The 57,671-nt window shown below is 33.0% G+C and carries 52 protein-coding genes, 1 tRNA gene, 1 other RNA gene, 1 pseudogene and 1 riboswitch; of the genes and pseudogenes, 36 read left to right on the top strand and 19 right to left on the bottom strand.

All coding sequences use genetic code 11. From position 1 onward, the window contains the following. Positions 1-73: 73 nt before the first annotated feature. The 5 genes from ACVBFA_RS09040 to ACVBFA_RS09020 all read right to left on the bottom strand — a co-directional run bounded on the left by ACVBFA_RS09040 (position 74) and on the right by ACVBFA_RS09020 (position 4,872). On the bottom strand, positions 74-451 hold the full coding sequence (locus ACVBFA_RS09040) for a hypothetical protein (protein WP_126122227.1): 378 nt from the start codon (positions 449-451) through the stop codon (positions 74-76). A gap of 215 nt (positions 452-666) precedes the next feature. After that, positions 667-1,290 (bottom strand): NDxxF motif lipoprotein, encoded by a 624-nt coding sequence (locus ACVBFA_RS09035; protein WP_126122226.1) that lies wholly within the window; start codon positions 1,288-1,290, stop codon positions 667-669. Between the two features lie 250 nt (positions 1,291-1,540). Further along, a complete protein-coding gene (ahpF, locus tag ACVBFA_RS09030) occupies positions 1,541-3,064 on the bottom strand; it encodes an alkyl hydroperoxide reductase subunit F (RefSeq protein ID WP_002475278.1) in 1,524 nt (507 codons plus the stop codon). A gap of 14 nt (positions 3,065-3,078) precedes the next feature. Continuing rightward, positions 3,079-3,648 carry an alkyl hydroperoxide reductase subunit C gene (gene ahpC, locus ACVBFA_RS09025; RefSeq protein ID WP_002447697.1) on the bottom strand — a complete coding sequence of 190 codons (570 nt, stop codon included), beginning with the start codon at positions 3,646-3,648 and terminating at the stop codon, positions 3,079-3,081. Between the two features lie 444 nt (positions 3,649-4,092). Beyond that, on the bottom strand, positions 4,093-4,872 hold the full coding sequence (locus tag ACVBFA_RS09020) for a 2-keto-4-pentenoate hydratase (RefSeq protein WP_002458605.1): 780 nt from the start codon (positions 4,870-4,872) through the stop codon (positions 4,093-4,095). Between the two features lie 137 nt (positions 4,873-5,009). Here ACVBFA_RS09020 and ACVBFA_RS09015 point away from each other — a divergent pair, with 137 nt between their 5' ends. Next, positions 5,010-5,765 (top strand): NADPH-dependent oxidoreductase, encoded by a 756-nt coding sequence (locus ACVBFA_RS09015; RefSeq protein WP_002458604.1) that lies wholly within the window; start codon positions 5,010-5,012, stop codon positions 5,763-5,765. Between the two features lie 120 nt (positions 5,766-5,885). Here ACVBFA_RS09015 and ACVBFA_RS09010 read toward each other — a convergent pair whose 3' ends face one another. The 4 genes from ACVBFA_RS09010 to ACVBFA_RS08995 all read right to left on the bottom strand — a co-directional run bounded on the left by ACVBFA_RS09010 (position 5,886) and on the right by ACVBFA_RS08995 (position 9,812). Further along, positions 5,886-7,274 carry an L-cystine transporter gene (locus ACVBFA_RS09010; protein WP_002475270.1) on the bottom strand — a complete coding sequence of 463 codons (1,389 nt, stop codon included), beginning with the start codon at positions 7,272-7,274 and terminating at the stop codon, positions 5,886-5,888. Between the two features lie 309 nt (positions 7,275-7,583). Further along, positions 7,584-8,486: a hypothetical protein gene (locus ACVBFA_RS09005; RefSeq protein ID WP_126122225.1), complete on the bottom strand. Its 903-nt coding sequence runs from the start codon at positions 8,484-8,486 to the stop codon at positions 7,584-7,586. 125 nt (positions 8,487-8,611) lie between these two features. After that, positions 8,612-9,277, bottom strand: a complete 666-nt coding sequence (locus ACVBFA_RS09000) for a hypothetical protein (RefSeq protein WP_126122224.1) — start codon at positions 9,275-9,277, stop codon at positions 8,612-8,614. A 127-nt stretch (positions 9,278-9,404) separates the two neighbouring features. Next, positions 9,405-9,812, bottom strand: coding sequence for a general stress protein (locus tag ACVBFA_RS08995; RefSeq protein ID WP_002447703.1), 408 nt, complete (start codon positions 9,810-9,812; stop codon positions 9,405-9,407). A gap of 211 nt (positions 9,813-10,023) precedes the next feature. After that, a riboswitch (purine riboswitch) is annotated at positions 10,024-10,126 on the top strand. A 282-nt stretch (positions 10,127-10,408) separates the two neighbouring features. Here ACVBFA_RS08995 and xpt point away from each other — a divergent pair. The 12 genes from xpt (at position 10,409) to ACVBFA_RS08935 (ending at position 23,257) form a co-directional block, all read left to right on the top strand. Beyond that, the gene (gene xpt / locus ACVBFA_RS08990; RefSeq protein ID WP_002447704.1) at positions 10,409-10,987 is read left to right on the top strand and encodes a xanthine phosphoribosyltransferase; all 579 of its coding nucleotides are present in this window, start codon (positions 10,409-10,411) and stop codon (positions 10,985-10,987) included. Beyond that, on the top strand, positions 10,987-12,255 hold the full coding sequence (gene pbuX, locus ACVBFA_RS08985; RefSeq protein ID WP_002475266.1) for a xanthine permease PbuX: 1,269 nt from the start codon (positions 10,987-10,989) through the stop codon (positions 12,253-12,255). The genes xpt and pbuX overlap by 1 nt, the downstream gene beginning before the upstream one ends. Positions 12,256-12,292: 37 nt before the next feature. Next, on the top strand, positions 12,293-13,759 hold the full coding sequence (gene guaB / locus ACVBFA_RS08980) for an IMP dehydrogenase (RefSeq protein ID WP_002475261.1): 1,467 nt from the start codon (positions 12,293-12,295) through the stop codon (positions 13,757-13,759). Positions 13,760-13,926: 167 nt separating this feature from the next. Further along, positions 13,927-15,468, top strand: a complete 1,542-nt coding sequence (guaA, locus tag ACVBFA_RS08975; RefSeq protein ID WP_002473319.1) for a glutamine-hydrolyzing GMP synthase — start codon at positions 13,927-13,929, stop codon at positions 15,466-15,468. 144 nt (positions 15,469-15,612) lie between these two features. Then, a complete protein-coding gene (locus ACVBFA_RS08970; protein WP_145452300.1) occupies positions 15,613-15,948 on the top strand; it encodes a terminase small subunit in 336 nt (111 codons plus the stop codon). 132 nt (positions 15,949-16,080) lie between these two features. Continuing rightward, positions 16,081-16,269, top strand: a complete 189-nt coding sequence (locus tag ACVBFA_RS08965) for a hypothetical protein (protein WP_002475276.1) — start codon at positions 16,081-16,083, stop codon at positions 16,267-16,269. 140 nt (positions 16,270-16,409) lie between these two features. Further along, positions 16,410-17,027 (top strand): CadD family cadmium resistance transporter, encoded by a 618-nt coding sequence (locus tag ACVBFA_RS08960; protein ID WP_002455892.1) that lies wholly within the window; start codon positions 16,410-16,412, stop codon positions 17,025-17,027. Between the two features lie 18 nt (positions 17,028-17,045). Beyond that, on the top strand, positions 17,046-17,393 hold the full coding sequence (locus tag ACVBFA_RS08955; RefSeq protein ID WP_046044681.1) for an ArsR/SmtB family transcription factor: 348 nt from the start codon (positions 17,046-17,048) through the stop codon (positions 17,391-17,393). Positions 17,394-18,831: 1,438 nt separating this feature from the next. Beyond that, complete coding sequence (locus tag ACVBFA_RS08950) at positions 18,832-19,002, top strand: VraH family peptide resistance protein (protein WP_002458592.1); 171 nt, start codon at positions 18,832-18,834, stop codon at positions 19,000-19,002. Positions 19,003-19,958: 956 nt separating this feature from the next. After that, complete coding sequence (locus ACVBFA_RS08945; RefSeq protein ID WP_126122222.1) at positions 19,959-20,987, top strand: PTS sugar transporter subunit IIC; 1,029 nt, start codon at positions 19,959-19,961, stop codon at positions 20,985-20,987. A 513-nt stretch (positions 20,988-21,500) separates the two neighbouring features. After that, on the top strand, positions 21,501-21,884 hold the full coding sequence (locus ACVBFA_RS08940; RefSeq protein ID WP_126122221.1) for a VOC family protein: 384 nt from the start codon (positions 21,501-21,503) through the stop codon (positions 21,882-21,884). Between the two features lie 170 nt (positions 21,885-22,054). Then, positions 22,055-23,257, top strand: coding sequence for a GTP-binding protein (locus tag ACVBFA_RS08935; RefSeq protein WP_126122220.1), 1,203 nt, complete (start codon positions 22,055-22,057; stop codon positions 23,255-23,257). 238 nt (positions 23,258-23,495) lie between these two features. Here ACVBFA_RS08935 and ACVBFA_RS08930 read toward each other — a convergent pair whose 3' ends face one another. From ACVBFA_RS08930 to ACVBFA_RS08920, 3 genes are all read right to left on the bottom strand, one after another. Then, positions 23,496-23,759: a hypothetical protein gene (locus tag ACVBFA_RS08930; RefSeq protein ID WP_126122219.1), complete on the bottom strand. Its 264-nt coding sequence runs from the start codon at positions 23,757-23,759 to the stop codon at positions 23,496-23,498. 243 nt (positions 23,760-24,002) lie between these two features. Continuing rightward, a complete protein-coding gene (locus ACVBFA_RS08925) occupies positions 24,003-24,074 on the bottom strand; it encodes a phenol-soluble modulin PSM-delta (protein ID WP_087587975.1) in 72 nt (23 codons plus the stop codon). Positions 24,075-24,164: 90 nt separating this feature from the next. Then, positions 24,165-24,233: an alpha-1/alpha-2 family phenol-soluble modulin gene (locus tag ACVBFA_RS08920; protein ID WP_096824640.1), complete on the bottom strand. Its 69-nt coding sequence runs from the start codon at positions 24,231-24,233 to the stop codon at positions 24,165-24,167. A gap of 594 nt (positions 24,234-24,827) precedes the next feature. Between ACVBFA_RS08920 and ACVBFA_RS08915 the strand changes: the two genes are divergently transcribed. From ACVBFA_RS08915 to ACVBFA_RS08905, 3 genes are all read left to right on the top strand, one after another. Further along, positions 24,828-26,324, top strand: coding sequence for an NADH dehydrogenase subunit 5 (locus ACVBFA_RS08915; RefSeq protein WP_237638889.1), 1,497 nt, complete (start codon positions 24,828-24,830; stop codon positions 26,322-26,324). An 18-nt stretch (positions 26,325-26,342) separates the two neighbouring features. Further along, entirely contained in the window at positions 26,343-28,910 is a 2,568-nt protein-coding gene (locus ACVBFA_RS08910; RefSeq protein ID WP_126122217.1) for a DUF2309 domain-containing protein, read from the top strand. Between the two features lie 112 nt (positions 28,911-29,022). After that, the gene (locus ACVBFA_RS08905) at positions 29,023-29,391 is read left to right on the top strand and encodes a DUF2294 domain-containing protein (protein WP_001829349.1); all 369 of its coding nucleotides are present in this window, start codon (positions 29,023-29,025) and stop codon (positions 29,389-29,391) included. 41 nt (positions 29,392-29,432) lie between these two features. Here ACVBFA_RS08905 and ACVBFA_RS08900 read toward each other — a convergent pair whose 3' ends face one another. After that, positions 29,433-29,681, bottom strand: coding sequence for a hypothetical protein (locus tag ACVBFA_RS08900; protein ID WP_002447720.1), 249 nt, complete (start codon positions 29,679-29,681; stop codon positions 29,433-29,435). A 251-nt stretch (positions 29,682-29,932) separates the two neighbouring features. Between ACVBFA_RS08900 and ACVBFA_RS08895 the strand changes: the two genes are divergently transcribed. The 4 genes from ACVBFA_RS08895 (at position 29,933) to ACVBFA_RS08880 (ending at position 33,169) form a co-directional block, all read left to right on the top strand. Beyond that, on the top strand, positions 29,933-30,604 hold the full coding sequence (locus ACVBFA_RS08895) for a phosphatase PAP2 family protein (RefSeq protein WP_002491679.1): 672 nt from the start codon (positions 29,933-29,935) through the stop codon (positions 30,602-30,604). Positions 30,605-30,710: 106 nt separating this feature from the next. Next, entirely contained in the window at positions 30,711-31,439 is a 729-nt protein-coding gene (locus ACVBFA_RS08890) for an alpha/beta hydrolase (RefSeq protein WP_447158812.1), read from the top strand. A gap of 14 nt (positions 31,440-31,453) precedes the next feature. Beyond that, positions 31,454-31,696 carry a hypothetical protein gene (locus tag ACVBFA_RS08885; RefSeq protein WP_002491710.1) on the top strand — a complete coding sequence of 81 codons (243 nt, stop codon included), beginning with the start codon at positions 31,454-31,456 and terminating at the stop codon, positions 31,694-31,696. Between the two features lie 144 nt (positions 31,697-31,840). Further along, positions 31,841-33,169, top strand: coding sequence for a sodium-dependent transporter (locus tag ACVBFA_RS08880; protein WP_002447723.1), 1,329 nt, complete (start codon positions 31,841-31,843; stop codon positions 33,167-33,169). A gap of 178 nt (positions 33,170-33,347) precedes the next feature. On the opposite strand, the gene ACVBFA_RS08875 is transcribed toward ACVBFA_RS08880, so the two are convergent. Beyond that, positions 33,348-33,887 (bottom strand): pentapeptide repeat-containing protein, encoded by a 540-nt coding sequence (locus ACVBFA_RS08875; protein WP_002447724.1) that lies wholly within the window; start codon positions 33,885-33,887, stop codon positions 33,348-33,350. Between the two features lie 302 nt (positions 33,888-34,189). Here ACVBFA_RS08875 and ACVBFA_RS08870 point away from each other — a divergent pair, with 302 nt between their 5' ends. The 6 genes from ACVBFA_RS08870 to aae all read left to right on the top strand — a co-directional run bounded on the left by ACVBFA_RS08870 (position 34,190) and on the right by aae (position 40,557). Continuing rightward, positions 34,190-35,098 (top strand): PLP-dependent cysteine synthase family protein, encoded by a 909-nt coding sequence (locus ACVBFA_RS08870; RefSeq protein WP_002486467.1) that lies wholly within the window; start codon positions 34,190-34,192, stop codon positions 35,096-35,098. Continuing rightward, entirely contained in the window at positions 35,091-36,236 is a 1,146-nt protein-coding gene (locus tag ACVBFA_RS08865; protein WP_002447726.1) for a bifunctional cystathionine gamma-lyase/homocysteine desulfhydrase, read from the top strand. The genes ACVBFA_RS08870 and ACVBFA_RS08865 overlap by 8 nt, the downstream gene beginning before the upstream one ends. 246 nt (positions 36,237-36,482) lie before the next feature. Then, a complete protein-coding gene (locus ACVBFA_RS08860; protein ID WP_002486470.1) occupies positions 36,483-37,508 on the top strand; it encodes a methionine ABC transporter ATP-binding protein in 1,026 nt (341 codons plus the stop codon). A 2-nt stretch (positions 37,509-37,510) separates the two neighbouring features. Next, positions 37,511-38,170: a methionine ABC transporter permease gene (locus ACVBFA_RS08855; RefSeq protein WP_001829353.1), complete on the top strand. Its 660-nt coding sequence runs from the start codon at positions 37,511-37,513 to the stop codon at positions 38,168-38,170. 43 nt (positions 38,171-38,213) lie between these two features. After that, positions 38,214-39,059, top strand: coding sequence for a dipeptide ABC transporter glycylmethionine-binding lipoprotein (gene gmpC / locus ACVBFA_RS08850; protein WP_126122216.1), 846 nt, complete (start codon positions 38,214-38,216; stop codon positions 39,057-39,059). Between the two features lie 523 nt (positions 39,060-39,582). Beyond that, positions 39,583-40,557 (top strand): autolysin/adhesin Aae, encoded by a 975-nt coding sequence (aae, locus tag ACVBFA_RS08845; protein ID WP_002447730.1) that lies wholly within the window; start codon positions 39,583-39,585, stop codon positions 40,555-40,557. 126 nt (positions 40,558-40,683) lie between these two features. Here the strand turns inward: aae and ACVBFA_RS08840 are convergent, their stop codons facing one another. Beyond that, positions 40,684-42,189, bottom strand: a complete 1,506-nt coding sequence (locus tag ACVBFA_RS08840; protein WP_126122215.1) for a glycosyltransferase — start codon at positions 42,187-42,189, stop codon at positions 40,684-40,686. 373 nt (positions 42,190-42,562) lie between these two features. Beyond that, positions 42,563-42,826: a hypothetical protein gene (locus tag ACVBFA_RS08835; RefSeq protein ID WP_126122739.1), complete on the bottom strand. Its 264-nt coding sequence runs from the start codon at positions 42,824-42,826 to the stop codon at positions 42,563-42,565. 187 nt (positions 42,827-43,013) lie between these two features. Here ACVBFA_RS08835 and ACVBFA_RS08830 point away from each other — a divergent pair, with 187 nt between their 5' ends. Beyond that, complete coding sequence (locus ACVBFA_RS08830) at positions 43,014-43,400, top strand: NUDIX domain-containing protein (protein WP_002458581.1); 387 nt, start codon at positions 43,014-43,016, stop codon at positions 43,398-43,400. Between the two features lie 511 nt (positions 43,401-43,911). Here the strand turns inward: ACVBFA_RS08830 and ACVBFA_RS08825 are convergent. The 3 genes from ACVBFA_RS08825 to gltC form a co-directional block, all read right to left on the bottom strand. Then, positions 43,912-44,697: a YibE/F family protein gene (locus ACVBFA_RS08825; protein WP_126122426.1), complete on the bottom strand. Its 786-nt coding sequence runs from the start codon at positions 44,695-44,697 to the stop codon at positions 43,912-43,914. Beyond that, positions 44,694-45,806, bottom strand: a complete 1,113-nt coding sequence (locus ACVBFA_RS08820) for a YibE/F family protein (protein WP_002447735.1) — start codon at positions 45,804-45,806, stop codon at positions 44,694-44,696. Before ACVBFA_RS08820 ends, ACVBFA_RS08825 begins: the two co-directional genes overlap by 4 nt. Before the next feature lie 136 nt (positions 45,807-45,942). Further along, positions 45,943-46,824, bottom strand: a complete 882-nt coding sequence (gene gltC, locus ACVBFA_RS08815; protein WP_002486462.1) for a glutamate biosynthesis transcriptional regulator GltC — start codon at positions 46,822-46,824, stop codon at positions 45,943-45,945. 191 nt (positions 46,825-47,015) lie between these two features. Between gltC and gltB the strand changes: the two genes are divergently transcribed. From gltB to recR, 9 genes and pseudogenes are all read left to right on the top strand, one after another. Next, positions 47,016-51,512, top strand: a complete 4,497-nt coding sequence (gene gltB, locus ACVBFA_RS08810) for a glutamate synthase large subunit (RefSeq protein ID WP_002476178.1) — start codon at positions 47,016-47,018, stop codon at positions 51,510-51,512. A gap of 17 nt (positions 51,513-51,529) precedes the next feature. Then, complete coding sequence (locus ACVBFA_RS08805; protein ID WP_002476176.1) at positions 51,530-52,993, top strand: glutamate synthase subunit beta; 1,464 nt, start codon at positions 51,530-51,532, stop codon at positions 52,991-52,993. A gap of 62 nt (positions 52,994-53,055) precedes the next feature. After that, a tRNA-Ser gene (locus ACVBFA_RS08800) sits at positions 53,056-53,148 on the top strand. 196 nt (positions 53,149-53,344) lie between these two features. Further along, positions 53,345-53,549: pseudogene (locus ACVBFA_RS08795) on the top strand (trehalose operon repressor); the annotation flags it as partial. 106 nt (positions 53,550-53,655) lie between these two features. Then, positions 53,656-53,925: signal recognition particle sRNA large type (gene ffs, locus ACVBFA_RS08790), an RNA gene on the top strand. 371 nt (positions 53,926-54,296) lie between these two features. Then, a complete protein-coding gene (locus tag ACVBFA_RS08785) occupies positions 54,297-54,827 on the top strand; it encodes a GNAT family N-acetyltransferase (protein ID WP_002486833.1) in 531 nt (176 codons plus the stop codon). A 67-nt stretch (positions 54,828-54,894) separates the two neighbouring features. Then, positions 54,895-56,601: a DNA polymerase III subunit gamma/tau gene (gene dnaX, locus ACVBFA_RS08780; RefSeq protein ID WP_002447740.1), complete on the top strand. Its 1,707-nt coding sequence runs from the start codon at positions 54,895-54,897 to the stop codon at positions 56,599-56,601. Positions 56,602-56,689: 88 nt separating this feature from the next. Continuing rightward, complete coding sequence (locus ACVBFA_RS08775; RefSeq protein ID WP_002447741.1) at positions 56,690-57,007, top strand: YbaB/EbfC family nucleoid-associated protein; 318 nt, start codon at positions 56,690-56,692, stop codon at positions 57,005-57,007. Between the two features lie 6 nt (positions 57,008-57,013). After that, complete coding sequence (gene recR, locus ACVBFA_RS08770) at positions 57,014-57,610, top strand: recombination mediator RecR (protein WP_001829377.1); 597 nt, start codon at positions 57,014-57,016, stop codon at positions 57,608-57,610. Positions 57,611-57,671: the final 61 nt, after the last annotated feature.

Below are 57,671 nucleotides of genomic sequence, written 5' to 3'. Positions count from 1 at the left end.
CAAAGCAAGTTGGGGTAGGCCCCAACAAAAAGAATTTTAATGTAAATTCTACCTCTCTTACCCCTTTACTTGATTAATTTATTTTATTTGAAGTAGATGGGTGTACTGAAAGTGTGACAATAGAACTAACAAGTAATGCAAGTATCGTTAAGGAAGCCATAAGCGTAATGACAATTTGTCCCATAATTAAGCTAATGATTACTAAAAACCCCCATATCATCAGTGCGCTTATTTGTAATATCGCCGATATGATTCTACATGCAAGATGATTAAATATACCTAATATGAGTGCTGGTAAAGCCATTATAACTATTGTCGTAATGGCTATGAGTACTGTATAAGGTTCGTTATAGTTGATTGTGTGTGGGCCTGTTGGATATTTTGCTAAAACAAGTACTAAGCCGATGGTAGATAGTATTGATAAGATAATAAATGTTAAACGTATCTTCATAATGATTTTCCTCATTTCTTTTTATTTAGAAAAATATATATGCTATATTAATTTTATTGTGTAATAAATATATTGAATTGTCAAAATAGCGAAAGCATGTTTCAAAAAGATGAGATGATGAATTAACTCGAATATCAAACAAGCCCAAAAAAGATGTTAGTCCAACATCTTTTTTGGGCAAGTAAAATAATGTGCTATAGAAAAAGCCTTTTGTTTTATTTATTAAATACTTCTGTGTCTATTCCTTTTTTCTTAAGGAAAGTAGTGATTTTATCTTGTTGTTTTTTATTTACATCACCTGAATATTTTGTGGGTACATCAACAACGTTAATTGAATTTTGTGGTTGGTAGTTTAATTTCTCAATGTCTTCATCTACGTTTGAAATAGTACTATTTAAAGCGTGAAAATAATTAATTATACGATCTGTTGAATCTTTATATTCTTCAGGGATGTGATTGTTTTTTATAAATTTTTTAAAATGCAAATCATTTTTAACTGCTAAATTGGATAACTTGCTAAGACGATCAGCTTGTGATTCTGTGATTTTAGGATTACTATCACTTTGCTTATCTAATTTATGTTGCATGACATACTTATTATCAAGTACATCACTATTCGCTTGTAAATATTTTTCTAAAGCTTGCTTCATCTCTTTTTCGCTAATTTTTTGTCCTTTTTTGTTTGAAGAAAAAATATCTTTTTCCTTTAAGGTTTTAGCATTTTTAGGTGCATGAGCGTTGCTGTGATGTTCTTGGTTATTGTTATCGTTCGTATTTGAGCATGCTGCAAGTGTTAAAGACAATGCTAGTATCAAGTATGTAATGACTCTCTTTTTCATAGAATTGAGTAACTCCTTTTACGTCTCTATCATTAAACAGTGTTTTAAATTTATACATCTATTAGAGTATCATTTATCGAAAAATATTTGAATATTTTAGAACTACATTTACCGTTAGATATGACTAAATTATGTCGGATTATATGAATAATATACTTGTTTCAATAGGTTTTTTTTATAATAAAAAACAGAGCTCCACCATGGGAACTCTGTGAGGTTAAAATATTTATGATAAGTAACGTTTTAAAAATTAATTTCTAATTATATAATCGAATGCATTAAGTGCAGCATTGGCACCAGCACCCATAGAAATAATAATTTGTTTATTTTTTTGATCAGTAACGTCACCAGCTGCAAAGATACCAGGAACGTTTGTTGCGTTATCGCGATTAATCATAACCTCGCCACGTTCATTTAATTCGACAGCATTTTGCAACCAAGATGTATTAGGAACTAATCCAATCTGTACAAATATTCCATCTAAATTAACTACTTGTGACTCTCCGGTAGTCATATCTTCATAGCTGATACCTGTAACGTAATCGTCACCAATTACTTCTGTTGTTTTAGCGCTCGTTTTAATATCAACATTAGGTAGTGAGCGTAGACGTTCTTGTAATACGCTATCAGCTTTTAATTCAGAAGCGTATTCAAATAATGTTACGTGTTTAACGATGCCGGCTAAATCAATAGCTGCTTCTACACCAGAATTACCACCACCGATGACAGCGACATCTTTATTTTCAAATAAAGGTCCGTCACAGTGAGGGCAGAAAGCCACGCCTTTATTGATTAGACGGTCTTCCCCTGGGATGTTTAGTTTGCGCCAACTTGCACCTGTAGAAATGATGGCAGTTTTACTTTCTAAAACAGCATCATTTTCTAAAGTTACTCGAATAGCTGAATCTGTTTTTTCGATATTTGTAGCACGAATACCAGTCATTGTATCAATATCATATTGTGCAATATGTTCTGCAAGATTTGATGAGAACTCTGAACCTGTCGTTTCTTTAACAGTGATGAAGTTCTCGATACCAGCAGTATCATTAACTTGACCACCAATGCGATCAGCGACAATACCTGTACGTAGCCCTTTACGTGCTGTATAAATTGCAGCACTACCACTTGCAGGTCCGCCACCAACGATTAACACGTCATAAGGATCTTTATCGTTGAATTCAGAGGCATCTTGCGTGCTTCCTAATTTAGTTAAAATATCTTGAACTGTCATGCGTCCGTTACCAAATTCTTGACCATCTAAGAAGACGGCAGGCACTGCCATAATGTTTTCAGATTCTTCACGGAAAACAGCGCCATCAATCATAGTATGAGTGATGTTAGGATTAATAACACTCATTAGGTTTAACGCTTGAACGACGTCAGGACACTTTTGACAAGTAAGACTTACAAAGGTTTCGAAATGAAATGGACCTTCGAGTCCTTTAATTTGATCGATAATGGATTGCTTTTCTTTAGGTGCTCGACCACTCACTTGTAGTATAGCTAATACTAGAGAGTTAAATTCATGGCCTAAAGGTATGCCAGCAAATGTAATACCTGTTTCTTCACCAGGGCGGTTAACTGAAAAACTTGGTGTACGTTTTAAAGATTTTTCAGTAATTGTTATGTGTGCTGACATCTCAGCAATCTCATTTAATAATTCTTTGAGTTCGTTTGATTTATCATCAGAGCCTAGGCTGGCAACGAATTCAACGTCGCCTTCCATAAGCTCAAGTAATTGTTGTAATTGTTGCTTTAAATCAGCATTAAGCATATTTTAATGCCTCCTTAGATTTTACCTACTAAGTCTAAACCAGGTTGTAATGATTCTGAACCTTCTTCCCATTTAGCTGGGCAAACTTCACCTGGATGTTGACGTACATATTGAGCGGCTTTAATTTTGTTAACTAATGTACTTGCGTCACGTCCGATTCCGTCAGCATTAATTTCTGCTGCTTGTACCACACCATCAGGGTCGATAATGAAAGTACCACGTTGTGCTAAACCAGATTCTTCATCCAACACATCGAAATTGCGAGTGATTGTTTGAGAAGGATCACCAATCATGCTGTATTCTAGTTTGCTGATTGCATCAGAATGGTCGTGCCAAGCTTTGTGTACGAAGTGTGTATCTGTTGATACTGAGTACACGTTAACGCCTAATTCTTGTAATTTAGCGTATTGATTTTGTAAATCTTCTAATTCAGTAGGGCATACGAATGAGAAGTCAGCAGGATAGAAACATACAACGTTCCAAGAACCTTTAAGATCTTCTTGAGTAACTTCTTTAAACTCATCTTTTTTTGGATCGTAAGCTTGTGCTGTGAAAGGTAAAATTTCTTTGTTAATTAAAGACATAGATAAATTCCTCCTGAAAAGTTAAGTGTTAATTAGAATTACTTAAAAATAATTGTTTGTTTATAATAATTCTAATCTCTTGTTTAGTATTATTACATCTTGGCATTGAATAGTCAACTTTAGAAGTTCTTAAAATCTATGAAAGTATAAAAAAGCTATAATTAAGCCATTTTAAATCCTTCATTAATTAAAGAATAGCGAGTGAAAAAAGTTGAAAATCCAATGTGAAACTGAAATTTTCAAATGTGTATGACATTGAATCTCAGTTATCATTCTCAACTATGGTTATTTTATTGATAATGAAGTGTAATTTTATTACTACTTTATATATATAATAACATGTATCATACATGGATTTCCTTTTTTAGCATCTGTATAAAACAGAAAGAGTTATTTCCACAAGTTGTTATGACTTTCTGTGAAAATAACCCTATTAAACTTACTTTATTTATTAACCGAAAATGACACCTTACCGATACCACTATATTCAGCACGGTACGTGCCATATTCTAATTTTAATGGAGATATAAAAGTTCCAGATGAAATGATATCTCCTTTTTTAAGTTGTTTGCCGTGCGTGTGTAGTTTTTTAATTAGCCAATGAATAGCGTTTAAAGGATTTCCGAGTACTTCGGATGATTCTCCTGTGGCGATACATTTATCATCTTTATATAAATTTAAATGTACATTAGCAAATGCATCATTATCAAGTCCGTCTACAGAGTCACCTACTACGACAAGTCCTGTTGCGGTATTATCTGATATTAAATCTGATAAAGTAAAATTTGGAAACCAATTTTTATATCTTGCATCTGGAATTTCAATGCCTGGCGCGATACGGGTATGATATCTAATTGTTTCTAAATCAGCATCATAAGGTAAGTCTTCCTGCACTATAAAGATAATTTCTGGTTCTAGTAATGGTGAAAATAATTCTGAAAGAGAGACTGAGGCACCATCATTAACAATTTGGTTAGATAAGAGTGTTCCATATGCTGGTTCGTTAGTGTTAGCAATTGCTTGCGTTGCCTTGCTAGTCATACTAACTTTATACCCTGTAACAGTCGAACGGTCTTTGAAAGTTAATTGGTCAATTAGTTCTTCTTGTACATGATATGCTTCTTCTTCGTTTAATTGATAGTTCTCGCTAATGAAATCGATGGGTTTTTTATATCTATAAGCTTTAAATAAAACCTTAGCAACTTCTTTATTTGTTAGTGTCATATTGTATCCCCCTAAATTATCTGAAAATTGATACTTTTATGATAACTTCTAAATATGAAGTGTGCAAATCTATTTAAATATACTTCATTTAGGGTATAAAATTATTAATAACGTAAATTTTGATAGGAGTGGGTATAGTGTCAGATTATGTTTATGAGTTGATGAAACAACATCATTCAGTTAGAAAATTTAAGGATCAACCACTTAGTTCTGAGACGGTAGAAAAATTAGTAGAGGCGGGACAGAGTGCTTCTACATCCAGTTATCTTCAAACTTATTCTATTATTGGTGTTGAAGATCCAAGCATTAAAGCGCGTTTAAAGGAAGTGTCAGGTCAACCTTATGTTTTAGATAATGGTTATTTATTTGTATTTGTTTTAGATTATTATCGTCATCATTTAGTAGATGAAGTTGCGGCGTCAAATATGGAGACATCGTATGGTTCTGCAGAAGGACTATTAGTGGGTACAATAGATGTTGCATTAGTTGCACAAAACATGGCAGTTGCTGCCGAAGATATGGGGTATGGAATTGTTTATTTAGGGTCATTGCGTAATGATGTTGCGCGAGTGCGTGAAATTTTAAATTTACCTGATTATACGTTTCCGTTATTTGGTATGGCAGTTGGTGAACCTTCTGATGAAGAAAATGGGTCACCTAAACCGCGCTTGCCATTTAAACATATTTTTCATAAAGATCAGTATGATGCAAATCATCACCAACAACGTAAAGAATTGGAAGCATACGACCAAGTAGTGAGTGAATATTATAAAGAACGTACCCACGGTGTGCGTACAGAAAATTGGTCACAACAAATAGAAACATTTCTAGGACGTAAAACACGTTTAGATATGTTAGATGAATTGAAAAAAGCAGGATTTATTCAAAGATAAAAAGAACCTGAGACAGAAATACATGTCTCAGGCTGGGTGGGGCGATATTTTAAACACAAATTTTGCTCCGCTCTTTTTATAATTGTATATCGTAATGACCAATGACAACTTATCTTACATTTAATTTGCAGATAAATCGCCGTAATCATTTGAGTCAAATGTTTTTTTGTCCCAATGATTTGTTAAGCGTGCGGTACCTGTTCCAGCTAGCATTGAGTCATTAACGTTAAGTGCTGTACGACCCATATCGATGAGAGGTTCGATAGATATCAGTACTCCTGCTAGAGCAACTGGTAGATTAAGTGTAGATAATACGAGTATTGATGCGAATGTTGCACCGCCACCTACACCTGCAACACCAAATGAACTTATAATAACAACAGCAATAAGTGTAACAACAAATTGGAAGTCAATTTCTACATTTGCTACTGGTGCTACCATAACTGCTAGCATAGCAGGGTAGATTCCTGCACAGCCATTTTGCCCTATGGATAGACCAAAAGTTGCAGAGAAGTTTGCAATTCCCTCAGGTACACCTAAACGTTTTGTTTGCGTTTGAACATTTAGTGGTAATGCACCTGCACTTGATCGTGAAGTAAATGCGAAGATTAGTACTTCTATTGTCTTTTTCACGTATTTAACGGGATTGATACCTAAGACACTCAGTATAATTAAATGGATGATATACATTGTGATTAGAGCTGCGTATGAAGCAATTAAGAATTTACCTAACGTCCAAATTGCAGAAAAATCGCTGGTCGCAAGAGTAGAAGCCATAATAGCTAAAATGCCATAAGGCGTTAATCGTAAAACAAAAGTTACGATAGCCATAACGATAGAATAGATTGCTTCTATACCACGTTTAAGTAAGTTTCCATGTTCCGGTTGTTTTCTTGCAACTCTAAGATAAGCAAAGCCCACAAACGTTGCAAAAATAACAACTGCAATTGTCGAAGTTGTACGTTGTCCTGTGAAATCTAAAAATGGATTGCTTGGGAATACTTCGAGAATTTGTTGTGGTAAAGTGTTTGCAGTTAAATCTTTGGCTTGTTTTGAAATTTCTGTACCACGTGAATGTTCTGCACTACCTAAATCAATAGACGATGCATCTAAACCAAAGATCAAAGCGTAAAAAATTCCGACGATAGCTGCGATGGCTACAGTACCAATTAAAAACATAAAAATATAAGAACCGATCTTAGCGAATTTTTCACCAATTTGTATTTTGCTAAAAGCGGCAACAATTGAAATGAATATTAGTGGCATGACAATCATTTGTAATAGTGCAACATAACCATCTCCGACAATACTAAACCAGTCTGTTGATTGTTCGAGAGTTTTAGACTCTGCACCATATATGAGGTGTAATACAATGCCAAATACGATACCTATTCCTAAAGCGGTAAAGACGCGTTTAGGGAATGAAACGTGTTTTCTTGCCATAATATTTAACATAACTAGGAAAACAAGTAACACGATGACATTAATTACTGTAAAAAGTATTTCCATATGAATATATAGCTCCTTTTATAATTTTAGTATTCCGACATATGTAATAAGAATAAAGAGGGTTAAGAAGAAATTCAAGTTGTTGATTTATAGTTTTCTGATTCACTTAAAGCAGAATAGTGTGAAGGTGATTACTAGAATAATGAAAAATTGGAAGTTTATGTATATTAGAAAAGTGAGCAAAGAGGACATAAAGAGATTTACATTAATAAAAAAGACGCGTGCAATCATGCTATAAGAAGACATGATTGCGCGCGTTTTTTATTTAATATTATGAATAAGCATGAGTCAGCTATGAATATAAATCATTTATAAGTTAAATAGACGTGCAAAGAAACCTTTCTTCTCTTCTTTAGGTTGTTGTTGGTAAGTCGATTGAGAAGATGGTGTAGCTGATGTTGATTGAGAATGAGAAATTGACTCAGATTTTTCTGAGTTAGATACACTTCCTGATTCTGACAAGAACTCGCTTGTAGACGTACTTTTTGATTCAATTTCTGATTTGCTATTTGTATTACTTTCAGATGTTATCGAGTTAGACTCGGATAGAGATGAACTCATTGAATCATTTACTGATTCAGATTGGCTTAAACTTGCTGTAGTGCTTTGACTTGCGATGTTGCTCTGAGATATTGAAGCGCTATTTGACATTGAATCAAAATGACTGCGTAATTCACTATCTTTTAATTCGTTAGCTTTAGCGATGTCTTTAGATTGTTGTTTTTGTGCTGACTGAATAGCCTCTTGAGAATTTTGGATTGATTTTAAAGATTGGGCATTCGATTCTAATTTTGTTGTAATATCAGTCTGTAATTCTTTAAGTTCCTGTTGTTGGTGATGTACTTGGTTAATCATTTGCCCTAACATTTGACGTTCTTCTCGCATTTTTTGAATTTCAGAACGTAAATCTTCAACGAGTTGTGCTACATTTTGATCAGTTGGTAATTGGCTATCCTCGTCTTTAACAATGACTTGTAAAAAGTCTTTTTCCTTTTCAAGCTCTTCAAATGCTAAATCATAACTATTCGTTTGTTTAACTTTGTTAGCGATATCTGTAAATAATTCGATGTCATCTTCTTTAAAGTCTGTGGCTTCACGACCACGATATTCTGTTTTACTAAGGTGATAGCCTCGTTCCTCTAAATGTTGTACAATTTTTCGGACCTGCTTTTCACTTAGTTCTACACGTTGAGCAAATTCTTTAGTTAACATTGAAAAAGTCCCTTCATATTTTAATTATGTATGGTGACGTTTGTCTTCGGCCAGTGAAACGTCAGTCTTACCTCATATGATAGTTTACCTTTTCTTAATATTGATTTCAAGGTGTTTTAGACAGACTATCTTAAATTCATTTCTTTTAGGAGAGGGTAAATAATTTCTCTTGAAATGCCGTTTGCAAAAACATATTTAAGAATATAATTAGATTTGACGCTTGTGCCATAAATGTCCTTTGTTAATTCAATGTTAGCTTTAATAAATAAATCTACTTTTTGTGGCGTTTCCTTTTGGTTTTGATTTGGATGAATGTAGTCGATGTCGTCCTGCTTTTCAAATTGATTTTCAAAGAGGAATTGACGACGATGTTCTAGTGCGTTTCTGAGCTTGTCATCGATGTCAACAGTCGAGGGTTCTTTTGGAACTTCTAACATGATGAAATTAATATCTCTATTATGAACTTCTTGTGATAAAAGGTTTAATTGTTTTTCTATTGCCTCTAAAGTTAAGGACATTCTTTCATCATGATTGGGGCTTTCTTTTGCGATTAAGTAAATTAAAAATGCAGAATTGGTTGTTGCTTCGTAATGCGCAGTTGCTAAGCTAACTACAGTCTGGTTTTCAATTCCAACGATAAAGGCGTAATCATTTTCTGTTTTATTGTTTTCAAGTGAGCGTTTAAAAATTTTACTATCTTCATCTAAACCAATATCCAATTTATTATCATATAATTTGAGTGCCTCGCTAAATAATGGATCTTTAGCTGATTCTATTATTTTAAATTCCATGTTATATCCTCTCCCTAATATTATTCAATCGTAGCTAATTAGCTTTATTTAATGATAAAAAAAACCATAATGTCTGCTCGACTAAACAAACATTATGGTGCAATGCTTTTATAATGTAGAAATAAAATTATGCTTTAGGCCCTTCAGACTCTGCGGCATAATGAGTAATATCCACTTCTTTATATGCAGCATTATTATCTTCAACTTCATCATGAGAAGAACGATCACTGTTAGCAACAACGAGCATTTTATCGTTTAAAATATCTTGTTTATATCCTTCTAGTTCATTGTCAGTTAAATCATAACGAGATAATACTGCTTCTTCTCCATCTTCACCTGTAAGTAAACGAGACATACGGTCACTAAATGAGCCACTTGTAGACATTAATGAGATTTGAGAGTTGTGTAAATCATCTAAGTGCAACTTACTTTTACTGATAACAGCTAATTCTGTCTCTAAATAACCTTCAGATTTTTTTTGATTGATGACTTTATATAATTCGTCTTGGTTATTCACTACAGTAATTTTTGCCATGATTATCGCCCCTTTTAAAAATGTTGTCTTACATGGTTATACCCTAGTCTAATTTAATAAAACTATTACACAGATAATTATATAATTTTGTGTTAAAACATTTCAATGATAATTCATCCTTTAATATAACGCTTACACTGAATTTTGATGCTTTTTGAATCGTGAACATCTCTTTAATTATATTGAAAATACAACAAAAATTTGCTATTATCATTAAATAATTTATATGACTCATATAATCTAGAGAATATGGCTTTAGAAGTTTCTACCGTGTCGCCATAAACGACGCGACTATGAGTAACAATCCAATACATTAAGAGCAGTTTAAATCGCTAAAGCAACATAAAAGTAAAACGCATTTGGTATAACTGGAAACAAGTGAGGATACACATAAGCCTGTATAAATTGAGTGCAATTGTTTGAGGTTTATCAAATTTAATAAGCGTTTTTAGGACTACGTATGCGTATCTTCTTCTTAATTTGCTTTAAGGCAAAGTATTGCACGTTCACTCATAGATCCTGAAACTATTAATGGTAGTTTGAGGTTTTTTTGTATCTAGGAATCGAATTTGAATTTACTTGAGGAGGTTTTTTGAGTGGAGTCGTTAGGACAAAAAGTCAAAGAAGATGGCGTTGTCATCGATGAGAAAATTTTGAAAGTAGATGGATTTTTAAATCATCAAATTGATGCAAAGTTGATGAATGATGTAGGTAAAACATTTTATGAGTCTTTCAAAGACGCTGGTATTACTAAAATTTTAACTATTGAAGCTTCTGGTATTGCGCCTGCTATTATGGCTTCTTTTCATTTTGATGTTCCTTGTCTATTTGCTAAAAAAGCTAAACCTAGTACTTTGAAAGATGGCTTTTATAGCACGGACATTCATTCATTCACAAAAAATAAAACGAGTACAGTCATTGTATCTGAAGAGTTTTTAGGTCCAGACGATAAAGTACTTATCATTGATGACTTTTTAGCTAATGGCGATGCTTCGCTAGGTCTTAATGACATTGTAAAACAAGCAAATGCGACGACAGTTGGCGTGGGTATTGTGGTTGAAAAAAGTTTCCAAAATGGGCGCCAACGTTTAGAAGATGCAGGCTTATATGTATCTTCACTTTGTAAGGTAGCTTCATTAAAAGGCAATAAGGTAACTCTTTTAGGTGAAGCGTAATGAAAAATTTCATATTAAGTGTGCAACATTTGTTAGCGATGTATGCAGGGGCGATTCTTGTTCCTATTATTGTGGGGACAAGCTTAAAATTTTCAGCTGAAGAAATTGCTTATCTAGTTACGGTTGATATATTTATGTGCGGGGTAGCGACATTTCTTCAAGCGAATAAAGTCACAGGGACTGGATTACCGATTGTACTAGGATGTACGTTTACTGCTGTTGCACCTATGATACTCATCGGTCAAACCAAAGGACTTGATGTTTTATATGGTTCGCTTTTAATATCCGGTATCTTAGTTGTTTTAATTGCGCCTTTTTTCTCTTATTTAGTTAAATTCTTCCCACCTGTTGTAACAGGAAGTGTCGTGACAATTATTGGAATCAATTTAATGCCAGTTGCAATGAATTACTTGGCAGGTGGCGAAGGAGCGAAAAACTATGGCGATACTAAGAATTTAATGTTAGGTGGTATTACACTACTCATTATTCTTATTTTACAAAGATTTACAAAGGGCTTCTTGAAATCAATTGCGATACTTATAGGATTGGCAATAGGTACTGCTTTAGCTGGTATATTTGGAATGGTTGATATCAAACAAGTGGGCGATGCACATTGGTTTGGATTCCCTATTCCATTCAGATTTTCTGGTTTTGGCTTTGATGTAAGCTCGATACTTGTATTTTTCATTGTTGCAGTTGTAAGTTTAATTGAATCTACTGGTGTCTATCATGCACTGAGTGAAATTACTGGTAGAAAATTAGAAAGAAAAGATTTTCGAAAAGGGTATACTGCGGAAGGTCTAGCAATCATTTTAGGTTCAATATTTAATGCGTTTCCTTACACTGCATATTCCCAAAATGTAGGTCTTGTTTCTTTATCAGGAGCTAAAAAGAACAATGTGATATATGGAATGGTTATTCTTTTACTAATTTGTGGTTGTATACCTAAATTAGGTGCTTTAGCTAATATTATTCCATTGCCGGTTTTAGGTGGGGCAATGATAGCAATGTTTGGAATGGTTATGGCATACGGTGTTAGTATTTTGGGTAACATTAATTTCCAAAATCAAAATAATTTATTAATTATTGCAATTTCAGTAGGGTTAGGTGCTGGTATTAGTGCAGTACCTCAAGCATTTAAAGGATTAGGAGAACAATTTGCTTGGTTAACTCAAAATGGTATAGTGCTTGGCGCAATTTCTGCAATCATCTTAAATTTCTTTTTTAATGGTATAAAGTATAAACAAACCGAAGAAAATGTGAAATAATGTAACTAAGTATAAATAAAATTGGAGGCTGTTTTTAATGTGGGAAAATAAATTTGCTAAAGAATCTTTAACATTTGACGACGTGTTACTCATTCCAGCTGCATCAGATGTTTTACCAAGCGATGTTGACTTAAGTGTCAAATTATCAGATAAGATCAAATTAAACATTCCTGTTATCTCAGCAGGTATGGATACAGTAACTGAATCAAAAATGGCGATTGCTATGGCTCGTCAAGGCGGTTTAGGTGTTATCCATAAGAATATGGGCGTCGAAGAGCAAGCTGATGAGGTACAAAAGGTTAAACGTTCAGAAAATGGTGTTATTTCTAACCCGTTCTTCTTAACACCGGACGAAAGTGTGTATGAGGCTGAAGCATTAATGGGCAAATACCGTATCTCTGGTGTACCTATTGTCGATAATCAAGAGGATCGCAAGTTGATTGGGATTTTAACAAATCGTGATTTACGTTTTATTGAAGATTTTTCAATAAAAATATCAGATGTAATGACGAAAGATAATTTAATAACAGCTCCAGTTGGTACGACTTTAGATGAAGCCGAAGCTATTCTTCAAAAACATAAGATTGAGAAACTTCCATTAGTAGAAAATGGTCGTTTAGAAGGATTAATCACGATTAAAGATATTGAAAAAGTACTTGAATTCCCATATGCAGCTAAAGATGAACATGGTAGATTGTTAGCTGCAGCAGCAATCGGTACGTCTAAAGATACTGAAATTCGTGCACAAAAATTAGTTGAAGCTGGCGTAGATGCGTTAATTATTGATACGGCTCATGGTCATTCTAAAGGCGTTATTAATCAAGTTAAACACATTAAGGAAACATATCCTGAAATTACTGTTGTCGCAGGTAACGTAGCGACTGCAGAGGCAACACGTGCTTTATTTGAAGCAGGTGCCGATGTTGTTAAAGTAGGTATTGGTCCAGGGTCAATTTGTACGACACGTGTTGTTGCAGGTGTAGGTGTGCCTCAAATTACAGCAGTTTATGATTGTGCTACAGAAGCCCGTAAGCATGGTAAGGCTATTATTGCTGATGGTGGTATTAAGTTCTCAGGTGATATTATCAAAGCATTAGCTGCTGGTGGTCATGCGGTTATGTTAGGTAGTTTGTTAGCTGGTACAGAAGAAAGTCCTGGTGCAACTGAGGTATTCCAAGGTAGACAATATAAAGTTTATCGCGGTATGGGATCTTTAGGTGCTATGGAAAAAGGTTCAAATGATCGTTACTTCCAAGAAGATAAGACGCCAAGAAAATTTGTTCCTGAAGGTATTGAAGGTCGCACAGCTTATAAAGGACCATTACAAGATACAATCTATCAACTTATGGGTGGCGTTAGAGCTGGTATGGGTTATACTGGTTCAGAAAACCTAAAAAAATTACGTGAAGAAGCACAATTTACACGTATGGGACCAGCTGGCTTAGCTGAAAGTCATCCTCACAATGTTCAAATTACGAAAGAATCACCAAACTATTCTTTCTAGTGTTAAACTTTGAATGATGAATTAATCATTTGTAGGAACGCGCTTAATTCTTAAAACAAAAATGCTTAATGATACGGTAACAATACTTAAAGCTATCATTTAGGGCATTGATAGGCGCGTTTCTCTTACTTTTACATAAAATAAAACAATAAAGGAGATTCATGACTATGGAAATGGCGAAAGAGCAAGAGCTGATTCTTGTTTTAGACTTTGGTAGCCAATATAACCAGTTAATTACGCGTCGTATCCGTGAGATGGGCGTTTATAGTGAATTACATGATCACGAAATTTCTATTGAAGAAATTAAACGAATGAATCCTAAAGGTATCATTCTTTCAGGTGGTCCAAATTCAGTGTATGAAGAGGGGTCATTTACTATAGACCCTGAAATTTATAATTTAGGTATTCCAGTTTTAGGTATTTGTTATGGTATGCAATTAACGACTAAGCTTTTAGGTGGTAAAGTTGAGCGTGCCAATGAGCGTGAATATGGCAAAGCTACAATTAACGCTAAATCAGATGAACTTTTCTTTGGCTTACCTTCTGAACAAACAGTATGGATGAGTCATTCTGATAAAGTAATTGAAATTCCTGAAGGATTTGAAGTAATCGCAGATAGTCCAAGTACTAATTATGCAGCTATTGAAGATAAAACACGTCGTATTTACGGTGTACAATTCCATCCAGAAGTACGTCACACTGAATATGGGAACGACTTACTAAGAAACTTCGTTCGCCGTGTTTGTAATTGTACAGGGGAATGGACGATGGAGAATTTCATTGAAATTGAAATTGAGAAAATTCGTCAACAAGTAGGTAATCGTAAAGTATTATGTGCAATGAGTGGTGGAGTAGATTCATCCGTAGTTGCTGTACTTTTACATAAGGCAATCGGCGACCAACTAACATGTATTTTTGTGGACCATGGTCTTTTACGTAAAGGTGAAGGTGACATGGTCATGGAGCAATTCGGTGAAGGTTTTGATATGAATATTATTCGTGTTAATGCTCAAGAACGCTTCATGAGTAAACTAAAAGGTGTTTCTGATCCAGAACGTAAACGTAAAATCATTGGTAACGAGTTTGTATATGTCTTTGATGACGAAGCTGCGAAATTAACAGATGTAGATTTCTTAGCTCAAGGTACGTTATATACGGATGTGATTGAATCAGGTACTAAGACAGCTCAAACAATTAAATCTCACCACAATGTAGGTGGATTACCTGAAGACATGGAATTTGAACTTATTGAACCGATCAATACATTATTCAAAGATGAAGTGCGTGCATTAGGAATAGAATTAGGTATACCTGAACACTTAGTTTGGAGACAACCATTCCCAGGACCTGGATTAGGTATCCGTGTACTTGGAGAAATTACTGAAGATAAGCTTGAAATTGTTCGTGAATCAGATGCGATTTTACGTGAAGTGATTCGTGAGGAAGGTCTTGAAAGAGACATCTGGCAGTACTTTACAGTACTTCCAGGTATTCAATCGGTCGGTGTCATGGGAGACTACCGTACGTATGATCATACTGTAGGTATTCGTGCGGTAACATCCATCGATGGCATGACTAGTGACTTTGCTAGAATTGATTGGGAAGTCTTACAAAAGATTTCAAGTCGAATTGTCAATGAGGTGGACCACGTTAATCGCGTTGTCTATGACATTACCTCTAAGCCACCAAGTACAATTGAGTGGGAATAGAATATAATAATTCAACAACCCTTTAACCGCAATGGTTAAAGGGTTGTTTTTGTATTTTCGAAGTTGGGAAAAGGGCAGAAAATATCATTGATGAAAATGTATTAAGTATTAATGAATAACTATATTTATTAACCAATTCAGCTAATGGTGACAGAAACTAAGGGAGTTGTTATAAATCGAGGTGAATATAAGAAAAACCCACAAAATGGTAAAGTGCAACTTGTTTATAATGAATATGTACAGCTAGTAGAAGTACTTATTAAGCCAAGTGATCTTTTGAAAGTTCGTGATGATATGCTTGGGAGGTGTCATAAACTATTTACTGAGAGAAAAGCTTTTACAGGTGATACTCCGGTAATTGTTAATATTGGTGAATGGGATAAAGGCGATGAAGAAGATACACAGAGAGCAATAGATAAAATAAATGAAAACTATCCTAATAGAACAATGATTGTTGATGATATACCGTTAGAGGATTAAATAGAGCCTATCTGAAAATGTTCAGATGGGCATTTTTGATTTTAATTGTGATATTATTTTATTTGTATTTAAATTGATTAATAAATGATAATCTAAAAGGGATAAGATTAAAAAATAATAGGAGAATGGTAATTGGACAAAGTTAATTACTTTTTAAAAGCTTTAGTATTGGTAATTATGCTTCGTTGTACCATGAATTATTTACTTCCGTCACCTGATACAATAACTTTTAAAATTTTAGATGGGCTTGCTTTTGGTGTTTTAACTGTATTTTTAATTAATTGGATTATTGGAATTTTTAAGAAGTATTCACAAAAATAAATTGCTCATTTATGTTGATTTTGAAATTGTTAAAAATTCTAAGTATCGATATCAATAAAGCAATTGGAATAAAGCATCTATGATTATTTGAAAACATAAGTTATAATATATTCAAAAATATTTTTGAATGAGGTGTAATTATGATTCAGACTATTGTAACTGCTGCTATTCTTTATATTGCGACAGCAGTAGATTTATTAGTGATTTTGTTAATATTTTTTGCTAAAGCAAAGACTAAAAAGGAATATCGAGATATTTATATTGGTCAATATGTAGGATCTGTGACATTGATTGTCGTAAGTTTATTCTTTGCCTTTGTCTTAAATTATGTTCCTGAAAAATGGATATTAGGATTATTAGGGTTAATACCGATTTATTTAGGAATTAAAGTGGCTATTTATGATGATTGTGAAGGAGAAAAGAGAGCTAAAAAAGAATTGAATGAAAAAGGATTGTCTAAATTAGTTGGTACGGTTGCAATTGTTACGATAGCAAGTTGTGGTGCTGATAATATTGGTTTATTTGTTCCGTATTTTGTGACATTAAGTGTTACTAATTTATTAATTACTTTGTTTGTCTTTTTAATTTTAATTTTCTTCTTGGTATTTACTGCACAAAAATTAGCTAATATTCCAGGAGTTGGAGAAATTGTTGAGAAATTTAGCCGTTGGATTATGGCTGTTATTTATATAGCTTTAGGTCTATTTATTATTATAGAAAATGACACTATTCAAACAATTTTAGGATTTATATTTTAATTTAGGGTGTGATTTCATATGAGTTATGAAAATGCTTGTGATGTGATCTGTGTACATGAAGATAAAGTTAACAATGCTTTAAGTTTTTTAGAAGATGATAAATCTAAGAAATTACTTAACATTTTAGAAAAAATTTGTGATGAGAAGAAATTGAAAATTATATTATCTTTGATTAAAGAAGATGAGTTGTGTGTTTGTGATATTTCTTTGATATTGAAAATGAGTGTTGCTTCAACTTCACATCATTTAAGACTTTTATATAAAAATGAGGTACTTGATTTTTATAAAGAGGGAAAGATGGCATATTATTTTATTAAAGACGATGAAATAAGAGAATTTTTCTCTAAAAATCAGAAGGGTTTTTGAAACGAGTTGAAAACGAGTTTCCTCTTGCTTTGATATTATACAGAAATAATACTAAAATAAAAAAATAAATGTAAGTGTGATTTATAAACACAAAAGTAGATGTTTAACATTTACAATTATAGTTTTCTTAAAGATAATGAACGTATCTACTGAAATGTACTACTCAAAATTGAGTATCCTTTAAATGACTGTATCCGCTAGATGTAGTCTTTTTAACTTGTCAAAACTTGACATTTCATAAAGTTACAAACAGACTTAAAAGTACGCTTGTAACCAGTACCTTAAAATAGGGAAGTGGTTTGATAAAAGAATAAAGGGTGCCCCAAATTAGGGGTGCCTTTTAATATCCTCAAATTTGGGTATATTGGTTTATACTCAGCTCAAAATTGAGCTCAGTAATAGAACTGATTAGCTATAAATATATTTAACTGGCTCAAATGTGAGCTCGTTAATTAATAATACAAATGCTGACGCACTAAGTCAGTGCATTAGAAAACGACTATATCCGTTCTCTAAATTCTGAAAAGCTGAATGTGGCTTGTCTAACTTATATATTTACGTTGTGAGAAATACAATTTTGAAGTATTTTAGTGCATGAGCTGACGTAACAATTTGTGACGTTAGCTACATAAGTATTCGATAAAGAGAGTAGGGAAACACGACGCCCTTTGTAATGTGGTCTAAGTGGGGAATAAACGAAATGCTTCCTTATTCATGGTGTCGTGAAACGCTACCCCATGTGTAGCAGCTTGCGACGTTAGTAAGTGAATACAGCAAACCGCTTCGATACATAGATACATTACCAATTTAGATATGTGTTATTACACGGGTGTAGTCCTAATTTAGGATTGCAGCATTTATCAGCTTGTTGATTTAGCGATATGGTTAAAGGTTTTGTGTTTTGTTGATCCCTTAAATAAATAGACAGATTACTAAATTGGAGTTTTTTAAATGAGCTCTTTAATGTTTAAAAAAAGAATTAAGTGGTATATTTAACTAGTAATAACCTTTATATATTTAGCCAATGGCATTGGCTCGAGGTAGTTGCTAGTACTCATTCTGACCTTTTAGCATCTATAATTTTAATTATATTCTTGTTAGGAGTGGTAAAGATGAGCGATAGTGAAACTTTCAGACAAATATGCACGCCAATTTTACAAAACAGTATTAATGATTGTTTTGAGTGCATAGCCTCTGCCTTTAGCTAAGTATATAAGGGATAAAAAATTCACACACTGCCAAGTTAAATATATCTTTTCAAACGTCACTTACGAGTGGCGTTTTTATTTTAAATAAGTGCTATGTGGCATCGGGAATAAGAAAATGAATATAAATTCGATTGTTAAAATCAATAAAATGCTTATTTAATTTATAGCAACATTATGATATATGTAAGAGTGAACAGAATTTTATTACATATTAAAAAGGTGGTTTTCGTGTGAGCATTAAAGAAATATGGAGATATTTAGTAAACAAGAAATGGAAAGCTGACGATGTATGTTATTTAGTATTTTACATATTCTTAGCAAGCATATTTACAACTCCTTTATTAGGTGTTCCTATAGGCGTATTAGTTTATTTGTACTTTAATGAAGAGCTGTTTAAGTAGTGTTCTTATTAAATAAATAACTTCTATATTAAATTCTACACCACTATAAGTGGCATTTTTGTAATTTAAGACGCTGAGAGACGCATTCTAAAGCATTGAGAGAATCGACTAACAATTTTACAGTTGAGATAGTTTATTAAACAAAAGAGGTAAACTATATTGAATATATACGATGCTATTCTATTAGGTATATTGTTTATACTCATATATTCTGTAATTAATACACTTTTATACAATATGATTTATAGAAGAATGAACCGCAAAGAAAATATGAATAGAAAAATGATAATGATTAATTTAATATTACATGGAGTAATTGCATTGTTCATGGTTAGTGTAGCTATATATTTATCTTACTTTAAATAAGGATAAAAAATAGTATATGTATGAAACATAGGCAAAAGCATTAAATAGTTAGCATACGGGCAAGTTAAATAAATCGTTTTTGTTTTGAATACGTTATTTAAAAATTAATAGCAATCTATAAAAAAAGAAGTACCGATAAAACTCTAATATAACAACGTATATAAATAGTCGAAAACACATGCAAAAAATACATATCATCGAGAGGGAATAACAAAATAATCATTTTAAAAGCTAGAAACACTAAAACAAAAGTGTTTCTAGCTTTTTTTATGTGATATGGGTTTATAATTGCATATTTTAGTTTCGTTTTGAACATTTTAATAAGAGAATCAACTTTATTAAGAAATCGATTTGATAATGTTTTGTTCAAGCGCATTAAAAAGAATCAAATGTATATAATAGAGATTGATTAATCATCGAACTAAATGACTCGCTTGCTACAATTTTTACTATTTAACTTTATTTAATTTAATAAATATTTTCTATTTTTCAAAAAATTCTCCTCAAAGGTATATTTTTTTGGTACTATGTATTTTATAGTTGTTTTCTAAAAAATCTGAAAATTTTAATGAAATGGGGGAATGTTTGATATGGATTTACTTATAGGTACTTTATTTTTAATCCTAGTTTTAGTTATTTTTACTCTATTTACATACAAGGCACCTAGTGGGATGAAAGCGATGGGTGCTTTAGCGAATGCGGCAATTGCTTCGTTTTTAGTTGAAGCTTTCAATAAATATGTGGGTGGACAAGTATTTGGTATTAAATTCTTAGAAGAATTAGGAGATGCTGCTGGAGGTTTAGGTGGTGTGGCTGCGGCTGGATTAACCGCATTAGCGATTGGCGTATCCCCAGTTTATGCACTTGTTATTGGGGCAGCTTGTGGAGGTATGGATTTATTACCAGGATTTTTCGCTGGGTATATTGTAGGTTATATGATGAAGTATACAGAAAAATATGTGCCAGACGGTATTGATTTAATTGGTTCAATTGTTATACTTGCCCCCATTGCTCGATTAATTGCTACTGGATTGACGCCAGTGGTTAATAATACGTTAATTAAAATTGGGGATATTATACAAAGTAGTACTGACACTAACCCGTTGATTATGGGAATTGTATTGGGAGGTATTATTACAGTAGTAGGTACTGCTCCATTAAGTTCAATGGCTCTCACTGCATTGCTTGGTTTAACGGGTGCGCCTATGGCCATAGGTGCCATGGCCGCATTTAGTTCCGCGTTTATGAATAGTGCATTGTTCCATCGTTTGAAATTGGGAGACCGTAAAGCAACCATTTCAGTCGGAATTGAACCGCTTTCTCAAGCTGATATTGTTTCCGCTAATCCTATTCCTATTTATGTCACTAATTTCTTTGGTGGGGCAATTGCCGGTATTATAATTGCTTGGTCAGGTATGATTAATAATGCAACTGGCACTGCTACACCTATTGCAGGTTTTTTAGTGATGTTTGGTTTTAATAGTTTAACGAAAGTGATTATCTATGGTGTGGTTATGGCGATTATAGGAACTATTGCTGGTATTGTAGGGTCTATTGTTTTCAAAAAGTACCCCATTATTACTAAAAAGCAAATGTTAGAACGGGACACAACGACATAACTGAGTATACAATGATGAGCGCTAAGACTAGGCGATTTGAAAATTGATCAAAGTCATAGATGATTTCACGATTATGTGAATACATAAAATGAACAGAATATTTTCTATTTAAAGTTAGAGAAAATATTTTTGTTAATATGTATGCGTGCAACTCTTAAATATTAGAAGAAATGTAGTTGAACAAAATAATATCACACCATTTATTTGACACTTGAGTATGAAAAATATACAGTTAGGCAAATTTAGTATGTTGAAGCATAAACGTTTTATAATGAAAGTGTTAAAAAAGTATTGAGAGGAGATGTAGATTATGAACGATTCAATTCAATTCGTAATACAATTTCTCAACTTTTTAAATAGTGTGCTAGTCAACGGTGAACCTAAAATATAGAAAAGTAGCCACTCCATTGAGGAGTGGTTTTATTGTATTAATTTGCAATAATCCCGAAAATGATTAGTTTAAATTGATGAAAGTGTGTCTAAATGTATTAATAAATAAAAAAGGAGGAAATTATGAAGAATGTAAGCCCGTTTATTTACGTTAAGGACGTAGATAAATCATTATGTTATTACAAAGATGTATTTAACGCTCAAACAGAAATACTTATGAGTAAAGATGGTCGAACTTATCATGCCCAACTTATTATTGGTGATGAAACGTTCGTTCATTTCTCCGATACGTTTCATAAGCATCCCGTTTCTAAAAATCCTCATCTTATTATTGAATGTGATTCATTAGAAGAGTTGGAGCGTGTCTATAAAAGGTTAATTGATGATGGTGGTCATGCTAAAGTGAAACTCAATAAAACTTTTTTTAATGCCTATCATGCAGAGGTAAAAGACCATCTCAATGGTATCATTTGGGTATTTAATTACTTTTTAGATGAACATATATAATTATAATAGTTTAATCTTAGTTAGTTGGAAATTTATAATGATTCCAACTAGCTTTTTTTATTTAATAACGTTTATTCAATTTTAAAAAAATTGAGTATTGATAAAAGAAGGAACTTTCTATAGAATGTAAAACGTAATAATTACTATTTTCAAAAGAGAGGGTTCTTGAAATGGCGAAAATACCTGTAACTGTATTAAGTGGATATTTAGGGTCGGGAAAAACGACATTGCTTAATCATATATTAAAAAATAGAGAAGGGCGTCGCATTGCTGTCATAGTCAATGATATGAGTGAAGTTAATATTGATAAGGATTTAGTAGCACAAGGTGGGGGCTTATCTAGAACAGATGAGAAATTAGTAGAACTTTCTAATGGATGTATATGTTGTACTTTAAGAGACGATTTGTTACGAGAAGTCGAGCGCTTAGTTCACAAAGGGGGTATCGACCAAATTGTAATTGAATCAACTGGAATATCTGAGCCTGTGCCGGTAGCTCAAACGTTCTCATACATAGATGAAGAATTAGGTATTGATTTAACCTCTATATGTCGATTAGATACAATGGTGACGGTTGTAGATGCGAATCGCTTTGTTAATGATATTCGCAGTGAAGATTTATTGGCAGACCGTGATGAAAGTGTTGATGATGAAGATGAGCGTACTATTGCTGACTTACTCATTGATCAAGTAGAATTTTGTGATGTGATGATTATCAATAAAATCGATTTGATTAGCGACGAAGCTTTAGAAAAATTAGAAAATGTATTACATGCATTGCAACCCGAAGCTAAAATTATTAAAACAGTAAATGCTAAAGTGGAACTATCAGATGTACTTAATACGCAATTATTTGATTTTGAGAAGGCAAGTGAATCAGCTGGATGGATTAAAGAATTAACAGCTGGAGGACATGCGACACATACGCCGGAAACAGAAGAGTATGGGATTACATCATTTGCTTATACTAGACGATTACCATTTCATGCAAAAAGATTTCATCAATGGCTAGAACAAATGCCAGAAAATATTGTAAGAACAAAAGGGATTGTATGGCTAGCGCAGTATAATGATGTAGCGTGTTTGTTATCACAGGCTGGTTCATCTTGTAATATTCACCCCGTTACATATTGGGTGGCAACAATGAGTGAGCGTCAGCAGGAAGCTATTTTGGAAGCACGTCAAGATGTAGCAGAAGATTGGGATATCGAATATGGAGATCGTCAAACGCAATTTGTAATTATTGGTACGGATTTAGATCAAGAAAAAATTTCCCGGGAATTAGATGCATGTTTAATTCGTAGTGATGAGATTGATGAAGATTGGCGATTGCTAGATAGTCCGTATCAGTGGACGTATGATCAAAGAATGTAGTTGATTGATTCATCATTTTAAATGAAAATGTAATACGAATGAATATACTGTGCTGTTTCACGTGAAAAATAAAGTGGACAAGTGCCTCTGAATTCAGAGACGCTTGCCCGCTTAAATATTGAAACCTAAAATATTAATATCGACGTATTTTCAAAATCAGTTATTAGTTGCAAAAAATTTCTACGGGCGGAGATGTGATATGACTCGTGCCTAACTATTTTGCAGTTGAAAATAACATTTAAACGATTGCAAATGGTGTTGTAAAGATAAGTAAGGCAAAAAAGTTAATAAAAAATAGGATGATGTTTAACGTCTTATTACCTTTAAACATTGCTATGATATTAATAATAATTGAGATAACAAAGATAATTGCTCCTGGGAAATACCAAAAGTTAAAGTCAGTGTTGTTATAGATGTTCGTAAACATGGTTGTAAAACATATAAAAATACTAATGAGCGTGACAATAATTGATAATAAGCTGGCAATTGAACCCTTCTTCATTTTGTCCATCCTTTCGATGTCGTTATTTACCAAATGAATCAATAGTCATCGTTGTTTTAATAAACGTGATGCCGTGTTTACCATTATAAGTAAAAATATATTCATTACAATAGTTTATTTTGAAAAGTTATCCAATAATGAAGAGAAGTAAATGTTGGGTGGTTAAGGGTGTTTAAGCGAGCTGAAAATAAATAGACATAAAAAACCACCATCGTAAAAGATGGTGGCTATGTAGAATGTAGACTATTTTTTGAATTTTTTAACGATGTCTACGATAGTTTTAACGACTTCGATGATAGTTGATACGATGCTCATGTTCATGACCTCCTTTCAAAAGGGAAATGTATTTAGAGATGGTTGTTGAATATTCAAAAGCTAACTTATAAAATACTTAACTTTTAAATATTATTTTTGAGTAAATTGATCAATTAAGCCTTTAACAATTTCAACAATTTTAGCGATTACATCTGCCATTTAAATGACCTCCCTTACTAATTTGTTATCTATAGTGTAACTGGAATTTGAATTAAATATGTGAATAGTCCCTAAATTAAAATATCAATGTCTTAAGTGAATGATTTATGTTTTTCACTCAACAGTGAGTTATTCCTAAGTGTTATTTTGTCTTTATACTGTTTACATAAGCTTTACAAAAGGATCTTTGAGTAATTAAGCTTTCAATAATCATTACTATATGATTAATTGAGTCTTATTTTTAGAAGCTTAACCATTGACACTCTTGCTCATTTAAAATATATTAATAGTATTATTCGAAAAGGTAATAACTAAGTCTTGCTTTAGCAATTTTAGGTTGAGTAACCTTGATTGATAGAGGGGAAAGAGTTCTTACTTTACTACAAAATGATATAGGCAGCTTATTTAAATAAAGTGTACGATTTATTTATACTCCGTAAGATTTATATATATATTGAGGATAAAAGTGCGAAACACTTGAGTTAAATTGAAGCCTACAATAGTTTAAATTCTTTCATTATGACATATATGAAAGGTTGGCTATTGTAGGCTTTTTGTTATGTTTTAAATATTTTTTGAGATGGAGGATACGCAATGTTAAGTTCAGAGTTTGTTTTGTTTATGTTTTTTATCACACTTGTCATTGCTATACTGAGTGGATTAATATTTTTGAATCATCAAGTACCCATTCAATATATTAAATTTCATATATATTTACTTGTTTTACCTATCATTGCGGGATTAAGTGGATTAATATTTTTCGGTGAAAGGGTGAATGTTGGACCTTTTGTAGTTGATCATCTTACTTGGTTGATGATGACATTTATTTTGACTTTAGGCTTTATCATTCAAAAGTTTTCTATGCGTTATTTAATTGGTGACATGCATTACCGTAAATATTTTCCGTTTCTTACACTAATTACTGCATTTGCTTCATTGGCATGGTTAAGTGGAGACTTAAGGTTAATGACCATGTTTTGGGGGGCAACATTATTTGTGTTAACACGTCTCATTAAAGTTAACAAATTATGGAAGGTACCTAGGGAAGCGGCAAGAATTTCAGCTCGGTCATTTACATTGGCATGGTTGTCGCTATTGATTGCTGTCATTTTATTGTATATCGCTACAGGAGATTGGTATATTCATTCGAATATGTCAGATGATAATGCAATCAATTATGGAATGCGTCTCTGTATCAATTTACTTATTGTTCTAGCAGTGATTATTCCGGCGGCACAATTTCCATTTCAAGGCTGGCTTATTGAATCTGTAGCTGCGCCTACGCCAGTTTCAGCTATTATGCACGCTGGTATTGTTAATGCTGGTGGCGTGATTCTTACACGCTTTTCTCCGGTATTTAATGACGAAATAGCCATTTCACTGTTATTAATTATTGCAAGCATTTCAGTATTGTTAGGTTCTGGAATCAGTCTTGTGCATGTTGATTACAAGAGACAACTTGTAGGTTCTACGATAAGTCAAATGGGTTTTATGTTAGTACAATGTGCGCTTGGAGCATATTCTGCGGCGATAGTACATTTAATATTGCATGGCGTGTTTAAAGCGACATTATTTCTACAATCGGGTTCTGTTGTTAAAAGATTTAACATCCCTACGCCTCCATCTGTTAAAAAGTCATATGGATGGCTTGTATTTGGTCGTCTACTAGCTATTCTTATAGCGATAATATTTTGGTTGAATAGTGATAGACATGCCTATGATGTATTAAGCGCTCTTATATTAGCTTGGTCGTTAATAGTGTCATGGAATCAATTAGTTGCTTTTAGTCATGGACTCATCGGAAGAATTATCGGAATATGTATGATTATTGTTGTAGCAATTGTTTATATTATTACGCATCATTACTTCTTCACGACATTAAGTACCGTTGATATTCATATTGTTTCACCACCATCCATAAGTATTATTCTATCGATTGCTATTATAGTTTTCGGCAGTATGTTAAGCATATGGGTAGCACGGCGAAGAGAATCAAAGGCATTTGCGAAGTTATACCTATGGCTTATTAAAGTAGGAGAGGCTAAAACCCAATCTATAGAAAGTCATCCCTCATATTTAAAACGATTTTAATAAAGGAGGATAGAAATTATGCTTCAATCAGATATCAATGAATTAGTCAATCAGGCTAAACGTGTGATTACACCTTTATCACCGATTTCAACATTTGCTGCACGTAATCCGTGGGAGGGGCTAGAAGATGCTTCTTTTGATCAAGTGGCACATTGGTTAAAAAGTGTAGAGGATATTGACATTTATCCTAATGCGTCCTCCATTCACAGAGCGATTAGTAATAAAGAAATAGATTTAAGAGTATTTGAAGAACGGTTGGATGAAAATCGTGCGCATTATAATAATAGTTCACTATCTGACAGTGATATCAACACATATATTCAAAGAGCGAAAAATTTAAAAACGATTGAAGAAGGTTACTTTGATACAAAAGATAACGAGAAACTGGAAAAATGGGTGCAAACTTATTTTAAGGATTATAAGAAAAAAGATGATGTGATAGCGCAAAGTGCTAGTGTTTTCACAAAGGAAGGTACACGACTTATTGATATTTTAGATGCTCATATGATTAAGTGGTCTAAATTATATGTTGATGACTTTCAATCAAGTTGGACCATGCCAAAAAGAGAAAAAGGGTTCTATCATGCTTGGCAACGTTTAGTTAAACATGATCCGCTATTCACAAAAAAACAACGACTTACTTTAGTACATCTGCCAAATCAAGCAACCGAAGCAATAGAGTACGTCTTTCAAGAATTAGGGGTAAAAGAAGAATATCGACAATCATATATTGAGAGTCATTTATTATCTTTACCAGGTTGGGCGGGAATCATGTATCATCGGTCACAGACACATAGTAATGATGATTACTTATTAACAGACTATGTTGCGATTCGTCTCTCAATTGAGATGGCACTTTTAAAAGACCACCATACAACATTATTAAAAAAATCTATATATCTTCAAAAAAAGTTAGAGCAAATACGTTATTTGCTATTTAACATACAAATGAATGTTGAGCAGTGGTTAAATCTATCATCTAAAAAGCAACAAGCATACATTGAATTGGTGACACGATTCAGCCCGTTTTATTTTAAAAAGTTATGGTTAGATGCATGGGAAGAAACGCATGAACGACGCTTGGTTGATGAAATTTATCGTGTTCCAACCGAAGATACTAATCAAGAAAAAGCAAAAGTACAACTTGCGTTTTGTATTGATGTACGATCCGAACCGTTTAGAAGACATTTAGAAAGTGAAGGGCCTTTTGAAACAATAGGAATTGCTGGGTTCTTTGGTCTGCCAATTCAAAAAGAAGTACTTGATGAGCAATTTGCACATCCATCATTACCAGTGATGGTAGAACCTGCATATCGTATTAAAGAATATGCTGATCAACATGAAATGAAAATTTATAATCAACAACAACATACACTTACATCTATGTTTTATAACTTTAAATTAATGAAAAACAACGTCTTGCCAAGTTTACTTTTACCAGAATTAAGTGGTCCTTTTTTAAGCATTGCGACTATAGCTAACACAATTTTTCCTAAAAAAGCACAACGTATTGTTCATCGATTCTCACAAAAATGGCTACGTAAACCAACAGGTAAGTTAACTATTCAGCGTGAGCAAGATGCGTATTCAAAACTACCTATCGGCTTTACTTTAGATGAACAGATTCAATTTTCCAAAAAAGCATTACAATTAATGGACTTAACAGATGATTTTGCCCCACTTATTGTTCTATGCGGACACGGTAGTGAATCACATAATAATCCCTATCATGCTTCATTAGAATGCGGTGCTTGCGGCGGTGCCTCGAGTGGATTCAATGCGAAATTATTAGCAGTAATGTGTAATCAAGAAAATGTTAGACGTGGATTAGTGATGGAAGGAATCGATATTCCAAGACATACAGTGTTTATAGCTGCTGAACATCAAACGTCAGTTGATGAGTTAGAGTATATTTATGTTCCACCATTAACTACAGAAGCTCAAAATGCCTTTGACGAACTTAAGAGTGTGATGCCAAAAGTATGTTATAAAGCCAATTTAGAACGTTTGGCATCATTGCCAAATATAAAAAAAACTGACCAAAATCCTAAAGCTGAAGCGCATCGTCACGCTAGCGATTGGAGTGAGGTTCGTCCAGAATGGGGCCTAGCACGAAATGCTGAATTCATTATTGGGAAACGTCAAATCACTCAAAATAGTAACCTAGAGGGACGGGCATTTCTTCATAATTATGATTGGACAAAGGATGAAGACGGTGAGATTTTAAATACAATTATTTCTGGGCCGGCACTAGTAGCACAATGGATTAATTTACAATACTACGCCTCAACTGTGGCACCTCATTATTATGGAAGCGGTAGTAAAACAACGCAAACTGTGACAAGTGGTGTTGGTGTCATGCAAGGAAATGCTAGTGATTTAATGTATGGCTTACCATGGCAGTCAGTAATGATGAATGATAAAGAGGCGTATCACGCACCTATTAGACTTTTAATTGTTATTCAAGCACCAGATGCATATATTCAACGTTTGTTAAAACATCATGATCATTTTAGACAAAAGGTTGATCATCAATGGATAAGACTTGCTAGTATTGATGAAAATAATAGTTGGAAAGACTGGTAGAAAATACTCGGTGAGATTAACAATTAAAGATTCATTAGAAGAAATTAAGTTTTTTGATTATTTCAGTTTAATGTTAAACTATAAGTAATCAAGAAATAGGAGTCGCCCAGTTATGAAAAAGACGAAAGGTATTTATGAATCTGAAATTAGTAAAGCCATTACGCAATGGGAAAAAGATTTTTTAGGGAGAGGTTCTTTGTCTGTAAAAACAGACATTCTTCGTGATATGGTGATTGTTAGTTTACAAGGCATTTTGACACCTGCTGAATATCGCGTGTGTAAAACAAATGAAGGGCTTTTAAATATTAAACGTACACGTTCTGAACTTGTAGAGTCTGGTGAAGAGGACTTGAGTCGCATTATTAAAGATTTGACTGGACTTAATGTGAAAAGTTTTCATAGTGATTTAAGTACTATAACCGGTGAACGCGTAATGATTTTTAAGTTGGAAGATCGTTTTGATAAAGCATTACATGAGTAATAAATTATTTAACGGTACTATCTTTAATAGATAGTGCTGTTTTATTTTAAATGCAAAAAGTCATTAAAGAAGATGAATAGACGATAACCTATACCCATTAAATTTGGAATCATAATCATAGTAGCGATGAGTTTATCTGATTTAAAGCCAATGATACATAAAATAATTGGAACTATGTAAAGAATAAACAACCATACTAACAACGTATCAAAGTCTGGATGTAATGGAATAAAAAAACGAATTAAGGTAATAAGGAGCGCAATATAAATCAATATTTTTTTAGTAAACAATATGTCGCCTCCTCATTAAAATTATATTTTATGTTAAATCACATTATACATTATTGTATATGTAATGAGTATGATATTTTAAAGACATTTAAAGTATTCAAGTAAATGTTCGTTAAGTAAAATTAATGATAAAACACTGATATAGTGTAAAATGAGAAAGAATGATTATGTTTGAAGTGCGAAGACATATTCCGTATTCAAAAGAAGATAAAATAACTTAAGTGAACCACATTATAGAAATAGGTGTTGATATGAATTTTAAATATATGAATATAGCAAAAGGGATAATCCCAATTTTAATATGCATGATTATTCTTTTAAGCTTTATCGCTACTCATGTGCTAGCGCATAATCAGTGGTTGGGAATGGTTGATCTTAGCGTGCAAGAGTGGTTTAGTAAACAATTTGGGAATCCTAATAGAGTGTTTGGACATGGATTCATCAACAGCATAATGACGTTTTGCGCTACCTTTGGTGATGTTAAGACTATATTAATTGTGGCTATCCTTATTGCAGTGCTACTTATGTTTTACAAGAAGGTTCAACAAGCAATATGGCTAATCATAACGATGACTAGTGGCGCATTGATTAATTATTTAATTAAGCAAACGATTGAAAGGTCAAGGCCTGAGAATCATTTAAGTATTGATACAGGATGGTCTTTTCCTAGTGGGCATTCTAATATTAATACGTTATTCTTTTTAATGATTATGATCCTTATTATCCCATTAATCCGACAGCGTGCTTTTAAATTTATAATCACAATTTTAAGTATTGTATTTTGGATTAGCGTTTTAATAAGTAGACTGTATTTTCATGCACACTATTTTTCTGACGTTGTAGGAGGCGTAAGTTTAGCGATTATTTGGGTATCGTTATTTATATTAGTGTCACCTTTATTAAATTTTTTGGGGAAAAAGTAAGTGAAAGTAGCTTGAAAAATTTTAAAATATCAATTTTTAGACGGTCTTGAGAGTGCAGGGCGTCTATTTTATATCAACATCTACATAAATAGGAGTGAATGTAAAAATGAAAGTTAAATCACCACAATCAATCTACTTAAAAGGACATCGTCAACAAGCTGTATTGTTATTACATTCTTTTACGGGAACTGTACGTGATGTAAAACATTTAGCACAACAGTTAAATGAAGAGGGGTTTACTTGTTACGTCCCTAGTTATCCAGGGCACGGTTTGCCGCTTAAGGAATTTACTAAACACAATATTAATGATTGGTGGGAACAAGTTACTTCAGCATATCAATTTTTAAGAAATGAAGGATATAGCAGAATTAATGTGACAGGCGTATCATTAGGTGGATTATTTACTTTAAGGTTGGCTGAACATTTTAATTTAGAACGTATAGCTGTGATGTCAGCCCCACATAAAAAGCGTGAAAGCGAGATTGCGTGGCGTCTTGAAAGGTATGGGCATCGAATGAATGAAATTTTGAGTTTGAGCGAAGAAGAACGTCGTCACCAAATGGAAACCATCTTGTCCTATGATAAAGAAATTGAAGTATTTCAAGGTGTAATTGATGAAATTATGGCTTGTCTTACAAATATTACAGTACCAGTGAATATTATGTATGGCGAAGAAGATGACCCATTATATGCTCAAAGTGCGCAATACATTTATGATAATGTAAATAGTCAAGATAAAGAACTTCTCAAATTTAAAAAAAGTGGTCATCTTATGACATATGGTGATAAAGCATACAAAGTAGAACGATCTATTATTCAATTTTTTAGTAAATAAAGGAGTGTAGGAATATGAAACGTACATTTTTATTAACTTATACAACCGTATCAGGAAAAATATATACGGAATTTAAAACATTTGAAAATGGTCCCGATTACGATACATGTGTATCACGAATCATAGATGAATTTGATGAATTGGCATACTTATATATTAAAAAAGATGTTGTACATTATATTAATGTTGATCACATTGAAAGTCTAGACATTGAAGAAGTGACAGAGGGACAACACATTACTTATGATTTTGAATAAAAATACAGCAACAATCCATAAATATCAAAAAATGTGTATTTCATTATTCTGACAATATATAGGTACATTGCACATAAAATAAACTCATGATAGAGTAGGACTTAAGCATTTTAACACTTTAGCGCTTTAAAGGGAGTTGGTAATTTGAGTGGTCATTCACAATGGAAAACGTCTACCGGTTTTATATTAGCTAGCGCAGGTTCTGCAATAGGGTTGGGTGCAATGTGGAAGTTCCCATATATGGCAGGTATATATGGCGGTGGCGCTTTTCTTTTAATGTTTTTAATTTTTACTATATTTGTAGGACTACCACTGTTAATTATGGAATTTACGGTAGGTAAAATGGGGCGTACATATACAACGCAAATATATAAGAAATTAACGGGAAAGAAATGGCTTAATATTATCGGGTGGAATGGTAATTTAGCCGTATTTATATTATTTGGTTTTTATAGTGTTATTGGTGGTTGGATTATTATATATATAGGTTATGTCATAGCACAAATCGCGATTTTTAAATCAAGTACGCTGACAAATATTCAATTTGAAACAATTATTAGTAATCCATGGTTGACTGTTTTAGGTCAAGGCATATTTATTTTGATAACAATGGTAATTGTTATGTTAGGTGTTGAAAAAGGTTTAGAAAAAGCTTCTAAAATAATGATGCCTCTATTATTTATCTTTTTAATTATTGTTGTAGCACAATCTTTAACTTTAGAAGGTGCTTTAGAAGGTGTACGTTATATACTGCAACCTCGAGTTGAAGATATGTCTATTCAAGGGGTACTATTTGCGTTAGGGCAATCGTTTTTTACGCTGTCTCTAGGTACAACCGGAATGATTACTTATGCAAGTTATGCACCTAAAAATATGACGATAAAGTCTTCAGCACTTTCAATTGTCGTAATGAATATTTTAATTTCTGTCTTGGCTGGATTAGCTATATTTCCTGCGCTTAAAACATTTGGTTACCAACCCCAAGAAGGCCCTGGCTTATTATTTAAGGTCTTACCACTAGTGTTTAGCGAAATGACTTTTGGTACATTCTTTTACTTTATATTTTTACTATTATTCTTATTTGCGGCATTAACGTCTTCTATATCATTATTAGAGTTAAATGTATCTAATTTTACTAAAAATGATAATAGTAAAAGACAAAAAGTGGCAATCATAGGTAGTATACTTGTATTTATCATTAGTATCCCAGCAACATTATCTTTTAGTAGTCTAAGTCATTTGCGTTTTGGCGCTGGTACTATATTTGATAATATGGATTTTATTGTATCTAATATTCTTATGCCATTAGGGGCATTAGGAACAACATTGGTGGTTGGCCAATTACTAGATAAAAAATTATTAAAAGAAAGCTTTGGGAAAGACAAATTCAACCTATTTTTACCGTGGTATTATTTAATTAAGTTCGTCATGCCCATTGTCATTATTTTAGTATTTATAGTTCAATTATTTTAAATCATTGAGACGTTATTGATAAAACTAAAACAAACGGTCAATTCCATTTTTTAGTGGAGTTGACCGTTTTACTATATAAAGAATGCTATGTAGTTGATTCGAAATATCGAACACCATTAAACGAGCGAATGTTTAACTATAATCTTAAATTGTTTTCTTAAGATCAAGTTAATGAATGTTAAATAGAAGTGTCTATATCTTCTAAAGTAACATCTTGTTTTTGTAATTCATTCATTAACTTTTGCGACATAGTTGAATTAGTAATAATTACATTTTTGAACTCACAATTCTTGAATTTTACATCTTTAAATGTTGTTCCTTCAATTTCTACATTTTTAAAAGAAACGTTTTTAAAAATAATATCAGTCCATTTTACGCTACGAATGAGGTTGCTATCGAACATTACATTTTGGAATAAAGTGTTATTAAATACGGATTGATCAAATGGTGTATTCACAAATGTTGAATCTTTAAATTGGTTTTTGTAAAAATGAACATCTTCAAAAATACAATTATTAAACCCACACGTTGTAAATTTACAATTACAAATTGCTTCTATATTCTTAAAAATACCTTCATTAAAATTACAGTTTTTAAAGCGACTTTTATTAACCTCTAATTCATCATACATAGAATTTCTAAAACTAGATGATGTGTAACGAAGATTCTTATAATTTTCATTGGTAAATACAGATAAAGATAAATCTTGTTTCGTCATAATTAAAGCAGCTCCTTATCATTTCTAGTGTATGTAATTCGATAACGTTTATCGATGTGCTAGCTTATTTACCCTTATCATAACACTTTCGTTAAGTATTCTCATATGAACGTAATCAATTATAAAAATACTTATTTTAAATAATGTTTAAATTTCAAATTGGTTGTACGTTTTTCAGAAATTGCAAAAACAATGTCGATAAGTTATAATTCATATCTGATAAGTAAGGATTAGCGCTAACATAAATAAAGAAAGTGGGTTAAGTTCAGTGATACTCATTGTTGTCATCTGAACCAAAAATAATGATTGCATACGATTTGATAGGACAAACTCCATTAGTTTTATTAGAAAGCTTTAGTGACGAGAATGTTAAAATATACGCCAAACTTGAGCAATTTAATCCTGGAGGTAGCATCAAAGACCGTCTGGGGAAGTACTTAATTGAAAAAGCAATAGACGAAGGACGACTTAAAGAAGGGGATACAATAGTCGAAGCGACTGCTGGTAATACAGGTATTGGACTTGCTATTGCCTCTAATCGGCACAAAGTAAAATGTATCATCTTTGCTCCAGAAGGATTTGCAGAAGAAAAAATTTCAATTATGAAAGCATTGGGTGCAGATGTTAGACGTACTCCCAAAGTTGAGGGAATGACTGGCGCACAGAAAGAGGCGTTGGCATACGCAACACGATATGGATATTTATATATGAATCAATTCGAAACTAAAGATAATCCTGGGGCATATACACAAACACTTGCCAAACAACTCACAGATGAACTTTCACATATTGATTATTTTGTGGCAGGTGTTGGTTCCGGTGGTACCTTTACAGGAGTTGCACAACACTTAAAAACTTATGATGTAAAAAATTATATTGTAGAACCAGAAGGCTCTGTCTTAAATGGTGGTGTCAGTCATCCTCATGCAACTGAAGGGATTGGTTCTGAAAAGTGGCCATCATTTTTAGAAAAAGAATTAGTAGATGGTATTTTTACTGTTGCTGATAACGATGCTTTTAATAATGTTAAGCTTGTTGCGAATAAAGAAGGATTGTTAGTTGGTAGTTCTTCGGGAGCGGCATTACAAGGAGCATTGGAATTAAAAAAAAGCATTCAAACTGGTGTGATTGTTACCATCTTTCCAGATGGGAGCGATCGATACATGTCCAAACAAATATTCAACTATAAGGAGAGTTTTAATAATGAATAAAAAAACGCAAATGATACATGGGGGACATACGACAGACAACTATACTGGAGCAGTGACAACACCTATTTATCAAACAAGTACTTATTTACAAGATGATATTGGGGATTTAAGACAAGGGTACGAATATTCACGTACTGCAAATCCTACACGTGCGTCTCTTGAAAGTGTTATTGCTAATTTAGAACATGGTAAGCATGGTTTTGCTTTTGGTTCAGGAATGGCAGCAATTAGTGCAGTTATCATGTTATTAGATAAAGGAGATCACTTAGTTCTTAATTCTGATGTTTATGGTGGCACATATCGTGCATTAACTAAAGTATTTACTCGCTTTGGTATAGACGTAGATTTTGTTGATACAACTAAAATTGAAAACATTGAACAATATATTAAACCTGAAACTAAAATGTTATATGTAGAAACACCTTCAAATCCATTATTACGTGTGACTGATATTAAAGCATCAGCAAAAATTGCGAAAAAATATGATTTGATATCCGTAGTCGATAATACATTTATGACACCTTACTACCAAAATCCTTTAGACTTTGGTATTGATATCGTATTGCATTCGGCTACTAAATATATTGGAGGTCATAGTGATGTTGTAGCTGGTCTTGTTGCTACTGCTGATGATGCCTTAGCAGAACGTCTAGGCTTTATTTCAAATTCTACAGGTGGTGTACTTGGACCTCAAGATAGCTATTTATTAATCAGAGGTATTAAAACGCTAGGTCTAAGAATGGAACAAATAAACCGAAACGTTGAAGGTATCGTTCAAATGTTACAAAAGCATCCTAAAGTTCAACAAGTATTCCATCCTAGTATTAAGGAACATATGAACTATACTATCCATCAAAATCAAGCAAGTGGTCATACAGGGGTAGTATCTTTTGAAGTTAAGGATACAGAAGCGGCTAAACAAGTGATTCACGCAACAAACTACTTTACACTGGCAGAGAGTTTAGGGGCAGTAGAAAGTCTAATTTCTGTACCGGCACTTATGACGCATGCATCCATCCCATCAGATGTAAGAGCCAAGGAAGGTATTACGGATGGTCTCATTCGTTTATCTATTGGTATTGAAGACACGGAAGACTTAGTTAATGATTTAGAACAAGCTTTAAATACTTTGAGGTAATATCGCTTAGTTAGAGATTAAGATGATGAAATAAAACGTTTTGCATCTTAATCTCTTGTTTTATATTTACTATTGAGTTGTGTAATTTCCACAATTTTTTATATAAGTAACCAATTTTAGAACATAATTTTTCGGAATATTAATTAATTTTGGAAAAATCAAAAAAGCGTGTTGACGGTACGACATCAATTCAATATAATGCAAATATTCAGATAATTTTAATCGGAAATCGGAGGGAGAGATTAGGTGATTGAATTCAAAAATGTTAACAAAGTTTTTCACAAAAAAAGAGAAACTATTCAAGCTTTGAAAAATGTATCATTTAAGATCGACCAACATGATATTTTTGGTGTGATTGGCTATAGTGGTGCTGGTAAGAGTACATTAGTTCGGTTAGTCAATCAACTTGAGACAGTATCAGATGGTCAAGTTATTGTTGATGGTCATGAGATTGATACATATAAAGAAAAAGATTTGCGTCATATTAAAAAAGATATCGGTATGATCTTTCAACATTTCAATTTGCTTAATTCTAAATCAGTCTATAAAAATGTTGCAATGCCACTTATTTTAAGTAAGACAAATAAGAAAGAAATTAAGGAAAAAGTTGACGAAATGTTAGAATTTGTAGGGCTTGCTGATAAAAAAGATCAATTTCCAGATGAACTATCAGGTGGACAAAAACAACGTGTTGCCATCGCAAGAGCATTAGTAACGCATCCTAAAATATTATTATGTGATGAAGCGACAAGTGCTCTGGATCCAGCTACTACAAGCTCAATTTTAAATTTATTAAGTAATGTGAATCGAACATTTGGTGTGACGATTATGATGATTACACATGAAATGAGCGTAATTCAAAAAATTTGTCATCGTGTAGCTGTCATGGAAAATGGCGAAGTGATAGAAATGGGAACAGTTAAAGATGTCTTTAGTCATCCACAAACGAATACTGCAAAAAATTTCGTTTCGACGGTGATTAACACTGAGCCTTCAAAAGAGTTACGAGCCTCTTTTAACACGAGAAAGGATTCAAATTTCACAGATTATAAACTGTTTTTAGACTCCGAACAAATTCAATTGCCAATATTGAATGAGCTTATCAACGAGCATCATCTTAACGTTAACGTATTATTTTCTTCTATGTCAGAAATACAAGATGAAACAGTTTGTTATTTGTGGTTGAGATTTGAGCATGATGAGTCTTTTAATGATTTTAAACTTACTGATTACCTTTCAAAACGACATATTCGGTATGAGGAGGTTATATAAATATGTTTGGTTCAAGTTTAGATTCATCTCAATTATTACAAGCTCTATACGAAACATTGTATATGGTGACAGTATCGCTTGTAATCGGTGCTTTGATTGGTATACCTCTTGGCATCTTGTTGGTGGTAACTAGAAAAAACGGTATATGGTCGAATACGATATTGCATCAAGTATTAAATCCTATCATTAATATTTTAAGATCAATTCCGTTCATAATTTTATTAATAGCCATAGTGCCTTTTACTAAATTGCTAGTTGGAACATCTATCGGTACAACAGCAGCCATAGTACCACTCACGGTTTATGTAGCACCTTATATCGCACGCTTAGTAGAAAATTCATTACTGGAAGTCGATGACGGGATTATTGAGGCAGCTAAAGCAATGGGTGCATCACCTCTTCAAATTATACGTTATTTTTTATTGCCGGAAGCACTTGGTTCATTAATTCTAGCTATAACTACAGCTATTATTGGTCTCATCGGTAGTACAGCAATGGCTGGTGCTGTTGGTGGTGGCGGTATAGGTGATTTGGCTTTAGTGTATGGTTATCAACGGTTCGATACCATTGTTATTGTGATTACAGTCATTGTACTTATTATTATTGTTCAAATTATACAAACGTTAGGTAACTTTATCGCTAGGGTTATCCGTAGAAATTAAAATACTAGTAAGGGTTTTATAAATATTTAGGGGGAATTCATTAATGAAAAAGATTTTAAGTTTTTTAATCATTGCAATTTTAGTTTTAGCAGCATGTGGTGGTAATAATAGTAAAAAGGTAACCATAGGTGTTGCATCCAACGACACGAAGGCTTGGGAAAAAGTTAAAGAATTAGCTAAAAAAGATGATATTGATTTAGAAATCAAGCACTTTTCAGATTACAATGTTCCGAACAAAGCGCTTAGTGACGGGGATATCGATTTAAATGCCTTCCAACACTTTGCTTTTTTAGATCAATATAAAAAAGCTCATAAAGATACCAATATTGAAGCACTTAGCACTACTGTATTAGCTCCATTAGGTATTTATTCAGATAAAGTTAAGAACATTAAAGATGTTAAAAAAGGTGCGCAAGTTGCTATTCCGAATGATGTATCTAACCAAGCTCGAGCACTTAAGTTATTAGAATCTGCAGGTTTAATTAAGCTTAAGAAGAACTTTGGATTAAACGGAACAACAAAAGATATTGAAAGTAATCCTAAAGATTTAAAAATTAAAGCTGTTGATGCACAACAAACAGCGCGTGCACTTTCTGATGTGGATATATCAGTTATCAATAACGGTGTTGCAACAAAAGCAGGAAAAGATGCTAAAAAGGATCCTATTTATTTGGAAAAAGCAAGTTCAGATGCAGTAAAACCATATATTAATGTTGTAGCTGTCAACTCTAAAGACAAAGATAATAAAACCTACAAAAAAATTATAGAACTTTATCATTCAAAAGAAGCTCAAAAAGCATTAAAAGAAGACACTAAAGACGGTGAAAAACCAGTAGATCTTTCTAAAAAGGAAATCGAAGAAATCGAAAATGAGTTGGCAAAAAAATAATATAAAGTTTTAGCGCAACATTCATCATATAGAAATTTTCAGTCTAGAATTCCAGTTATATGTGTTGGTTGCAAAACAATTTTATAGTTAATGACTAAGTTGAAGATATATTTCTATATCTTTCATGGCATTTCACCTTTTTGAAGTGGGATAAAGAATCCATAGCGAATTCTATTCCTACTTCTTTTTTTATTCAAAATGTTGAATTTAGAATCTAGAAATAAGCGTCTGTCTATTTAATATTAATTTGAAAATAGAAAAAATATTATATTCGAAATTGTAAATATAAGGAGCGAAACCATATTAATAATATTTGTAATAAAAAAGACATTGTAATTGACTGCAAAATGTATTAAATTGGATAAATGCAAATATGTTTGAGCGTAGCCCTATTTTTTATTTAAAATAATATTTGTAATCAGAATGTCATCTAAAGCAAACATGCTATACATAATTAAAGAGTATAATATCTTTGTATTGTTAAAACGCGAATAAGCAAAACTAAAGTAGAGGAGGATTTCAAGTGCAAAAAAAATATATTACTGCCATTATAGGAACAACTGCCCTTAGCGCATTGGCATCAACTCATGCACAAGCTGCAACAACGCATACAGTAAAAAGTGGAGAATCTGTATGGTCAATTTCCCACAAATATGGGATTAGTATTGCTAAATTAAAATCACTTAATGGATTGACTTCCAATTTAATATTCCCTAATCAAGTATTGAAAGTATCAGGCTCATCTTCAAGAGCAACGTCAACAAATAGTGGCACAGTTTACACAGTTAAAGCTGGAGATTCATTATCTTCTATTGCTGCAAAATACGGTACAACGTATCAAAAAATCATGCAACTTAATGGGTTAAATAACTATCTTATTTTCCCCGGACAAAAGTTGAAAGTTTCTGGTAAAGCGACGAGTTCCAGTCGTACAAAAGCTAGTGGGTCTAGTGGTCGTACTGCAACATATACTGTTAAATATGGAGATTCACTATCTGCAATTGCTAGTAAATATGGGACAACGTATCAAAAAATTATGCAATTAAATGGACTAACTAATTTCTTTATCTATCCTGGACAGAAGTTAAAAGTGCCTGGTGGTAGTTCTAGTAGCTCATCTTCTAATAATACTAGATCAAATGGTGGCTATTATTCACCAACTTTTAACCATCAAAACTTGTATACTTGGGGACAATGTACATGGCACGTATTTAATAGACGTGCTGAAATAGGAAAAGGTATCAGTACATACTGGTGGAATGCAAATAATTGGGACAATGCATCAGCTGCTGATGGATATACTATTGATTATCGTCCTACAGTAGGCTCAATTGCACAAACTGACGCTGGTTACTATGGTCACGTAGCGTTTGTAGAGCGCGTGAATAGCGATGGAAGTATTTTAGTTTCAGAAATGAACTGGAGTGCAGCTCCTGGAAATATGACATATAGAACAATTCCAGCTTATCAAGTGAGAAATTACAAATTTATTCATTAAGAAAATTGTTTAACAATATATAACTATCAAATTAAGCCCATTGATGATTGGATTAAGAATCATCGATGGGCTTATTTATAGTTTTATAAAGATGCTACCAAATCTTTATAATATCGGAAAAAGTGACTATTTTAACAAGTCTAAGCTTTGCATAAGTTGTTTGTAATTATTCACTGCGGCGTTATATTTTAAAGCGTCTTTATTTTTCACTTCTTGTAGTGGGTACTCAATGATGTTAATCATATGTTTTGATAAACTATCAATATCATTTTTTTCAATGAGATAGCCATTTATTCCGTTTTGAATAATTTCACTTGGACCGTAACGAACGTTATAAGATAGGACTGGACACCCCATTTCTATACTTTCCATAAGTGTTAAGCCAAATCCCTCATATTGACTTGTAAGTAGAGAGGCTTTAGAATTTTTAAATTCTTGTAAAGGTTGATTGGTATATTTAAATATTTTAACTTTATCCGATAATTTTAATTCTGAAATCAAAGTATGCATCAATGGAATTTGATTATCTTCATCTCTACCAAATAAATGTAATTCTGTTTGGTAACCACTTTGCAAAAACTTGTGATAAGCTCTAATAATATGATCAATCTGTTTCTCTGCGCTAAAACGTCCTATATATATAAAGCGATTTTGATTGTTTGAGGAATCTTGTTCTACCTCTGTATTTAATTCGATAAAATGTGGTACTAGTTGAAATTGGTCGTCACTTATAGGGAGATGTTGCTGTATATCGTGCTTTTGTTGGTGAGTGAGAACAATATACTTATAAACATTTTTCGATTGATTTAAAGCAAATCGATATGATTTTTTTATTTGGTCCCCTGATAAATGCGAGCTATGTAAAACAAGAATGTTTTTTGTTTGGTGCGTTTGCTTAAGTAATGGCTTATCTAAAAATCGAGCATCATTAAAGACGATATCTTGATCTTTGAATCTATTCTGAAAATAAAACTGAGCTAACAATTTATCGTTTTTAAAGGTCTTATAAAGTTTTTTATTTCTATATATTTCTACGCCATTAATTTTGCTGTTTGGTTTAGTTTTAAAATATCTCTTGCAGTACATAGAGCCCTCAGTATCAAATAATTCGTCACTATGTTTTAAAGAAGAGTCATCATAATAATATTCTTTTCTATGAAGTTGGCCGTATAAATTATATTGATGGCGCTCATATTTCAATCCTGATGTGGGAGAAATGAAGTCCTCATATTCAAGAACATTAGACTGTCCATAATACTTTCGAGATCTCACATGACATTCATTATTATAATAATGAATAAGATCACTCTTTTTTCCTCGCCTATCAATAAGTCCTTTAATCTTTCTAGGTGTTTTAATGTATTTTGGATTCCTAGTAATCAATGTTTTTGGGACTTTAAAAAGTTTGAAATTTGATAACCATTCATACATATTTTCGAATTGTATATTTTCTGTAACTTTGTTTTCTTGTCTGTATTTTTTATAAATACTAGGATAATTACCATGATAATTAGTGGTGAGAATTTTACTTGGAATTTTAAATTCTTCATCTAACAGTTTAATTCGTCTGAGTAAAGCTTGAGTCCTACCACCATGGGATAATGGGAGGGTGGTTGTTACTGTGTATATCATAATTAATTCTCCTTTATTTCAAACTTAAATTATTAGAAAAGTTGTATAAATTGTTAATTACTCATGATAAACATTTTTATGAAAATTACAAGAATTTTAATAACTATTCAGTATTTGTACTATATAACCGTGTTGATGATTAGTATTAAATGCAATGCTTTGTCACACTATTTTATAATTGTTTAATTTGTTTAAAATAAAAAAGAGGTGAGGAAGAATTTTTAAACTCTTCATCTCCTCACCCCTTACTTTAAGATGACTAGTTTAAAAATGATTAAAACGATATTTTAAAACTAGTCATCTCATACGAATATATTTTAATGTTTGGCAACTTATTTTTTCTCAAAAAATTTAATTATCAGTTTTAATTTGTTTAGTGATAGTCATATTCATCTCTAACTTTTTTAAAACTTGTAAATAAGCGTACCCCGTTGATTGCAAATGATCCAAGTGCACTTAACTTACGAAGTTTAGATGCGGATTTAATAGAAATGTAAAAATCAATGATTGTTCCTAGTGCGCTTAGACCTAATGATAAATAGACAAGTTGTTTATTCTTAGCATTATAGCGAATCCCGTTATAACCATCTACAATGAATCCTGCTACGTTGAATAATCTTGATAATTGTTTAGCCATAAATAATGATTCCCTCCGTATACCATACTTATTTTGAAGAATAAAATATTCGAATGTATGGTTAAATGTCATATTTTCAATTAAAAGTAGTTTAGTTAAATCATGTAGTAACTTATTTATGATAACATAATACTAAATATAAGTATGAAATTGAAGATATTTATTATGAATAGGGATGAATTGATGAATGATTAAATGTGTTTGCTTAGTTGAAGAAAAGAATCATCAGTTACTACTTGTACAAGTTCGACATAGAGATAAGTATTATTTCCCGGGTGGTAAAATTGATGAGGGTGAGAGTCTTGTGGAAGCTTTACAAAGAGAATTGAAGGAAGAATTGCGCTTAGAATTAGCTAAAGATGAACTAGAATTTATTGGAACTATTGTCGGAGAAGCCTATCCACAACCTAATATGTTGACTGAACTTAATGGATTCAAAGTTAATCGAGCTATAGATTGGTCAAAAGTTGAAACCGATCATGAAATTACTGACATGAAATGGTTCGATATCAATGACAGTGAAAACATAGCGCCTGCAGTAAATACTTGGATTAAGGAATTTATCAATCATTAATAGATAGGAGTTAAATATTAACATCATATTACGCAACTTAATTTCTATTGATGTGAAGTTTTGATAATATCAAGTTTATGAAAGATCGTTAATTAAGTATTTAAACCGTACTCATCATAGAATCCATTAGACTAACCTAGTTGTGCAGGTACATAGATGACTGAATCTTTCTGAGTGGAAAGATTAATGGCTAGACAGTATATGAAAACACCTGTTTGCTATATTATTTTGATAATGCATTATAGAAAGTTAATGTTGAGGATAAGTTGTCGGCGAAAAATGAGTAAGTTGTTACACAGATGATATATATTTTTTCATGGGTTAAAGAATTTACGTACACTATCAAATATTAAAAATAAGAACATGACGAATATTTATTAAAAATGCAATTACTTTAAATTAGGTCTATACATTAAGAATAATATTAAACATCCCATCGCCATATAATAATTAAGTTAAACTGTTTGATCATAAACGCTCGCTATAATTATTTAAAGGCGGTGGGAATATTTTATTTATTTTGTTGATTCGTAAGAGTCTTCTTTTGACTGACATGTTTAATCATAAATGCTGTAATCCATGCAGTAATGGGAATGCTAATTGCAACGGCGATGCCACCAAGTAAAATAGCTATAAATTCCTGTGTGAATATTTTCGAATTAATGATGTGTCCAAATGAATAATGTAATTTAAAGAACCAGAAGAATAAAGTTAATTGTCCTCCGAAAAATGCTAAATAAATGGTATTGGCAGAAGTTGCTAATATCTCTCTACCCACGCGCATACCAGACTGAAATAATTGATGCTGATTTAAATTTGGATTTGTCTCATTTAGTTCATACATAGGGGAACTAATTGTTATTGCTAAATCAATGACTGCTGCTATCACTGCAAGAACAATTGTAAATACCATAAACTGTACCATATTAATACCAATATTCATTGAATACACATATGTTTCATCCTGCTGTTCGGTTGCAAAACCTTGTAAGTGCCCCATCCCAACTGAAAAGTATATCATGAGTATTAATATGAGTATTGTTGCTAAAGTACCTAGAAAAGCTGCTTGTGTTTTGACGTTATAACTATTTAATACAAATAAATTAATTGCGGCTATGATAAAGCAAAATATAAATGTGACAAGATAGATTGGTACACCATATATAATTAAAAGAATACTTATTACAAGAATGATAAAGTTTAAAAACAAAGTAAAAAAAGAAATGAGTCCTTTCTTACCTCCGAAAATAACCATTATCAACAATAATAAGAAACCTAAAATAGTAATTGCACTCATTGATTAACACCTCGCAGTTTAAGCCATAGTTCCATTAAAGCAATTGTTATAGGAATAGTTAAAACGATGCCTATCCCACCAGTTAATGCTCGAGCAATTTCTAATGACCAATTCATCGAAATAGTATAAGTAATAGTGTTAGCATTTTTTAAATAAATTAGAAACATAGGTAAGCTACCAGATAGATATGAAAAGAGTAGTATGTTAGTCATTGTTCCCATTATATCCTGACCGATATGTCTTCCGGCAAGAGCCCAACGTTTCATTGATATTTGAGGGCTACGTTGTAAAATTTCATACATCCCACTTGCTATAGTAATAGAAACGTCCATCACTGCTCCAAGTGTACCTATTAGTACGGAAGCTAGAAAGACATCTTTAGGAGGGAGAGTAAGGAAAGTGATTGTTTCGTATTTTATTCCATTTCCCCCGGTAAATTTGATGATGACTTCGGTAATTCCAACACATAAGAACGTTCCAATCAGCGTACTTACAATAGTAATTAAGGTTCGGGTATGCCAACCTGTTACAAGTAGCAAAGTGAAAGAAGTGGAAATGATAATGGCACAAGTCATCAATAAGAATAAACTTATAGTCCCATATTGATTATGTATTAAAATAGCTCCCATAACGGTAATAGTATTAACGATAAGGGATAATATAGATTGAAGTCCTACTTTTTTTCCTACGACTAAAACAGTAAGTAAAAATAAGCCGGTTATTATGACAACAATAGTATCTCGTTTTTTCTCTATAATCGTTGCGTCTTTAGGATTTTTAGAAATATGTAAAACAACTTTGTCATTTTTGGAAAATGATTCTGAATCAGCTTGAGATTTCACATATTGGTGGGGGATCGTCGTTGTTTGTCCCTTGAATTCACCATTTAGAATCTTGAATGTTAGCTTCTCTTTGTATTTAATATCTTTATTTTTGTGCTCGTCTGTTACCTTTTGTGATTGGATATCAGTAATTTGAGTGATTTGTCCTATAGGCATATTATAAAATCTATCGTTAAAAAACGTGAATATTAACGTACCTAAAAATAGGCAACTAAAGATTATCATCATCCAAGTAAAAGGTATTTTTAAAAAATTCTTGGATTGCATCTTAAAACCTCAATTCTCAACTTAATAATCATATTGATATAGCGATTATACGACCTTTTATGATTGAACTCAAAAAGTTATCAATGAAATGTTGATGTCGAAGAGTGATAAAGTTTTACAAAGATAAGATGAATAATTAATATATAGTAGATTTATTTAATAATGTGTAAATTAAATCCCATGCTACATTAATGTCGTTTTTCTTGTTATCTTTTCGCATAACTACACATAGCGTTCGTTTTAATTCTGTATGATTTAAAGGGATTTTAGTCCAATTTACGTGATTATATAGTAAACAATTTTGACTAGAAATAATAAATCCCTTATCATTACTCAAAATATGTTGCGCGAGTTTCATATCTGAAATCATTCGTACTTGTGCTTTAGTCTTTTCAATCAATTTACTTTTTATAGAGTTTGTCATTGGTTCGAGACAGTATAGTGATTGATTTGTAAATTGAGATAGCGGGGGATGTATAGTCATAGCTAGCGGATGTGATTTGGGTACATACATATGATAATTTTCTTCAAATAAAGGCATGACGCGTAAATGTGTTTCCCGTTCTAACACAGGAGTAAATTCAGTGATTGCAATATCCAACTGATTGGAAAGAATTTGATCTAATAATTTATCATGTATTGTAAGTTGCGGAATCATGGTACTGTTACTTTGTTGTTCAAATGTTTGAATTAGGGGAAGAATCATTTGAGAGGCATCACTTTCTTCATATCCAATATAAATTGTCTGTTGATTATGTGATGCGTGTTGTTGAAATGAGTGAATGGTTTTATCCATTAATTCTAGTATTTGAGTTGCCTGTGAGAGTAACTGTCTACCTTCAACAGTTAATATGATATTTCTACCACTTCTTTTAAATAATGTCACCCCCAATTCTTTTTCGAGTTGAGTGATTTGACGACTAATCGCAGACTGTGCAATGTTTAGTTCTAATGCTGCATCTGAAATATGCTCTCGACGTGCAACCTCTACAAAGTATCTAAGTTGTTTTATATCCATAGTTGATTTCCCTCCATTCAATAAAATAAATACTGTCTTATTCTAAACCTAGTATATCAGTATTTTTTGGAATCGTTCTAATAATTAGATGAATTTAATCTAATTTATATATTGAACAGATAAATAAATTACATTATAGTTATTACTATCAAACAAAATTGTCAGAAAATTCTAATAAGGGAGTGTGCATCATGTACAATGAGAAATTAAAAAAGGGACTATACGATTATCGTGAAGAGCATGATGCGTGTGGTATTGGATTTTATGCCAATATGGATAATAAAAGATCTCACGATATTATAGAAAAATCTTTAGAAATGTTAAGACGGTTAGATCATCGTGGTGGAGTAGGTGCCGACGGTATTACTGGTGATGGTGCTGGAATTATGACGGAGATACCATACCAATTGTTCGAACAATTAACAGAATTCAAAGTTCCCGGCGAAGGATATTATGCCGTGGGATTATTTTTTTCTAAAGAGAAAGTTAGAGATTCAATTCACGAAGAGATGTTTAATCAATATTTTGAAAGTGAAGGTTTTAAAGTCATTGGATATAGAGATGTGCCAGTAGATACTCGCGCTATTGCTCAACATGTTGCAGATACTATGCCTTATATTCAACAAGTATTTGTTGACATCACAGGTGTAAATGAAGTTGAAAAACGATTGTTTTTAGCAAGAAAACAAATTGAAAAATATAGTGAAACACAATCCATAGATTTATATTTCACAAGTCTCTCTCATAGAACGATTGTTTATAAAGGTTGGTTACGTTCGGATCAAATTAAAGGGTTATATTTAGATCTACAAAATGAGGCATATCAATCAAAATTAGGACTTGTACACTCCCGCTTTAGTACTAATACATTTCCAAGTTGGAAACGTGCACATCCCAATCGAATGCTTATGCACAATGGTGAAATTAATACCATTAAGGGTAACGTAAACTGGATGCGAGCACGCCAAAATAAACTAGTTGAAACATTATTTGAAGATGAGAAAGATAAGGTGCATTTTATTGTTGATGAAGATGGTAGTGACTCATCAATAGTTGATAATGCGTTAGAGTTCTTATCATTAGCAATGGAGCCTGAAAAAGCAGCGATGTTATTAATTCCAGAGCCATGGTTATACAATGAATCTAACGATAAAAAAGTTCGTTCTTTCTATGAATTTTATAGTTATTTAATGGAGCCATGGGATGGACCAACTATGATTTCCTTTTGCAATGGAGATAAGATAGGTGCATTGACCGATAGAAATGGATTAAGACCTGGGCGTTATACAATAACTAAAGATAATTTTATTGTTTTTTCTTCCGAAGTAGGTGTCATTGATGTTCCGGAAGAAAATGTAGCATTTAAAGGACAACTTAATCCTGGGAAGTTATTACTTGTAGACTTTTTACAAAATAAGGTTGTAGAAAATAATGAGCTAAAAACTAATATTGCTAATGAGTTGCCCTACGAACAATGGCTAAAAGATTATAAAAATCAAAATGATTTAGATAATATTTATTACCAATCTTCCGACTGGGATGATCAAACACTCTTCCGCTTACAGAAACAATTTGCTTACACTAAAGAAGATATCAATAAATATATGACAGATTTAGTCATCAATAAAAAAGATCCCATTGGAGCGATGGGATATGATGCACCTATTGCAGTTCTTAATGATAAGCCTGAGTCGCTATTTAATTATTTTAAACAATTATTTGCACAAGTTACCAATCCACCCATCGATGCTTATCGAGAAAAGATTGTAACGAGTGAACTTTCATATTTAGGTTCAGAAGGGAACCTTTTATGTCCTGATGAATCAGTTTTAGAAAGAATTCAATTAAAAAAACCAGTTTTAAATGAAGCGCAATTATCATCAATCGATCATTCGTATTTTAATGTAACGTATTTATCTACACTTTATACAGATGATTTGGAAAGTAGCTTAACTGAACTAGGGAACCGAGCAATACAGGCTGTACATGAAGGGGCGAAAATTTTGGTGTTAGACGATACGTCGTTAACTCACGAAAATAGTTATGCAATGCCAATTTTATTAGCATTAAGTCACGTGCATCAATTATTAATTCGAGAAGGATTAAGAATGGAGACCAGCCTCATTGCGCAGTCCGGTGAAACACGAGAAGTTCATCATGTTGCATGTTTACTTGGTTATGGTGCAAACGCTGTAGTTCCATATTTAGCGCAACGAACGATTGAACAATTAACGCGTCAAGGTCAACTTTCAGGAAACGTCGCTGAAAATGTTGCTACGTATACCAATGTATTGTCAGAAGGCGTTATTAAAGTGATGGCTAAAATGGGCATTTCTACCGTACAAAGTTATCAAGGAGCACAGATATTTGAAGCGGTAGGTTTATCGAATAGCGTCATAGAAAAATATTTTACAGGTACACAGTCAAAATTATCTGGTATAAGTATTGAACAAATAGACCAAGAGAATAAAGCGAGACAAAGTGATGATTCTGATTATCTTGAATCCGGAAGTGTATTCCAATGGAGACAACAAGGTCAGCATCATGCATTTAATCCTCGTACGATTTTTTTATTGCAGCATGCATGTAGAGAAAATGATTACGAGTTATTTAAAAAATTCTCCAAAGCTGTAAATTTAAAACGTACGGATCATATTAGACATTTATTAGAATTCAAGACACGTCAATCTATTGATATTAGTCGTGTTGAACCAGCAAGTGAAATTGTGAAACGTTTTAATACGGGAGCTATGAGTTACGGCTCTATCTCAGCAGAAGCACATGAGACTTTGGCTCAAGCTATGAATCAAATTGGAGGTAAAAGCAATAGTGGAGAAGGTGGTGAAGATTCTTCACGTTACGAAATTCAAAAGGATGGAAGTAATAAGATAAGTGCAATTAAGCAAGTTGCATCAGGTCGTTTTGGGGTGACGAGTGATTACTTGCAACATGCAAAAGAAATTCAAATTAAAGTTGCACAAGGCGCTAAACCAGGGGAAGGTGGACAACTACCAGGTTCAAAAGTATATCCATGGATTGCTGAGACTAGAGGTTCGACACCAGGTATAGGATTAATTTCACCACCACCACACCATGATATTTATTCAATTGAGGACTTAGCACAGCTCATTCATGATTTAAAAAATGCAAATAGAAGAGCTGATATTGCAGTTAAACTTGTATCTAAAACTGGCGTTGGAACTATAGCTTCAGGGGTAGCTAAAGCTTTCGCCGATAAAATTGTTATAAGTGGTTATGATGGAGGTACAGGTGCATCGCCTAAAACAAGTATTCAACATGCAGGTTTGCCATGGGAGATAGGCCTTGCCGAAACACATCAAACACTTAAATTAAATGATTTGCGTAGTCGTGTAAAATTAGAAACGGATGGTAAGTTACTAACAGGTAAAGATGTAGCTTATGCTTGTGCGCTCGGTGCAGAAGAATTTGGTTTCGCAACAGCACCACTTGTTGTTTTGGGGTGTATTATGATGAGAGTTTGTCATAACGATACGTGTCCAGTAGGAGTTGCAACACAAAACAAAGATTTGAGAGCTTTGTTTAGAGGTAAGGCACAGCATGTAGTTAACTTTATGTATTTTATAGCTGAAGAATTACGTGAAATTTTGGCTTCACTTGGTTTAGAAACAGTAGAAGAGTTAGTAGGGAGAACAGATCTTCTTCAACGTTCGACGCAATTGAAACCAAATAGTAAAGCAGCGTCTCTTCAAATAGAACGTTTAATTGAACAATTTGACGGTGTTAATACGAAAGAGATATCACAAAATCATCATCTTGATGAAGGATTCGATTTGAATTATCTGTACCCAGACGCACGCTATAGCATTGAAAACGGGCACTCTTTTACCGGAAATTATGTTGTTAATAATGAACAGCGAGATGTAGGTGTAATTACAGGTAGTGCGATAGCTAAACAATATGGAGAAGAAGGATTGCCTGAAGATACGATACTTGCTTACACTGAAGGTCATGCAGGTCAAAGCTTAGCTGCATATGCACCACGCGGATTAACAATTCATCATACCGGTGATGCTAATGATTATGTAGGTAAAGGATTGTCCGGTGGAACTGTCATCGTAAATGCTCCAAATAGTCAGCGTGAAAATGAAATTATAGCAGGAAATGTAAACTTTTACGGGGCTTCTAGAGGTAAAGCGTTTATCAATGGTAAAGCTGGTGAGCGTTTCTGTATTAGAAATAGTGGCGCAGATGTTGTGGTAGAAGGTATTGGTGATCATGGACTTGAATATATGACAGGGGGACATGTCATTATCTTAGGAGATGTAGGAAAGAACTTTGGCCAAGGTATGAGCGGGGGCGTAAGTTATATTTTCCCTTCTGACGTGGAGACATTTAAAAAGGTTAATGCGCTTGAAACTTTAGAATTCAGTAGTATACGTTTTGATGAGGAAAAATCCCTTATCAAAGACATGCTCGAAGCACATTTTAAGCATACACGTAGTAATAAAGCACGCCAAATACTCGACCAATTTGACAATATTGAAAAGTTAGCAATTAAAGTTATTCCAAAAGATTACAAATTAATGATGCAAAAAATTGATTTGAAAAAACGTCAAATGGAACGTGAAGATGAAGCAACACTGGCAGCGTTTTATGATGATAGAGAAACAATTGAACAAGAGTTACAGCCAGCAGTCATTTATTAAAGAAGTGGGGGATTATCATGGGCGAATTTAAAGGATTTATGAAATATGATAAACAGTCGCTATCAGAATTGTCTTTGGTAGACCGTCTTTCGAATCATGAAGCGTTTCAACAACGCTTCACTAAAGAAGATGCTTCGATTCAGGGTGCTCGCTGTATGGATTGTGGAACACCTTTTTGTCAAACTGGGCAATCTTATGGAAGAGAAACAATAGGATGCCCTATTGGTAATTATATACCTGAGTGGAACGACTTAGTCTATCATCAAGATTTTAAAGCTGCTTACGAAAGATTGAGAGAGACGAATAATTTTCCTGAATTTACAGGAAGAGTTTGTCCAGCACCATGTGAGCAATCATGTGTTATGAAAATTAATAGAGAATCCGTGGCGATTAAAGGTATTGAACGTACAATTATTGACGAAGCATATGAGAACGAGTGGGTTCATCCCGCATATCCTGAAGATCATAAGGACCAACGAGTTGCTATCGTAGGTAGTGGCCCAGCGGGACTTACAGCAGCTGAAGAATTAAACCTTAAAGGCTATAAAGTTACGGTTTATGAAAAGGCGCATGAACCAGGTGGCTTGCTAATGTACGGCATACCAAATATGAAACTAGATAAAGACGTAATACGTCGACGTGTATCACTTATGAAAGATGCTGGGATTTTATTTAAAACAGGCGTTGAAATTGGCGTCGATGTGAGCCGTGAAACACTTGAAGAAAATTATGATGCTATTATTTTATGCACAGGTGCTCAAAATGCGAGAGATTTGCCATTAGAAGGACGAATGGGCTCTGGTATTCATTTTGCAATGGACTATCTTACTGAACAAACCCAGTATCTAAATGGTGAGATTGAAAGTTTGAGCATTACTGCTAAAGATAAGAATGTAATTATTATTGGTGCTGGTGACACTGGTGCAGACTGTGTAGCGACTGCATTACGTGAAAACTGTAAATCTATTGTCCAATTTAATAAATATACGAAGCAACCTGAAGAGATTACTTTTGAAAGTAATACTTCCTGGCCATTAGCAATGCCTGTTTTCAAAATGGATTATGCGCATAAGGAATATGAAGCTAAATTTGGTCAAGAACCAAGAGCCTATGGTGTACAAACAATGCGCTATGATGTTGACGAGTTAGGAAATGTTAAAGGCTTATATACACAAATATTAAAAGAAACGCCTGATGGTATGGTTATGGAAGATGGACCAGAACGATTTTGGCCGGCTGATTTAGTCTTATTATCTATAGGGTTTGTTGGCACTGAAACCACTGTTCCGCATGCGTTTGATATACACACCGAGCGTAATAAAATTGTAGCTAATGATACAAATTATCAAACCAATCATGCTAAAATATTTGCTGCAGGAGATGCAAGACGAGGTCAGAGCTTGGTTGTTTGGGCAATAAAAGAAGGTCGTGAAGTAGCACAGTCTGTTGATCAATACTTAAGTAAAAAAGTTCTAGTGTAAACTCAAGAATAATTATATTGACTTTTAATTAAAGTCATTATATTATTGTTATTGTGTTAATTGGAGGAATACCCAAGTCCGGCTGAAGGGATCGGTCTTGAAAACCGACAGGGCCTTAACGGGCCGCGGGGGTTCGAATCCCTCTTCCTCCGCCATTAGAATTTAAATTCCAAGACTAATAGATACCAAAGGCAAGTGCTTATGTTAATAAGTATTTGCCTTTTTATGTTGTATTTGTGATTTTTATATATAAATAAATTTTTTTATGTAACTCATTGTGCAGAAAATTTAAATGCTTTTGGAGATAAAGACTAATGACCGTAGGAGAAATGTTTTCAAAGACAATTAATCATTGAAAAGGATTTGAAATTAGATATAAGTTATTCAAGTAAGTCTATTACTTTTGAAACTGTTTCATCTTTTGAGTACGAAATTTTTGGTGATCATTTTACACCTTTTACAGCTACTGTCAGAAGTACTGTTTTTTATAGATACCACATGTTTTCAACATATTATTTCAAAACAATTAGCCACAGAATTTTTAAGACGACGATAATTACATTTTAATGAGTTTCAAAAATCGTCGTGTTTTTTTTAAAAGCGAAGAAGATTAAATTTTTACGCTTGCAAAGAGAGGCAGAATTATAGTAATATAGTTCTTACCGTGCTAGGTGGGGAGGTAGCGGTTCCCTGTACTCGAAATCCGCTTTATGCGAGACTTAATTCCTTTGTTGAGGGCGTATTTTTGTGAAGTCTGCCCGAAGCACGTAGTGTTTGAAGATTTCGGTCCTATGCAATATGAACCCATGAACCATGTCAGGTCCTGACGGAAGCAGCATTAAGTGGATCCTCATATGTGCCGTAGGGTAGCCGAGATTTAGCTGTCGACTTCGGTAACGTTTATGATATGCGTTCGATACAAAGGTGCATGGTTTTTTACTTTAGATTTAAGCAAATTTTTATATAGATAATAAAGGTCTAGGTTATGAAACTTAGATATATAGTCCGATGTGAAGTTATTTAAATTTCATTCAGGGCTATTTTTTTATTTACAATTAAACTTAATATAATAGCTATTGATTTCAATCTTAAAGTTGGAGTAGTTATTATGAAGCGTTATAGTTATTTATCTAAATATTAATTTCAATGTTTGATGTTAAGTGTGATGTTTTACTTCAAGTCATTTTTATTAAATGGATTAATAACGAATAATTTGTTAAAGTTATATCGTTGTAAAATAAAAACCTAGTTAATTAAAAAAATTACGTCGAAATATAGAATGGCTTATTATAATGGAGGATACATGCATATTTATTTAAGTACTTTAACAGAGGTCGATTATGAAACGTCACTAAATAGTATAGAAAATAATTATAATCTAAATCCAGAATCCAGTTGGCAAGATCGAGCGCGCGTTAAAAATCTAAGAAAACTTGAAAGCTACAATTATGAATTAGAAGTTATAGCTAAGAATGAATTGAATGAAGTTATAGGTCACGTTGTGTTAGCAGAGGTTAAGTTGTCGTCTAAAAACAAAAAAGCGATAGCGTTAGCCATTGGTGCACTGTCAGTAGATAAATCTATTCGAAACCAAGGATTAGGTCAAGCGCTGTTAAAAGCTGTAGAAGAACGTGCTAAAGAACAAGGATATTGTGCTATTTTTGTAAATAATCATCCTCAGTACTTTGAGAAATCTGATTATGAAGCAGCTCATTTATATAATATACATATAGAAGAAAAACGAAATGATCAAACATTATTAGTAAAATTTCTAAAACCGGTTCAAAATGAATGGTCTGGAATGACAGTGTATTATCCGGAAGTACTGGATTGATTTTTAATTGAAAAGAAAATATAAGAGCGTGATATAATAATGAGTAATTGTTAATGGAGGTGCTACGGTGGATTACCAAGCTTTGTATCGTATGTATAGACCGCAAAGTTTTGATGATGTGGTTGGACAAACGCATGTAACTAAAACACTGCGTAATGCAATTTCAAAAGGTAAACAATCTCATGCATATATTTTTAGTGGTCCGAGAGGTACGGGTAAAACGAGTATTGCAAAGGTTTTTGCCAAAGCTATTAATTGTCTTAATAGTGACAATGGTGAACCTTGTAATGAATGTGCGATTTGTAAAGGAATCACACAAGGTACGAATAACGATGTAATTGAAATTGATGCTGCAAGTAATAACGGTGTAGATGAAATAAGGAATATTAGAGATAAAGTTAAGTACGCACCTAGTGAATCTAAGTATAAAGTATATATTATTGACGAGGTTCATATGTTAACTACTGGTGCTTTCAATGCTTTGCTTAAAACATTAGAAGAACCACCAGCGCATGCTATATTTATCTTGGCAACAACAGAACCACATAAAATTCCACCCACTATTATTTCGAGAGCGCAACGATTTGACTTTAAAGCAATTAGCAGTGACCAAATTATAGATAGACTTAAGTATGTAGCTAATTCCCAATCTTTGGATTACGACGACGCAGCATTAGAATTTATTGCTAAAGCATCAGAAGGTGGTATGCGAGATGCATTAAGCATTATGGACCAGGCAATAGCGTTCGGAGACGAACGACTTACTTTACAAGATGCTTTAAATGTTACAGGTAGTGTTGATGAAGCGGCGTTAAATGAGTTGTTTAATGACATTGTAAAAAGTGATGTTAAAGCTGCATTTAATAGATATCATCATTTTATTTCAGAAGGTAAAGAAGTCAACAGACTCATTAATGATATGATTTACTTTGTTAGAGATACAATAATGAATAAAACGTCTAACGAATCCGTTCATTTTGAATCACTTATTCATTTCGACTTAGATATGTTATACAAGATGATAGATATCATAAATGATACACTAGTATCCATTAGGTTCAGTGTAAATCAAAGTGTTCATTTTGAAGTGTTACTAGTTAAACTTGCAGAAATGATTAAGACACAGCCTCAAACTGTACAAAATGTAGCAACAGCATCGGTAGCTAATGAACCAGATAATGAAATGTTATTACAACGCTTAGAACAACTTGAAAATGAGCTTAAAACCTTAAAAGAACAAGGAATCAAAGCTAATAAAGTTAATAAACAACCTAAGAAGCCAACACGCACGATTCAACGATCTAAAAATGCGTTTTCTATGCAACAGATAGCGAAAGTATTAGACAAAGCAAACAAAGATGATATCAAATTATTGAAGAACCATTGGCAAGAAGTGATTGATCATGCGAAAAGTAATGATAAAAAGTCTTTAGTTAGTTTACTACTGAATTCAGAACCGGTAGCAGCTAGTGAAGATCATGTGTTAGTTAAATTTGATGAAGAAATTCATTGTGAAATAGTAAATAAAGATGATGAAAAGAGAAATAATATTGAAAGTGTAGTTTGTAATATAGTTAATAAAACTGTCAAAGTAGTAGGAGTGCCGGCTGACCAATGGCTGAGAGTGAGAGCAGAGTACTTACAAAATCGTAACACCAATGAAACACATCAAAGCGAAAAACAAAGCACACAACAGTCTCAACAAATAGATATTGCTCAAAAAGCTAAAGACTTATTTGGTGAGGAAACTGTACATTTAGTTGATGAAGACTGATACATGACAAGTGATATATTGGTATGTATAATGTAATAAAAGCTAAATTTTTATAGAAATTGTTTACTATTAAGGAGGAAATGAAATTATGCGCGGTGGCGGAAATATGCAACAAATGATGAAACAAATGCAAAAAATGCAAAAGAAAATGGCTCAAGAACAAGAAAAATTAAAAGAAGAACGTGTTGCTGGAACAGCAGGCGGAGGTATGGTGACTGTTACTGTAACAGGTCATAAAGAAGTTGTAGATGTAGAAATTAAAGAAGAAGCTGTTGATCCAGAAGATGTTGAGATGCTTCAAGATTTAGTATTGGCGGCTACAAATGAAGCGATGAATAAAGCAGATGAGTTAACACAACAACGTTTAGGTAAGCATACTCAAGGCTTAAACATCCCTGGAATGTGATGAAATATGCATTATCCAGAACCTATATCAAAGCTTATCGATAGTTTTATGAAACTGCCAGGCATTGGACCAAAGACGGCTCAACGTCTGGCTTTTCATACTTTAGATATGAAAGAAGACGATGTTGTTAAGTTTGCTAAAGCACTAGTTGATGTTAAAAGAGAACTTACCTATTGTAGTGTTTGTGGACATATTACAGAAAATGATCCTTGTTATATATGTGAAGATAAACAGCGAGATCGTTCTGTCATATGTGTAGTTGAGGATGACAAGGATGTCATAGCAATGGAAAAAATGCGTGAATATAAAGGTTTATATCACGTGCTTCATGGTTCGATTTCACCAATGGATGGTATTGGGCCTGAAGACATCAATATACCTGCATTAGTTGAACGCCTCAAAAACGATGAGGTGAAAGAACTTATATTAGCTATGAATCCTAACCTAGAAGGTGAGTCTACTGCAATGTATATATCTAGGCTGGTTAAGCCAATTGGGATTAAAGTCACAAGACTGGCACAAGGTTTATCTGTAGGCGGCGATTTAGAATATGCTGATGAAGTGACTTTATCTAAAGCAATTGCAGGTAGAACGGAAATGTAATAATATTTACCACTTAAAAGTCTGGGATATAAGTCAATATTCTAGGCTTTCTTTATATTTA

This window comes from Staphylococcus sp. MSU001, assembly GCF_052976705.1.
This window is presented reverse-complemented; position numbering and strand designations above follow the sequence as displayed.

Coding starts and splice junctions, on each gene's coding strand:
- ACVBFA_RS08865 (WP_002447726.1), top strand. CDS start 35,091: ATGAATAAAAAAACGCAAATGATACATGGGGGACATACGACAGACAAC.
- ACVBFA_RS09000 (WP_126122224.1), bottom strand. CDS start 9,277: ATGGAATTTAAAATAATAGAATCAGCTAAAGATCCATTATTTAGCGAG.
- ACVBFA_RS08830 (WP_002458581.1), top strand. CDS start 43,014: ATGATTAAATGTGTTTGCTTAGTTGAAGAAAAGAATCATCAGTTACTA.
- ACVBFA_RS08890 (WP_447158812.1), top strand. CDS start 30,711: ATGAAAGTTAAATCACCACAATCAATCTACTTAAAAGGACATCGTCAA.
- ACVBFA_RS08905 (WP_001829349.1), top strand. CDS start 29,023: ATGAAAAAGACGAAAGGTATTTATGAATCTGAAATTAGTAAAGCCATT.
- ACVBFA_RS08875 (WP_002447724.1), bottom strand. CDS start 33,887: ATGACGAAACAAGATTTATCTTTATCTGTATTTACCAATGAAAATTAT.
- gmpC (WP_126122216.1), top strand. CDS start 38,214: ATGAAAAAGATTTTAAGTTTTTTAATCATTGCAATTTTAGTTTTAGCA.
- guaB (WP_002475261.1), top strand. CDS start 12,293: ATGTGGGAAAATAAATTTGCTAAAGAATCTTTAACATTTGACGACGTG.
- ACVBFA_RS08915 (WP_237638889.1), top strand. CDS start 24,828: ATGTTAAGTTCAGAGTTTGTTTTGTTTATGTTTTTTATCACACTTGTC.
- gltB (WP_002476178.1), top strand. CDS start 47,016: ATGTACAATGAGAAATTAAAAAAGGGACTATACGATTATCGTGAAGAG.
- ahpF (WP_002475278.1), bottom strand. CDS start 3,064: ATGCTTAATGCTGATTTAAAGCAACAATTACAACAATTACTTGAGCTT.
- ACVBFA_RS09005 (WP_126122225.1), bottom strand. CDS start 8,486: ATGTTAACTAAAGAATTTGCTCAACGTGTAGAACTAAGTGAAAAGCAG.
- ACVBFA_RS08870 (WP_002486467.1), top strand. CDS start 34,190: ATGATTGCATACGATTTGATAGGACAAACTCCATTAGTTTTATTAGAA.
- ACVBFA_RS08940 (WP_126122221.1), top strand. CDS start 21,501: ATGAAGAATGTAAGCCCGTTTATTTACGTTAAGGACGTAGATAAATCA.
- ACVBFA_RS08955 (WP_046044681.1), top strand. CDS start 17,046: ATGAGTTATGAAAATGCTTGTGATGTGATCTGTGTACATGAAGATAAA.
- ACVBFA_RS09035 (WP_126122226.1), bottom strand. CDS start 1,290: ATGAAAAAGAGAGTCATTACATACTTGATACTAGCATTGTCTTTAACA.
- ACVBFA_RS08840 (WP_126122215.1), bottom strand. CDS start 42,189: ATGATATACACAGTAACAACCACCCTCCCATTATCCCATGGTGGTAGG.
- ACVBFA_RS08835 (WP_126122739.1), bottom strand. CDS start 42,826: ATGGCTAAACAATTATCAAGATTATTCAACGTAGCAGGATTCATTGTA.
- ACVBFA_RS08885 (WP_002491710.1), top strand. CDS start 31,454: ATGAAACGTACATTTTTATTAACTTATACAACCGTATCAGGAAAAATA.
- ACVBFA_RS08895 (WP_002491679.1), top strand. CDS start 29,933: ATGAATTTTAAATATATGAATATAGCAAAAGGGATAATCCCAATTTTA.
- ACVBFA_RS08935 (WP_126122220.1), top strand. CDS start 22,055: ATGGCGAAAATACCTGTAACTGTATTAAGTGGATATTTAGGGTCGGGA.
- ACVBFA_RS09010 (WP_002475270.1), bottom strand. CDS start 7,274: ATGGAAATACTTTTTACAGTAATTAATGTCATCGTGTTACTTGTTTTC.
- ACVBFA_RS08855 (WP_001829353.1), top strand. CDS start 37,511: ATGTTTGGTTCAAGTTTAGATTCATCTCAATTATTACAAGCTCTATAC.
- ACVBFA_RS08930 (WP_126122219.1), bottom strand. CDS start 23,759: ATGAAGAAGGGTTCAATTGCCAGCTTATTATCAATTATTGTCACGCTC.
- ACVBFA_RS08820 (WP_002447735.1), bottom strand. CDS start 45,806: ATGCAATCCAAGAATTTTTTAAAAATACCTTTTACTTGGATGATGATA.
- ACVBFA_RS08805 (WP_002476176.1), top strand. CDS start 51,530: ATGGGCGAATTTAAAGGATTTATGAAATATGATAAACAGTCGCTATCA.
- ACVBFA_RS08945 (WP_126122222.1), top strand. CDS start 19,959: ATGGATTTACTTATAGGTACTTTATTTTTAATCCTAGTTTTAGTTATT.
- ACVBFA_RS08960 (WP_002455892.1), top strand. CDS start 16,410: ATGATTCAGACTATTGTAACTGCTGCTATTCTTTATATTGCGACAGCA.
- ACVBFA_RS08995 (WP_002447703.1), bottom strand. CDS start 9,812: ATGGCAAAAATTACTGTAGTGAATAACCAAGACGAATTATATAAAGTC.
- ACVBFA_RS08910 (WP_126122217.1), top strand. CDS start 26,343: ATGCTTCAATCAGATATCAATGAATTAGTCAATCAGGCTAAACGTGTG.
- ACVBFA_RS08775 (WP_002447741.1), top strand. CDS start 56,690: ATGCGCGGTGGCGGAAATATGCAACAAATGATGAAACAAATGCAAAAA.
- gltC (WP_002486462.1), bottom strand. CDS start 46,824: ATGGATATAAAACAACTTAGATACTTTGTAGAGGTTGCACGTCGAGAG.
- ACVBFA_RS09020 (WP_002458605.1), bottom strand. CDS start 4,872: ATGACACTAACAAATAAAGAAGTTGCTAAGGTTTTATTTAAAGCTTAT.
- ACVBFA_RS09040 (WP_126122227.1), bottom strand. CDS start 451: ATGAAGATACGTTTAACATTTATTATCTTATCAATACTATCTACCATC.
- pbuX (WP_002475266.1), top strand. CDS start 10,987: ATGAAAAATTTCATATTAAGTGTGCAACATTTGTTAGCGATGTATGCA.
- ACVBFA_RS08825 (WP_126122426.1), bottom strand. CDS start 44,697: ATGAGTGCAATTACTATTTTAGGTTTCTTATTATTGTTGATAATGGTT.
- ahpC (WP_002447697.1), bottom strand. CDS start 3,648: ATGTCTTTAATTAACAAAGAAATTTTACCTTTCACAGCACAAGCTTAC.
- ACVBFA_RS08970 (WP_145452300.1), top strand. CDS start 15,613: ATGGTGACAGAAACTAAGGGAGTTGTTATAAATCGAGGTGAATATAAG.
- ACVBFA_RS08785 (WP_002486833.1), top strand. CDS start 54,297: ATGCATATTTATTTAAGTACTTTAACAGAGGTCGATTATGAAACGTCA.
- guaA (WP_002473319.1), top strand. CDS start 13,927: ATGGAAATGGCGAAAGAGCAAGAGCTGATTCTTGTTTTAGACTTTGGT.
- recR (WP_001829377.1), top strand. CDS start 57,014: ATGCATTATCCAGAACCTATATCAAAGCTTATCGATAGTTTTATGAAA.